Below are 57,671 nucleotides of genomic sequence, written 5' to 3'. Positions count from 1 at the left end.
GCCAAACAGGTTGTGAATGTCCCCCAGGATCTCCTGATAGGCGCCCACCATGAAGATGCCCAGCAGGTAGACCTCGGCGCGCGGATCGAAGGCATGCACCGGCAAGCTGGCCTCGATGCCGTCCTGATCCACATAGGCCGCGATGCAGCCGTCGGAGTCGCAGGTGAGGTCATGCACCACCCCCCGCTCCGTCGGCAGGTCGCGCAACCGCTGCAACGGCACGATGGGAAAGATCTGGTCCAGTGCCCAGACATCCGGCAACGACTGGAACAGCGAAAAGTTGCAGAACAGCTTGTCCGCCAGTTCCGCGTTGATGCGATCGAGCAACTCCCGCTGGCGCCGATTGGCGTGGGACAGCCGCGTGCGCAGGCGCCGGCAGATGGCGGCATAGGTCTCGTCCGCGCGGGCGCGCTGAGCCAGCCCCAGACGCCCGTCGGCGAACCGTCGGCGCGCCGAGAGCAGGGCCGTCTCTGCCCGCTCGAACAGCTCCAGCGGGGGTTCCTGTCCGGCCCTGGCCAGGGCCTGCTGCAAGGTGCGCAGGTCCGGATCGGCATCCGCTCCGGCGCCAGTATCGGTATCGTCAGCGCCGGCCTCAGTTGCCGCTACCGTCATGCCGCCGGCCTGTTCGCGGTCCACTACGTCGGTAATCAGGACCGCATGATGGGCGGTCAGGGCGCGGCCGGACTCGGTCACCACGTCCGGATCCGCCAGCCCGCGCGCGCGACAGACATCCGCCAGGGTCTCCATGACCGCCAGGGCGTAGTCCTCCGGACTGTAATTGACCGAACAGTAGGCGCGGGTCCGGCTGCCTTCGTAATCCACCCCCAGGCCGCCGCCGAAGTCCACGGTGTCCAGGCCGGCGCCGAGGGAGCAAAGCTCGGCGTAGAAGCGCGCCAGTTCGGCAACGCCGGCGCGGATGTCCTGCAGGGTGGGAATCTGCGACCCCAGATGGGCATGCAGCAGCCGCAGCCAGCCGAGGCCGTTCACCGCCCGCAGCCGCTCCACCAGGGCCAGGATCTGGTTCGCCGACAGGCCGAACTTGGCCCGTTCGCCGCCGCTGTTCTGCCAGTTGCCCGCAGCCGCCGCGGCCAGGCGCGCGCGCACCCCGAGCAGCGGCTCGACGCCGAGCCGGGCCGCCTCCTCGAGGATCAGGTCCAGCTCCGAGGGCTTTTCGATGACGATGAACACCCGCAGCCCGAGCCGGCGGCCGATCAGCGCCAGGCGCACATACTCGCGGTCCTTGTAGCCGTTGCAGACAACGGTCTGGTCCCGCGGCACCAGCGCCAGCACCGCCATCAGCTCCGGCTTGCTACCAGCCTCCAGGCCGATGCCGCCGCCGCTGAGGATCGCCCGCACCACGCTGCGTTGCTGGTTGACCTTGATCGGGAACACCGGTCGGTAGGCCCCGCCCCAGCCCAGACCGGCCATGGCCGAGTCGAAGGCGCCCCGCAGTCGGCGCACCCGATGGCGCAGGATGTCGTCGAAGCGCAGCAACACCGGCAACGACAGCCCCTCTTCGCGCAACCGTGCCGCCAGCGACACCAGATCGATCTCGGTATCACGCGCCGGATCGGGTCGCACGCACAGGTGCCCCGCATCATTGATGCGGAAATAGCCCTCGCCCCAGCGGCTGATGGCATAGATGGATTCGCAACAGGCGACGGAATCGGACATGTACTAAGGGTCTCCCTGCGGGCCCGCGCGCTCAGCCGGTAGCGGGGGTCGGGGCCGGCGCAACGCAATCGAGAATCAGCCGGGCAACGAATTCCGGGGCCTCCTCATGGGCCAGGTGCCCGAACCCCCGGATGATGCGCAGGCGCGCCCGCGGCATCAGCGCATGCACCCGCTCCGCCTCCTCCGGCGGAACGGTCTTGTCGCCGGTGAAGGCGACCAGGACCAGTTCCGCATCAAGCTGCGGCAGGTCATGCCGCAGCGGTTGCAGATCCCAGTTGGCCATCATGTTCAGCGCCGCTGCCAGATGCCCCGGCGAGGCGATCAGCCGGCGGTACAGGGCAACACCCTCGGCATCGAGCCGCGAGCCGGTCCCGTCCGCCAGTCGCCGCACCCCCTTGGGGTCCTTCTTCGCGCCATTGGCGACGAACCGCGGCAGAAACGAATTGCGCGCCATGAGCTTGGCCGCCGGCGAGAACCATTTGCCCGGCAGCCCGCGCAGGGGCAGCAGCGCACCGTTGAGACTGATGAGGCGCTGCGGCGCAATCAGCCCATCGAGACACATACGCGCCAGGATGGCGGCGCCGGCGGAATGACCAATGGCCAGTTCCGGCGACAGCCCTAGCCGGCGCATCAGCGCGCCCAGCCGGCTCGCCATACAGGGCAGGCAGAGCTCCGCCGGGGGCGGCGTGCCGGTAAAGCCATGACCGGGCAGGTCCGGCGCGACCACCGTGAAGTGCTCCGCCAGCAGCGGCAGCAGGCCGCGCCAGGAATGGGTGGAGGCCGCGGTACCGTGGGCAAGCAGGGCCACCGGCCCACTGCCGGCGATCTGCACATGCCAGCGCAGCCCGCCGGCCTCGACGAAACGGCTGGTCTCACGATTCGGCCAAGCGTCGCCATCGCGCTCCCAGACCGGCTTGTCGTTGAGCACCCGGGCCGATGTCATCAAGACACCGCCTTGACCGCCCCCGACAGGGCCGCCGCATCCGCATGCGGCAGCGGCAGGTAGACCGCGCCCATCTCGCGGGCAAGCTTCTCGGCATCGGGGCGCGGCCGCGGCGACACGTCCACCACCAGCGCCTTCAGCTCCGCCACGCGGAAGGCGCGGGCCGAGGACAGCGCGTCCTCGCCCGCCTGGGCACGACCGCCGATGCCCTCGCGAGTGACATTGGCGCGACCGTCGGTGAGCAGCACCACCACCGGCGTACCACCGCGCCGCTGGACGCCGTCGGCCAGTTCGACTGCGGCATCGATGCCCGCCGCCAGCGGCGTGCCGCCGCCACCGGGTAGCCCCGCCAGTCCGCGCTTGGCACGCACCAGCGAGCGGGTCGGCGGCAGCAGCAGCTCGGCGCCCGGACCGCGGAAGGCGATCATCGCCACCCGGTCGCGGCGCACATAGCAGTCCGCCAGTAGCAGTTCCACTGCCCCCTTGGCCTCCGCCAGACGGTGCAGGGCCGCCGAGCCGGAGGCATCGACGACGAAGATGGTGGTGGTCTCGGAGCGCTGCCGGTAGCGGGTGACGCGGAAATCGTCGTGTCGCACCTCCACCAGCAGGTCCGCGGCCGGGCCACCGTTCCGCGCGGTCTGGGTGCGCTCCTGCCGTCGCAACCGCTGCCAGGGGGCGGCGGCGCGCAGGGTCTCGATGACGCTGAGCCTGGCCCCGGCGCCGGGCTCGCCGCGACGCGTACCCGCCGGCCGGCCACGCAGCGAACCGCTCTGGATGGCGCCGGACTTGCCGCTGCTACGACTGCGGCTGCGCATCGCGCCCATCTGCAGCATGGCCAGCAGATTGGCCGGGATGGCCGCCTCCGCCGCCTCCAGCACCACCTCTTCCAGGGGCTTGTCGATCTCCTGATCGGGGGGCTGGTTCTCGTCCTGGTTGTCGTCCTGATTCTCCTCCGGCGGGGGCGGTGGCTCCTCGTCTGGCGGCGGCTGATCCGGCGGGGCCGGCAACTGGGTGGCCCGGGGCGCCAGCACCAGCCGCGCGGCGGCGCTGACATCCTCCACCGTCACCGCGTCGCGTCCGGCCAAAGCGGCACTCGCGCGGGCCACCCGCAGCGCCGCCAGCGAGGCACGCAGGGAGTCGACGCCCAGCGCCAGCGCGGTGCCGCAGATGGCCTCCAGCGCCTGGTCATCGACGGCAATTGCATCCAGCCGCCCACGGGCGGCCAGGATCTCGCCGACGTCGTAGTCCGCGGGCATGGCCTCACGCAGGGCAATGTCGCCCAGGTCCAGCAGTATCGCAAACCGATCGACCAGAGTGGTGGGCACCTGCTCCTCGTCGTTGGCGCCCTCGTCCAGGGCGACGACGCCGAAGCGGGTGGGTGTGCGGGCGGTGATGCCGTCGCGCTCCACCAGCACCTCGCCGCTGTCCAGCGCCGCGCTGAGGTGGGCGGCGGTGGAGCGGGCCACACGCTCGGCCATGGCCAGCAACACCACGCCGCCATCGGCCTCCGCCAGCAGGCCGCGCTCGGCGACCGGGCGACCGGCGCGCAGGGTCGCCGCCAGATCAAGCCCACCGAGCAGCCGGCCGTCGGCGATGTGCAGCGGCACCCGACGCACGGGCTCATCCGCCGGCAGCAGTTCCTGCAGCAGCTCCAGCCAAAGCTCGCGCACCGGCCCGGGCAGGGCCCGTAGCGAGATACCGCCGCTGCCGGCCGGATCCACCGCGAACAGGGCCGCCGCCAGGCAGGCGTCATCCCAGCGCGAGATACGCGGCGCCTCCGCAGGCGCGTCCGGCGCGTCGGTCCCGGCCGTGTCCCGGCTGGCGCCGTCCGCCGCCATCATGCCGCCGCGGACGCCTCGCCGAACAGTTCCTCGATGGCCCGCTCGACCCGGGTGGTGGAGCCGGCGTCATCCAGGACGTTGCGCCGCAGCCGGTGCCGCAGCGCCGGCGGGGCCACGCGCCGCAGGTGCTCCACGCCGACGCTGTCGTCGCCCTGCAGCGCGGCATAGGCGCGGGCGGCGCGGATCAGGGTCAGCTCGCCGCGCAGGCCGTCGGTGCCGAGCTTGAGACAGAGCTCGGCGGCGCTTTGCAGCGTGGCGTCCGGTACGTCCACCTCCGACAGGTTCTCCTTGGCCTTGAGGATCTGGCGGCGGATCTTGGCATCCTTGCGCTTCCATTTGTCGATGAAGGCCTCGGGATCGCGCTCGTACTCGTCGCGCAGCCGCACCACCTTCATGCGCGTCTCCAGGTCCTTCGGCGTGCTCACCTCAACCGACAGGCCGAAGCGGTCGAGCAGCTGCGGACGCAGCTCGCCCTCTTCCGGGTTGCCGCTGCCCACCAGCACGAACCGCGCCGGGTGGCGCACGCTCAGGCCCTCGCGCTCCACCACGTTGATGCCGCTGGCGGCGACGTCCAGCAGGGAGTCGACCAGATGGTCTTCCAGAAGATTGGCCTCGTCGATGTACAGGAAGCCGCGATGGGCACGTGCCAGCAGACCGGGTTCGAAGCGCTTCTCGCCGCGGGTCAGCGCGCTTTCGAGGTCCAGGGCGCCGATCACACGGTCCTCGGTGGCGCCCAGCGGCAGGTCCACCACCGGCACCGCCGACTTGCGCACCTTGAGCTTGCCCTTCTCCGCCTTCTGCTCGCGGCAGGCGTCGCACAGCACCGTATCGGCCGCCTCCGGATCGCAGTTGTAGACGCAGCTGTCCACCACCCGCATGGACGGCAGCAGCGCCGCCAGCGCGCGGATGGCGGTGGACTTGCCCGTGCCACGGTCGCCGAACACAAGCACGCCGCCGATGCTCTGATCGGTGGCGGCAATCAGGATGGCCAGCTTCATCTCGTCCTGGGCGACGATGGCGGAAAATGGAAACGCGACCGGCATGATCAGCTCTTCCTCTCGCGACCGGGGTCGCGTCTCTGGTGGTGAATGTCTGCCCCGCCGCGGCAGGGCCGGGATCCGCCCGGAGCGCTGACGATCGGGGCCGGATCCGTCGTTTGCCGGGTGCGCTGCCCCGGCGTCTTGTCTGGCAGGGTGTCGACGACGCTCACGGCAGGCCGATGGCATCATCGCCGCAAACGCGTAGATTGACCGCGAAGCCTATATCCATGGCGATTTGATGGTCAAATCAAAACCGGCCTTTCTTTGCGCCAGCGCAGGCCAGCCGCGGGATGCGCAGGTTGACCGGACGCGGCCTCACCCCTGGGGCGACTGATGGCCGCGCCGGAACACCTCGCGACCGGCCAGCAGGGTCAGGCGCACCTGCCCCTGCATCTCGGCCCCGGCAAAAGGCGTGTTGTGGCCGCGGCTGACCAGGGTCTGCGGGCCGACGGTCCAGCGCGCATCGGCATCGAAGACGCAGACATCCGCCATGGCGCCGGGATGCAGACGCCCGAACGGCACCCCGAGGATGTCCGCCGGGTTGCAGGTCAGGCAGGCCAGCAGCGCGCCCAGGTCCAGCACACCCTCCCGCACCAGCGCCAGTCCCAGTGGCAGCAGCGTCTCCAGCGCGGAGATGCCCGGCTCGGTGCGTGGCAGGGGGTCCAGTTTCGCGTCCGGCTCGTGGGGCTGGTGATCGGAGCAGATGGCGGCGATCTCGCCGCGGGCCACCGCCGTCCGCAGGGCCTCGCGGTCGTGCTCGGTGCGCAAGGGCGGGATCACGTAGGCGTTGGCGTTGAATCCTGCCAGGGCCTGCTCGGTCAGGAACAGCTGGTGGGCGCCGACATCGGCGGTCACCGGAATGCCCCGGGCCCGGGCCTCGGCCAGCATCTGGGTGGCCCGCGCCGTGGACAGCCCGCGAAAGTGGATGCGCGCACCGGTCTGCTCCGCCAGGGCCAGATCGCGGGCCACCGCCACCGTCTCCGCCGCCTCGGGGATGCCCGGCAGGCCCATGCGGGTGCTGTACAGACCCTCGTGCACCAGGCCGCCTTCGCTCAGATAGGCGTCCGCCGGATGCAGGAACACCGTCAGGCCGTAGGTGCCGGCGTACTCCAGTGCCCGGCGCTGCACCCGGGTATCGCGAATGGGGCGGTCGGCATTGCTCATCACCGGGCTGCCGGCCTGCTGCAGCGCGGCCATCTCGCTGATCTGCTTGCCCTCAAGCCCGCGGGTCAGCCCCCCTGCCGGCAGCACGCGGGCAAGCCCGCGCTCTTCGGCGGTCTGCAGGATGAGCTGCGCCACCGCCGGGGTATCCACCGGCGGCAGGGTATCCGGCGGACAGCACAGGGTGGTGATGCCCGCGGCGGCCGCGGCCCGGGTCTCGCTGGCGATGGTGGCCTTCTGCTCCAGGCCCGGCTGGCGCAGACGGGCACACAGGTCCACCAGACCGGGACAGACCACCAGGCCGGTGGCGTCGAAGCTGCGGTCGGCGACGAATCCGTCCGGTGCGGCACCGATGCCGGCGATGCGCTGGCCGTCGACATGCAGGTCGGTGACCGCGTCCAGGCCGCTGGCCGGATCGATGACCCGACCGCCGCGGATGCTCAGGCGTCGGGACTCAGACATGGGGCGTATCCTGTGTTGTGGCCTCGGGCAACGGCTGGCCGGAAGGGCCAGCGCCCAGGTTCTGCGTACCGATGCACATGGACATGACGGCCATGCGCACCGCCAGTCCGTTGCTGACCTGCTCCAGGATCACCGAACGCGCACCGTCGGCCACCTGGGAGTCCATTTCCACGCCGCGGTTGATGGGCCCCGGATGCATGACGATGGCGTCCGGCTTGGCACCGCGCAGGCGCTTTTCGGTCAGGCCGAAGAGATAGAAGTATTCATGCTCGCTGGGCAGGAAGCCACCGTCCATGCGCTCGCGCTGCAGCCGCAGCAGGATGATGACATCGGCGTCGCGCACCCCCTCGCGCAGGTCGTGGAACACGCGCACGCCCAGCGCCTCCTCGGCCCGGGTGGGCACCAGGGTGCGCGGCGCGATGACCCGGACCTCGCGCACCCCCAGGGTGTTCAGCGCCAGGATCTGCGAACGCGCCACCCGCGAGTGCAGCACGTCGCCGACGATGGCCACGGTAAGGCCGTCGAAGCCGCCCTTGTGCCGGCGGATGGTGAACATATCGAGCATGCCCTGGGTGGGGTGCGAATGGCGGCCGTCGCCGGCGTTGATGACGCTGACATGGGGCGCGGCATGACTGGCGATGAAGTGCGCCGCCCCGCTGTCGGCATGGCGCACCACGAACATGTCCACATGCATGGCCTCGAGGTTGCGCAGGGTGTCGAGCAGGGTCTCGCCCTTGGCGGTGGCAGAGGTGCTGATGTTCAGGTTGAGCACGTCCGCCGATAGCCGCTTGGCCGCCAGCTCAAAGGTGGTGCGGGTGCGGGTGCTGTTCTCGAAGAACAGGTTGGCGACGATCTTGCCACGACACAGCGGCACCTTCTTCACCGCCTGCTGGGCGACACCGAGGAAGCCCTCGCTGCGGTCCAGGATCTCGGTCAGCAAGGCGCGGTCGAGCCCGTCGATGGTCAGAAAGTGCTTCAGGTTGCCCTGGGCGTCGAGCTGCGGGTTCGGGCCGGTCATGGGGTCACGCTCCGGCATTGTCACCAGCCTCATCTCCGGCCGCGTCACCGGTCTGGTCACCGGCGCGACGGCGATCATGGGAACGCTCGTGGGGGATTTGGCCATGCAGCAGCTGCAAGGGCTCGGGGCCGCTGAGCTTGATCTGCTCGCCGGGGCCGAGGCGCACCTCCAGCCCGACCACATCCGGCTCGATGGGCAGCTCACGTCCGTCGCGCTCGGCCAGGATGGCCAGCATCACCGATGCCGGTCGGCCGTAGTCGAACAGCACATTCAATGCCGCCCGAATGGTGCGTCCGGACTGCAGCACGTCGTCCACCAGGCAGATGTGGCGATCGTCCACCGCCTCCGGCAGATGCGACGGCCGCACCTGCGGATGCAGGCCGATGCGGGTGAAGTCGTCGCGGTAGAAGGAGATGTCCAGGTGCCCCAGGGGGTCGGACAGCTCCAACAGGGCATGCAGCCGCTGCGCCACCCAGACGCCGCCGGTGTGGATGCCGATCATCAGCGGGTTCTGGATGCCGCGGGCGGCAAACAGGGCCCGCAGGTCGTCCGCCATACCGCGGATGGCGGCGTCCACCGCCGCGGCGTCCTTGAAGGTGTCATTAGTGCTCATTCAGCCAGGTTTCCAATATCAGCTTGGCGGCATAGGCGTCGACCAAGTCCGGCTGCCGCTGCAGCGCGCGTAAGCCGGCCTGCCCTTGTTCGGCGTAGTGCCGTTCCGCCGCCAGGGTGGTCAGACGCTCGTCCACCAGATGCACCGCAAGGCCGAACCGGCCCTGCAACTGGCGCGCAAAGCGACGGATCCGGTCGGTCCAGTCTTCCTCGGTGTCGTCCATGCGAAACGGCAGCCCGACGACGGCGGCCTCGGGTTGCCATTCGCCCACGAGGGCCTCGATGCGCGCCCAGTCCGGCTTGTGGCCGCGGTAGCGGATGGTCATCAATGGCGTCGCCGTTCCAGACACGGTCTGACCAACGGCCACGCCAATCTTCTTGGTGCCGAAGTCGAAGCCCAGCAGAGTTGCCACGGGTTAAGTGCCTGTACTGCGTGACGGCCGGCGTCAGGCGTGGCCGGCTTCGCCGCTCATCAGGTTGAGATCCACGCCGAGGATCTGTGCGGCAGCCCGCCAGCGCTGGGCCGAAGGCAGGGAGAACATGATGCGGTTGTCCGCCGGGCCGCTGAGCCAGGCGTTGCCACTCAGTTCCTGCTCCAGCTGGCCGCTGCCCCAGCCGGCGTAGCCGAGGGCGACCAGGCATTCTTCAGGTCCGCGTCCTTCGGCGATGGCCTCGAGCACGTCGCGGGATGTGGTCACGCGGATGTCGGCGGTGACACTGAGGGTGGAGTCGAATTCGAACGATCCGGTGTGGATGACGAAGCCGCGGTCGGTCTGCACCGGCCCGCCGAGGAAGACATGGGTGTCGGCCACACCGACGGCGCTGGGCTTGATGTCCAGTTGTTCCAGCACCTCTCCGAGACGGATATCCATCGGGCGGTTGATGATGATGCCCATGGCCCCCTGCTCGGTGTGCTCGCAGATATAGGTCACCGTTCGCGAAAAATTCGGGTCTTTCAGACCCGGCATCGCGATCAGGAAATGGTTGGTGAGCGACGTTGCGAATCCCATGGCCATAGTATCCAGTGCACCCCGCCGCTAAGCAAGCGCCGGTCAATTATCCCAGCCGAGACGGTTGTTACGCTGGAACTGCCAGGTCCGGGTGATGTCGAGCACGTCGGTTTCCGCGGCGATGTCGTCCGGGAAGGGCGCGTAGGGGGCGGCCAGCTGGACGATGCGGATGGCCGCCTGGTCCAGCACCGCGTGGCCGGAGGAGCGCACCACCCGCACCCCTTCCAGGCTGCCGTCGGCGCGTACCGCCACATGCAGGATCAGGGCGCCGAACAGGCCCTGCCGGGCCGCCTCTTCGGGGTAGTTGAGGTTGCCGATGCGCTCCACCTTGCGGCGCCAGGCCTCCATGTAGCTGGAGTAGCGGTACTCGCGCGTGCTGGTGCTGATGGCCTTGCGCCGGGCGCGGCTGGCGGCGGCGCTGCCTTGGGCGTCGATGCGCGCGGTCAGGCGTTCGATCTCGGCATGGCGGCTGGCCAGGATGTCCGCGGCGGAGATCCGTGGCGGCAGTGCCGGGGCCAAGGCCGAAACATCGGCGGTGACCACGGGTTCCGGGTCGGGTCGCGGTTGCGGCGTGGGCTCCGGCTCTGGCTCTGCTTCGGGCTGCGGCTGCGGTTCCGAGACGGCTGTGGGCTCGGGCTTTGGCTCCGGGAGCGGCTCCGGCTCCGTTTCCTGCTCCGGGGCCGGCAAGGGCTCCTGTAAGGGCTCAGCTTCCGATGGCAGCTCCAGCGGCAGAGGCACGGCAAGCAGCGAGGCCGGCTGTTCCGCGGACAGGGCGGCGCCGTCGGACCCGTCGACCGCGCCATCCGCCGGGCCGTCTAGCATGCCGGCCGGCGGCAGCTCCGGTGTCGACAGCGTCGTCTCGCCGTCCCGCGACGCCTGGGCACCCACCAGCGCTGTCTCCGATGGCGGCAGGTCGGACGCACCCTGGCGAATCAGCAGGACATCGATGACGCGGGAATCCGCCGCCCGCTGCGCCGGCAACTCGAAGCCGACGCCGAACAGCAGCAGGGCGTGCACCGCCAGGGCAATCAGCACGGCGACCGACATGGCGCGCAGGTCGCTGCCCGGCGGCATGGACGCAGGCGCCGAAATTCGGTCGGCAAGCGCGGTCATCAGGGCGATCCTCACAGACTCCGGCAGCGGCTTGGGCGGCGGCTCGGCACGGGGTCAGCGCGGACTTCCGCCCTGCAGGGGCTCCTCTGCGGGCAGCGGCGCGATGGCGACATCCGCCTCGTCGTCCAGCAATGCGATGCGCTCGGCCATGGCCGGAGTCATGTGGATGGTCCCGGCATCGTCCACCAGCAGGGCGTGGCGGATGCCCAGGCGCCCGGCCACCTCGGTCCAGCGCGACAGCCCCGCCACCATCAGCGCCGTGGCGGCGGCATCGGCAACGGCGGCAGAGCCGTCCACCAGCACGGTGGCGGAGTGGATCTCCTGCACCGGATAGCCGGTGCGCGGATCGATCACGTCGTGATAGGTCTGGCCCTGGTAGATGAAATTGCGCTGGTAAGCGCCGCGGGTGAACACACTGCTGTCGCCGCTGACCTTGAGCATGCCGAGCACGCCGGCGCCGGATGCGCGACGCACCGGGATACGCCACGGGCGGCCGGCGCGCTCGCCAATCACGCGCACATTACCGCCGACGGTGATCACGGCATTGCCGACCCCGCGGGCGCGCAGGGTCTCGATGCCAAGATCCATGGCATAGCCGGTGGCAATGAAGCGGAAGTCCAGCTTGACGGCGGGGTTGTCGCTTTGCAGCAGCAGGCCGTCCTGGTAGATGTCAGCCATGGTCGGCGCCGACTGCACCAGCGCACGAATGGCCTCGGCTTCCGGGGGCGGGCGGCACTCCGGCTGGTCGGTATGAAAGCCCCACAGTTCCCACAGATGCCCGATGGCCGGGTTGAACAGATTGTCGCTGCGCAGGGCCAGCACCTGGCTCTGGCGGATCAGCGGCAGCATGGACGGCGGCGCGGCAAATGGCTCCCCCTCGGCCAGCAGCCTGTTCACCCGCGCCATCGGCTCGGACTCCCAGGCGTGCAGCGTCTGGTCGAGAAAGCGGAAGTCGTGCTCGACCTCCTCGGCGGCCAGTTCCGCCTGCTCGCGCAGCTCTCCGACGATGCTCAGATCCACCGCCGAGTCGAAGGCGATGAACTGGGTGTTGTAGGCGGGGGTGTCGGCGCCACGGCATCCCGCCAGAAGCAACATCAAAAGCGACACCCAGAGCAAGGGCACGGGCAATACCAGCGACAGCCGTAGCGCGCCCGGCTTCCGCAACGCCGCGCACCGATCCGATCGTGCGCCCGGCCGAAGCGACTCAAGACCGGCGGACATGGCGACTCACTGCGTCCATCAGGTCACCGGCGATGTCCGTGCCGCAGTCGCGATCGATCTCGCGGATGCAGGTCGGACTGGTGATGTTGATCTCCGTCAGCCAGTCGCCGATGACGTCGAGCCCGGCAAACAGCACGCCCCGCTGACGCAGCACCGGGCCCACCTGCTCGGCGATCCACCGATCCCGCGGCGACAGCGGCCGGGTCTCCGCGCGCGCACCGGCGGCGAGGTTGCCGCGCAGGTCGCCAGCGGCCGGGATGCGTGCGAGCACATGCGGCACCGGCTCACCGTCCACCAGCAGGACGCGCTTGTCGCCGTCGGCGATCTCCGGCAGGTAGCGTTGCGCCATGCAGAAGCCCTGGCCGTGCTTGGTCAGGGTCTCGATGATCACGCCGGTGTTGGGGTCGCCCTGCCGGACGCGGAAGATGGAACGCCCGCCCATGCCGTCCAGGGGTTTCAGCACCACATCCGTCTGCTCCGCCAGGAAGTCTCGCAGCACGTCCGGGCGGCGTGTCACCGTGAGCGGCGGACAGCACTGCGGAAAGTGGGCGGCAAAGACCTTCTCGTTGGCATCCCGCAGCATCTGCGGGTCATTGACGATGAGACACCCCGCCTCCCCGGCCAGGCCCAGCAGGTAGGTGGCGTAGATGTACTCCATGTCGAACGGCGGATCCTTGCGCATCAGCACCGCCTCGAGGCTGCTGAGCGGCGCCTCCTCGGGCTCGCCGAGGGTGAACCAGCCGGATGGGTCGTCGCGGACCTCCACCTGGCGCATGCGCGCCTGCACCACCTGATCGCGCAGGTAGAGGTCGCCGACCTCCATGTACCAGAGCGACCAGCCGCGCCGCTGCGCGGCGAGCATCATCGCGAAGGTGCTGTCTTTCTTGATGTTGATGGAACCGATGGGGTCCATCACAAAACCGATATTGAGCTTCATGACCGAAGTTTACTCCAGCCGCCTGGACGCTGTCAGCGCAGACCCGGACCGACCGGGCTCGGAGTATCGGCCATCGTCGGTCTCCCGAAAGGCAGGCTCAACCAGAGGGCGGTATGCCCAACCGCTCCGCCATCCGAACCAGCTCCGCCACCGACCTCGCCCCCATCTTGCGCATCAGGCGACCGCGGTGGACCTTGACGTTCTGCTCGCCGGTGCCGAGATCCGCCGCGATCTGCTTGTTCATCTTGCCGGCGATCACATGGCCGAGCACCTCCCGCTCCCGCGGCGTCAGCGACGCGAGCCGCCTCTGCAGGGCCGCCATCTCCTCCCGCTCGACCTGCTGATCCGAGGCACGTTGCAGCGCGCCTTTTACCGCCCGCAGCAGGTCCGCCGCGTTCACCGGCTTGGTCAAGAAGTCCTCGGCGCCGGCCTTCAACGCGCACACGCTCATGGGGATGTCGCCATGGCCGGTGAGGAAGACGATGGGGAGCTCCGCGCCGCTTTCGCGCAGCCGCTCCTGGACCTGCAGCCCATCGATCTCGGGCATCGCCACGTCCAGCAAGAGGCAGGCGGGACCGGCCTGTCGCTCGTGCGCGAGAAACGCCCGGGCGCTGGTGAAGCCCTGAGCCCGGAATCCCTGTGCGCGCAGAAGCCGTGTCAAGGCCTTCAGCATATCCGGCTCGTCGTCGAGCACGTAGACGACAGGCTCGACAGTCATGCTGTACCGCCGTCTCGCGGCAACGAAACCTGGACGGTGGTCCCTTGGCCGGGCGCCGACTCCGCCGAGACGCACCCGCCATGGCCGCTTACGATGGAGCGCACGATAGCCATCCCCATGCCGAGCCCCCCAGGCTTGGTGGAGTAAAAGGGATCGAAGACGCGTTCCGGATCGGACAATCCACCGCCGTTGTCCGTCACTTCGAGCAAGACCCTGTCCGCCTGCGTGCGGGTGGCGATCGAGACCCGGCGCTCGCCCGTCGGATTATCGGCCAGCGCGTCGCAGGCGTTGTCGAGGAGATTGAGCAGGACCTGCTCGATCAGGACACGGTCCGCCTGCACCCCAGGCAGGTCCGGAGCCAAACCAAGCGCCACACTCACCCCGCGGTCGTCGAACTCGTTGGTCAGTAACCGCAAGACCCGGTGAATCGCATCGTCGAGCAACAGCGTTTCCCGACGTGGCACACCGCGATGGACGAGCTCACGCAGGTGCCGAATCACGTCGGCTGCACGCCGGTCGGCGCTGACGATATCGGCCAGGATCTCCCTCACCTCGGTGAGATTCGGTTGCGGCTGGGCCAACAGGGTCTGGGCCGCCTCGGCGTTTGTCAGGATCATGGCCAACGGCTGGTTCAACTCGTGGGCCAGGGAGGCCGACAGCTCGGCCAGGGTCTCCATCCTGGACACCTGTTCGAGCCTTGCCCGCTGCCGGCGGATCTTGTCCAGCATGGTCCTGCGCGCCGTAATGTCCATGGTCACGCCCATCAGTGCCTTCGACCCGGCCCCTGTGCTGCCCATGCTGCGACCCAGGCCGGCGAGCCAGCGAACTCGGCCGTCGGGGCCGGCGACCCGGAACTCGACCCGGTACCTGTCGTGGGAGCGCAGCGTCGTCGCGATCAGCTGTTCCAGCCGCGGCCGGTCCTGCCAGTGCACCCGTTCCAGGAACTTCTCCACGCGTAGATCCCCGGCGGGGGGCAGCCCGAAAAGCTCGCGCGTCTTTGCCGTGGCCCAAACCGCGCCCGATTGCCCGTCGAGGCTCCAAAACCCGGCGTCGGCCGCCTCTGCCGCGAGGCTCAGGCGCTGCTCGCTTGCGCTGAGGGCGGCCTCCTTCACCTCGACGTCGCGCTCCGCCCGCGCGGCTCGAAGTAGACCAAAGCTCAGCAGCGCGAGGCCGTATTCGTCCGGAGTTTGCGCACGCAGCATCCAGAGCTCGGTTCCCGCGACGCCGATGACGCTCGCAGCGAGCACCACGAACACCAGGTAGGACCCGTCCTCCCGCTGCATGAGCCACGCGGCCAGATAGACCCCGCCGAGCGTGGCCGACAAGGCCACCATCGTGGCATAGAGAATCGTTATCCAGCCCATCCCCTGAGAATGCTTGACGGCCTCCGGCGTTTAACCAAGGTGCAATTTTGCCGAGCTGGCGGCTTGCGTAGGCTATGCGAATGAGCCGGGAAGACCTGTTCCAGCAGCGCATGGGTGCCCCCACCCGAGTGACCTTCGAGCGTACCCTCTGGTTGGGCCTGCGGACAAGCGGCCTGGACCCGTGGTCGAGCTGGCGAACATGATCGAGGAGAAGGTTGTGCCGAAGGTTGTGCCGTTAGCGACGAATCGAATTGCATTATTCATGGGAGTGTTACTCGCTGCACCCGCAGCGGCGCAGGACTCCGGCTGGAGCTTTGCCGTCTCCCCCTATTTGTGGGCGCCCGGGATCGAGTCCGCCGTCGAGACCCAGTGGGGAACTGTCGGCGTGGACATGAGCACCTCCGATGTCCTCTCGGATCTCGATCTCGCCTTCATGGGGGCCTTCGAGGCGCGTAACGGCCGCTGGGGGCTGATCGCAGACCTGTTCTACGCCGAGCTGTCCCAGAGCCGCGCCAACCCGCTCGGCCCGTTGTTTACGCGCGGCCGGATCGAGACGTCGGCGAAGGCCCTGAGCGGCTACGCCGGCTACCGGGTCAGCGAGAAGGAGCGGCTTGCCGTCGACGCGCTGGTCGGCTTTCGCGTCACCGACCTCGAGCTCGACCTGTCCCTGTCCCCCGGCGTGCTGCCGGGTCAGCGTCTCGGGGTGAGCGGAACCTGGGTCGACCCAGTGATCGGTGTCCGCGCCCGCGTCGCCATCGGTGAAAACTGGTTCGCGACCACCTTGGCGGACCTGGGCGGTTTCGGCGGCGACTCTGACCAGACCTGGCAGGTCCTGGCGATTGTCGGCTATCAGCTCGACGCACGCTGGTCGGTCCAGGGCGGCTGGCGCTGGTTCTCGGCGGAGCATGAGCTCGAAGGGCTGGACGTCGAGACCGACTTCAGCGGTCCACTGCTTGGCCTCACCGCGCGCTTCTGATGCGCGCGTTCGCGATTGCCCGGGCCGGCCAGCCGCCGCGCCTGTCCCCACTCTCGCACGCTAGCGCGTGCCGATTCAGCGAGGAGCATGCATGAAGATTCCAAAGACGCTCATGGCGGCCTGCCTGACCGCCGCCTCCGCAACCGGCCTTGCGGCGGCTGCCGAAACAACTCCCGGCGCCGCGCCGGCCGAGACCCAGCCGATCCATCCGGGGCATTTCGACCCCCTTGGCAGGGGGCCTTCCAGGTTCACGATCGAGTTGCGTGAGGTCCTGAAGGCCACCCTGCCGTTCGAGGATCAGCGCGACTTCGAGGAGGCAAAGAAGGGCTTCATCGCCGAGCCGTCTTACAAGCAGATCATGGCGGACGCCGGACACGTCGCCTGGGACATGGGCAGCTACCAGTGGTTGCTCGAGGGCAAGGACTTCGAGAGCATCAACCCGTCTCTGCAGCGGCAGGCCGTGCTCAACATGGCCTACGGCCTGTATGAGGTCGTCCCAGGACGCATCTACCAGGTGCGCGGTTACGACCTCGCCAACATCAGCTTCATCAAGGGCGACACGGGCTGGATCATCTTTGACCCCTTGACGGCCAAAGAGACGGCCCGTGCGGCACTCGAGTTCATCAACGAGCAGCTCGGTGAGCGGCCGGTCGTGGGCGTGGTGTACTCGCACTCGCATGTGGACCACTTCGGCGGCGTGCGCGGCGTGGTGGACGAGGCCGACGTGGCCAGCGGCAAGGTCATGGTGATCGCGCCGGAAGGCTTCATGGAGGCGGCGATCTCCGAGAACGTCTTCGCTGGCAATGCCATGTCGCGCCGGACCCAATGGCAGTATGCGGTGCTGCTGGAGCGCCACCCCCATGGACACGTCGATCAGGCGATCGGCAAGAACGTGGCGAACGGGAATACCGACTTGATCCCGCCGAACCGGCTCGTCAGCAAGGACTTCGAGGAGATCACCCTCGATGGCGTGAAGATGGTGTTCCAGAACGCGCCGGACACCGAGGCGCCGGTCGAGATGAACACCTACTTCCCGCAGTTCAAGGCGCTCTGGTCGTCGGAGATCATCACCGGAACGATCCACAACATCTACACGATCCGCGGCGCCGCGGTGCGCAACGCGATCAACTGGTCGAAGGAGATCAACGAAGCGCTTTACGCGTTCGGCCAGGAGGCCGAGGTGATGTTCGCCTCGCACAGCTGGCCGCGCTGGGGCAACGAGCGCATCCAGGAGGTGCTGCGCGCGCAGCGTGACACCTACGCCAATCTCAACAACCAGACGCTGCACTACGTCAACCAGGGCGTGACGATCAACGAGATCCACAACGTCTACGAGGTGCCGCAGAGCCTGCAGCAGCAGTGGGCCGCGCGCAGCTACCACGGCGACGTGCAAAACAATGTGCGCGGCGTGGTCAACCGCTTCCTCGGCCACTACGACGGCAACCCGACCAACCTGATCCCGCTGTCACCGGCCGACTCGGCCCCGCTCTATGTGGAGATGATGGGCGGTGCCGAGAAGATCCTCACGCGCGCACAGCAGCTCCATGACGCCGGGGCCTATCTCCACGCCACGGAGATCCTCGACAAGCTGGTGTTCGCCGAGCCGCAGAACCAGGCCGCACGCCGCCTGCTGGCGGACACCTTCGAGCAGCTCGGCTACCAGGCGGAGAGCACGAGCGTGCGCAACAGCTTCCTGCAGGGTGCGTTTGAGCTGCGCAACGGCCTGCCGGGCGGTGTCCCGCCCCGCACCACCGGCCCGGACGTGATCCGCGCCATGTCCACCGAGCAGTGGCTGGACTTCGTCGCCATCAGCATGGACCCGAAGAAGGCCGAAGGGCTCGCGTTCACGATCAACCTTGTGACGCCCGACAACGGCGAGCAGTACCTGGTCGAGATGAGCAACGCAACGCTTACCACCATCAAGGGATTCCAGATGAAGAACCCGGATCTCACCATCACGGTGAACCGTGCCGACCTCAACGGGGTGATGATGGGAGAGGCGTCGTTCGACGACCTGATCAAGGCCGGCAAGGCGACGTTCGACGGCGACCGGACCGGCTTCGACCAGCTGCGCTCGATCCTCGTACCGTTCACGCCGGACTTCGAGATCCTGCCCGGCACCGCGCCGCAGCAGCCCATGGCCCCACCGAAGCCATTCGAGGTGCTCCAGCAGATCGACCTCGAGTACGACTGATTCGTGATGGGTGATTGATGACGAGCGCGGCTCGCCGTTTGTGGATGCGATTTCCTTGGGGGTCGCATCCACACACCCTGCAGAGCGAGAGCTTGTACAACTGGGAGGAAGGGAAGTGGCTGGCGCCGGTCCGGGCGGTTGAGTCCACGCTCATTCGGATCGGCAAGCTGCCGGTGAGCCCCTATTCCCGCCCCGCCTCACTGGCGGTGAGCGCCCGCTCGCCGTCGGCACGATGCAGGTCGAGCATGCCGCGCTCGATCGCCCAGGTCGTGGCATCCTGGAGTGCATCGATGAACGCCTGCTCCTGGGCCATCACAGGTTCCTCGCAGACTTTGCGCGTGATCGCCAGCGGCTCGATCACCAGCGACGCCCCCTGTGTGGTGAAGGCACCGTGGAAGCCGTTGCATCCACCATGGCCGGACACCTGGTGATCGCTGAATGCCAGCGTGAGCCGGGTACCGACCATCGGGCTGACCACCGCCTGGCGCCCGTTGTTGTAGCCGGTGACCTCCCATTCAGAGCCCGCCAGCCTGGGCGGTGCGACACGCTCGAAGCGCAGCGCAGCGCCGCCGCCGACCGGGGTGAGGGTCAGCACATCGCCGGCGAGGGAGACGACCGATGGCTGGGAGAAGGCCTTGCGAAAGTCGGTCTCGATCGACATGGCCGGATCCGGACAGGCCATCATCGATCCGGCCAGCGGGCCCGGTAGCAGCCGGTCATCCTCCAGACGGAACGCGCCCATGAGCCGATTGCAGCCAGAAAAGCCCCGCAGCTGACCCGACGTGAAGCTCACCTCGGGCGTTGCGTGATCCACGTTCAGGCGATGGCCAGGAAGCCCGGTCCAGACGCCAGCTCCCACGCTCCAGGCTCGACATGACCCCCGTCGATTGGCAGGCGACAGCATCCGGTCAGGCGGCGGCCGTACGGCAGCGTAACCTCGACCGAAAACGGGTGGCTGGTATCCGACATCCCGTCGCTGCACGCCCCCTCGCGCAGGACGGCCACCAGATCCCCGCCCTCGGGCGCGCCCGCACGGCCACGCCACACCGACTTCGACGGATGTGCAGGAGGATCGAAGGCACCGAGATAGGCGACCTCCGGTGAATCTGGCGTCGAAAAGCGCCCGGTTGCCGCATCGCTGAGATCGAGACCCCAGAAGGGCTCGTTTCCGAAGCAGATCAGCGGCTGGCCGTTGGCCAGAGCCGCGTTCAGTGGCGCAACAAATGCAATGATCGCCAGCAGCCGGCAGGATCGGCGCATAGGGGGTTCCTCTATCTGGTGGAGACGTCGAGCAGGGCCATCCCCGGGCTCGGCCAGCCAGCACGGCTTCGCCCTGCTCGCGCGCAGACTAATGGATCACGAACCAGGCAACTAGTAAACCTTGGTTAAATTGCACCCGGACCGCGAGCGCTTTAGGGAAGCGCTGATTTATTCGGCGCTTCCCGTGCGGGGCAGGAGGCCAATAAAATCAGCGTCTCCTTAGGGTCCGGGTGTTTTCGACTGATGGCCGAGGTCGATCGCAACGCAGCCGGAACCATCTACCTCTGGGTGCAGTCCCTCGAGATCGTCAACTGATTCAACCGGAGATCGACATGCAGGGTGAAGGCTCGAGCGCCACCAACGGCGCGCAACAGGGACCTGTCACGATCGTCTTTTTCGGCCTCGGTGCGGTGGGCTCCAATCTGCTCATCTGTCTGTCGGAACTGGCCGAGCGCGACGAGGTGCCGGTGCGCTTGGTGGTCTACACCATCGACCCGGCCGGGGCCCGAGATGCCCTGTTCCATGCCGAGTCGCTGTTGGCGCGAATCGAACTGATCGGGGTCGCGGACTTCGCCCCGATCTTCGCCCTGGAAGCCCCCTACGATGCACAGCTCGGCGGTGCCACGCTGCTGGTGAACGCGGCCCTGCCGTCGTTCAACTGCCCGATCATCGAACTGGCCTCTCGCATTGGCGCCTTCACCCTGGACCTGGCCTCCGACATGTACGATGAGGAGACATCCAGGACCCTGACCTTCGCCCAGTATCAGCACGACGCAGCGATGCGCGATCGCGGGGTCGCCGCGCTGATCAACATGGGCATCTCCCCCGGGATCACGAACTTCCTGATCGGCGACCATGTCCACAGGCTACATGCCGCAGGACGCAAGGGAATGGAGATCGAGCGCATCGATCTCTACCTGCTCGAGGATATCGACGCCGACGCGGTGATCTTCTCCTGGTCTCCGGCGGTGGCGCTCGACGAGCTCTCCCAGCATCCGCTGCGCCTGGAGAATGGGCGGATGCAGGTGCTGGCGCCCTTCTCCAGCGCCCGCAGCTACGCCTTCCCCCACGAGCCCGCGCCGACGCGCCAGTACCCTCTCTACCAGGAGGAGCTCCTGTCGCTGCATCGCTCCTTCCCCGAGATCGAGTCGATCGGCATCTACACCGGTGGCTCGGAGGTGGAGCTGGTCAAGGCCCTGCATCAGCTCAATCTGCTGTCCAAAAGCAGCCTCCCGAACCAGCCCGAGCTGACCGTCGAGGCGGTGGTGCGGGCGGTCCTGCCGGGGATGAAGCATCCGCGGCGGATCGAGGAGTATCTACGCTCCGGGGTGATCCGGCGCACCCATTTCTGCGCCGCCGCCGAGATCCGGGTCAGCGAGGCCGTGCGCAACGAGCGCCAGACCCTGATCGAGACCGTGGGCCTCAGCTACCTGCGCTATCACGGTCTGCTCGACACCCCCTATGCCGGCGCCACCTACATCGCCTACCCGACCGCGGTCGGCGCCGCGATCCTCGCCTGGCATACCCTCGAGCACGCACGCGCGAACCCCGGCGAGATCCGCGGCGTGGTGACCGGCGAAGACCTGGCCAGGCTGCTTCCGCGCGCGCGGATCGACGCGGTGCGCCGCGACCTGGTCGCCTGGGACATCGACCTGTTCGAGAGTGTGCGCGACGCCGGCAGCGCCTGAATCGGTGCCGGCGTTGGCGCCCTCAGCAGCGCGCTGGCAAACGCGCATCGGCACGCCGGCGCGTGATCGCCTCCGTGTTCCAGTAAGACCCCGCACGCAGCCCTTGTAGAGTCCGAGGGGTTAATGGGGTTAAAAAGAAGCCCCGACGCTCGGGGGAGAAACGTCGGGGCAACGCTCACCCGGCCTGCGGGGCCGGGTAGAAGCCCTGGCGGGAGGGGGAGCCCGCCGGGGCCGCGCCCGCAGGCGCTTGTAAAATATGAGTGTAGGCGAGAATTTCAGTTCCGCCGGGGTTGGCCGCGGTGAATTGCGGGCAAGGTTCGTTCCAGGAAGCATCAGGCCCGGCCGGATCTGGCCGGATACGGGCGACGGCTGGCCGCCCAGGCTGGCGCGAAATCGATGCCGGCACAACCGATGCAATCAGTTACAGCCATGAATTCACGCGAATATTCAGCATGATACCGCGAACTGAAGGAGCGCCATTCGATCGTAAATACCTATAAGTAAATCATTTGCGATCGAAAAATTCCATTCTCACCTCCCCCTCCACATTCTCATTCGCAGTCCACCCCAGCCCTCAGGGCAGGGTCACCTGAACGAACTCCGACGGCCGCAGGATCTCGTCCGGCCGGCTCTCGAACACCACGTCCAGCTCATAGACGGCGCCGTCCGGGTCGATGCGCACCGCCTCGACCCCCAGACTATAGACCTGCGCCTCGCGCGGCTCGCCCCGCACCACCACCTTGGCCGGCTGTCCGGGCCGATATCGCCGGAGCACGTCGGAGGTCACCAGTACCCGCGCCAGCATGCGATCCGTCGGTGCCACGGCCACCAGCGGCGCCTGCTGCAGCGTCTTGTAGATGACCGCGCCGTCGTGGGCATTGCGTGCCACCACGATGCCGTCGAACGGCGCGCGCAGTTCGGTGCGCTCCAGCAGGATGTCGGCCGCCGCCTGCGCCGCCCTGGCGGACTCGAGTTCGGCGACCGCCACCGCCTGATTCAGTTCCGCGTCCTTGAGCTCCTCGACGGCGATCAGACCGCGGTCGAACAGCTCCTGCGTCCGCTCCAGCTCACGCTCGGCGTCCTCCAGGCCCACGACCCCGCGGGCCACGCGCGCAGCGGCCTCCAGTGCCGCGGCCCGGGCCTCGCGCTGGTCCATGCGCAACAGCACCTCGCCCTTGTCCACGTGCTGCCCGGGGGTGACCAGGACCCGTTCCACCACGCCGTTCTCCACGGCGCGCAGCTCCGCCTTGTGCAGCCATTCCAGGCGGCCGCTCACCTGCGCGGCACTGGCAGGGGCCGCCGACAAGAGCAGCAGCACAGGCACCAGCAGGATGCAGCACAGGGCGAACGTCGGAGTGGTTGTTCTCGTGTTCATCGCGGCATCCTCAAGGGGTCGGGCGGCCTTGCAGTGCAGCAAGCTCCGCCCGGGTCAGATCCCGACACAGCGCCGCCTGCTCCTCGTCGCGTCGCGCCCTGGTCTGCTGGCTCATGGAGAAGCCCAGGTCGGCCTTCACCTCGAGCTCGTACATGGTCCGGCTCTCATCGAGCTTCAGGTCACGCCAGTCCGACTCCACCCGGGCCTGCTCGGCGATCACGCGTAACAGGTCGAGCCGGGTCAGCAGTTCCAGCGCCTGCTGCTGCACATCCATGCGGATCAATGCGCACTCGGCATCGGAGCAGTCCTGCAGCAACTGGCGGACACGCGGGTTGTGCTCCACTGCCGCCTGCACCACGGCCTCCAGCGCCGGCGACGCCTCCGACGCCGGCGGCGGGGTGAGATCCGGCGTCACCAGTTCCGCAGGCAAGTCGTCCGGGCGTCCCAGGGCCTGCGCCAGCAGGGAGCGCGTCAGGCGCTGTGACGCCTCGCTCGCGGCCCGCTGGCGCAAGATGAGCTGGTATTCCGCCTCCAGTTCCGCGACCTGCAGCGGTGAAAACTGCCCCAGCTCTGCGCGCACCGAGGCGCGGTCGAACTGGATGAAGGCGACCGCCAGGGCCTCGTTGTCGCGGGCGTAACTCAGATCCGCCAGCAATACATCGAAGAAGCGCTGGCGGATCTCCAGCCGCTGGGCCGCCTCCGCCGTGACCAGGCCGGACCAGGCGACATCGCGTTGATCATCCCGCCCCCGAGTGCCGCTGAAGGCCAGCGCATGGCAGCCCAGAAACAGGGGCTGGCGGCGGGCCAGCGGGAACGACGCCGGTTTGGACCCGGGCGCGAGCAGGACCCGCGGATGACCCGCCGCATAACCCAGGGCCTGCTCCAGGGTCAGCGGCGACGGCAGCGGCTCCGTGCTGGCATGCGCCACGGCGCCAAACGGACCGGCCACCCCAACACTGGCCAGGCCAAGGGCCAGGACCGCCAGCAGCACCAGCCGGGCCAGGGTCCCTGCCCTCCGGGCGACGGGGAGAGGATTGCTACAGGTCATCATCGACAGACGCCTCCCGGTTAACCATCCCAACAGCAGTAGACAAAATGAAACCGCAGCCGCGGCGGCCATGGCGACCGCGCCCGATCGAGGCTGGCTCGGAGCCGGTAGAGTAGAGCATCTTGCTTCCGTGATCTATCCGCGCGCGCTGATGCGATGGTCCGGTCCATCACTGCGACACCGTGTCCTGCTCCTTGCTCACGTCACTTCTCCTTGGCAATCCCAAGGCAGGTCACGGAATATGCCCGAGTGCCCTGAAAACACTGTAAGGGCACGCGTCACCAAACCTAGCCGGAAAACAGGGCGCTCCATTCAGCTAGCTTGGCTTCACGCTGCGCGGGGGAACGAAACCCAAACGGAAGACCAGCAAGCAAGAGACGCACGCGCCGCCGGCCAGCCGCTACCGAGGCTATGGCAGGTTGCGCAGCACCGTCTGACGTCAAATCCGGGTAGTCCAACACTGAATCGACCCGGTCTACTGCGTCCAGCGCCGCATAAGCGAGTGCCTGGTGCAGATCCGACCGGTGTGCGTCGCGCGTTGCCTCCTCAAGACCGCCCCAGCCATGACGCGAGAGCAATTGCAGGTGCGCCTTGTACTTGGCATCGAACCAGAGGACCCGCCCAACGCCACTCATACCGGTGTCCGGGTGACCGCGGGTGAGCGATCACCCGCGGTCACCCGGCCTGGGTGTGCTTCAATCCGCGCCCCCGCAGGGGGGGCGACTCGTCAACGCCGCCAGAGTCAGCTTCGGAAAGTGGTTTCAATCCGCGCCCCCGCAGGGGGGGCGACCCGATAATCTCAAACCCGGCGGCGGATGTTTGCCGTTTCAATCCGCGCCCCCGCAGGGGGGGCGACGAGATCCTCCTGCAAATCGCGCCCGAGATCCGCAGTTTCAATCCGCGCCCCCGCAGGGGGGGCGACGCCCTCGCGCCGACCATCGATGACGAGGAGTGGATTGTTTCAATCCGCGCCCCCGCAGGGGGGGCGACCTAAAACCCCTTTTGGATTCTGTGGCTTAGCTGGTTTCAATCCGCGCCCCCGCAGGGGGGGGCGACCCGAAGGTGCTCGATAAAATATGACAGCAGCCTGGTTTCAATCCGCGCCCCCGCAGGGGGGGCGACCCTCCGACATTGGCAGAGCGTCGGAGTAGTTTGTGTTTCAATCCGCGCCCCCGCAGGGGGGGCGACCTCTCGGCGGCTCGGGAGTCGCTGGGTTGACCTGTTTCAATCCGCGCCCCCGCAGGGGGGGCGACCTCACCCCCATCGCCCACGGCGACACCGTCACCGGTTTCAATCCGCGCCCCCGCAGGGGGGGCGACGCGATGCCTACTACAGCGCATCGGTCCTGATCCCGTTTCAATCCGCGCCCCCGCAGGGGGGGCGACATCACCGGGGGCACGATACGGGTCAATCCCAAGGGTTTCAATCCGCGCCCCCGCAGGGGGGGCGACGCAGGACCTGCGTGATCTACTGACCAATCGGCTGTTTCAATCCGCGCCCCCGCAGGGGGGGCGACGAGGGTTACAACCACGCGACCCGCAGCCATTGGTTTCAATCCGCGCCCCCGCAGGGGGGGCGACGCGTGAGCTACGGGCTGCTGCCCTGGCTGCACTCGTTTCAATCCGCGCCCCCGCAGGGGGGGCGACTCCGCCAGCGCACCACCGCCCTTGCCTAAGACCGTTTCAATCCGCGCCCCCGCAGGGGGGGCGACTGGCGTCGATGGCGACCAGGCAGCGCGGCAGGCTGTTTCAATCCGCGCCCCCGCAGGGGGGGCGACCAGCCTTGTAGGCCTCCGAGCGCGGGTCACGTGGTTTCAATCCGCGCCCCCGCAGGGGGGGCGACCGCAGGTTGGCGATGACGGGGGTGTGCAGGTCGGCGTTTCAATCCGCGCCCCCGCAGGGGGGGCGACTGCAACTGCACGCAACCATCGGCACCACCCAGGGTTTCAATCCGCGCCCCCGCAGGGGGGGCGACCGCGTGATGCGTTCCTGTACCGCTACTTCACGCAGTTTCAATCCGCGCCCCCGCAGGGGGGGCGACCGAGGCGCTCGGCACGGGCCTGGGCGGCGTCGAGTTTCAATCCGCGCCCCCGCAGGGGGGGCGACTGGAGCCGTTATCAGGGGATGAAAGAACTTAAAGTTTCAATCCGCGCCCCCGCAGGGGGGGCGACGTGGAGCCGTTATCAGGGGATGAAAGAGCTTAAAGTTTCAATCCGCGCCCCCGCAGGGGGGGCGACCTGGCCGCCATGATGGCCGCGAACGTGTCAGGCGGTTTCAATCCGCGCCCCCGCAGGGGGGGCGACGAACGTGTCGCCGACCCGCTGGAGATCGCACGCGTTTCAATCCGCGCCCCCGCAGGGGGGGCGACATTGCCTGGTAACGCTCACTCCCTGATAACACGCGTTTCAATCCGCGCCCCCGCAGGGGGGGCGACCCGCTATAGCAACCTGCCCGAAGACCTGGATGCTGTTTCAATCCGCGCCCCCGCAGGGGGGGCGACCATAGACCGTCACGTCAACAATCGATTTGAGCGGGTTTCAATCCGCGCCCCCGCAGGGGGGGCGACCGGGCTGTCTGGCAGCTTTCTGGTTTCCAGCTACGTTTCAATCCGCGCCCCCGCAGGGGGGGCGACGGATGCCGCACGGAAACAGCACAAGGCTAAGATGTTTCAATCCGCGCCCCCGCAGGGGGGGCGACGGCCTTCGATCTCGCCGTCGCGCCACTCGGCGATGTTTCAATCCGCGCCCCCGCAGGGGGGGCGACCAGCGGATCTTGGGGTCGCTCTGCGTGGGGTCGTTTCAATCCGCGCCCCCGCAGGGGGGGCGACTTCTCGAGCACAACGGGCATGCGCTCGTTGGACAGGTTTCAATCCGCGCCCCCGCAGGGGGGGCGACGCGTGCTGCGCGGAGCCCAACCGATTCCGGCGAGGTTTCAATCCGCGCCCCCGCAGGGGGGGCGACGTCCTGGCGGGCGAGGATCTCGTCGGCCAGGATGTTTCAATCCGCGCCCCCGCAGGGGGGGCGACCGAGGAAGGTCTCAATCTGTGCCCGCACAACGTGTTTCAATCCGCGCCCCCGCAGGGGGGGCGACCATCCTTGTGCACCAAACGCCGCTCGTGCTCGTCGTTTCAATCCGCGCCCCCGCAGGGGGGGCGACAGGGGATGCGCGTGCGCGGCGTTGGCCATGGCGCGTTTCAATCCGCGCCCCCGCAGGGGGGGCGACCAGAGCACCACAGGGACGTTTTTCACGTCGAACCGTTTCAATCCGCGCCCCCGCAGGGGGGGCGACATGCAGAGATCCTTGGCTGCAATGATGCCATGATTGTTTCAATCCGCGCCCCCGCAGGGGGGGCGACTCCCACATATCTGCCAAGTCTTCACCGACGACCACGTTTCAATCCGCGCCCCCGCAGGGGGGGCGACCCGCGATCGCAGGGATAGGATCAAGATTAGGCCTGTTTCAATCCGCGCCCCCGCAGGGGGGGCGACCCGAATAATAGGGCGCGCCGGCCGCATCACCACGGTTTCAATCCGCGCCCCCGCAGGGGGGGCGACGCCGCTGCTTGAGGACACCTATGCAGGTCGTGCAGTTTCAATCCGCGCCCCCGCAGGGGGGGCGACCCGAGCCGCTGAGGCGGCACACGACGCGGCCATTGTTTCAATCCGCGCCCCCGCAGGGGGGGCGACCTACGGCACGCTGCCGGCGAGCTGGCAGGCGAAGTTTCAATCCGCGCCCCCGCAGGGGGGGCGACCAGGCGGCGCGGCAGCGGCGCAGGGGCCGCGAGGTTTCAATCCGCGCCCCCGCAGGGGGGGCGACAATCTCTCAATGCAATGGATGCAGTCGCTGCTGCAGTTTCAATCCGCGCCCCCGCAGGGGGGGCGACTAGTCGGCGGCGGCGGCGCGCAGCACGGCAAGCTGTTTCAATCCGCGCCCCCGCAGGGGGGGCGACATGACGGTCTCCTCATAACGCCACGGCGTGGCGACGTTTCAATCCGCGCCCCCGCAGGGGGGGCGACCTCATCCCATGGCTCGCCGAGCACCGTGTTGCAGTTTCAATCCGCGCCCCCGCAGGGGGGGCGACATGAGCGCGCCAACCGGCGAGGCCCCGTCCCCCCGTTTCAATCCGCGCCCCCGCAGGGGGGGCGACGCCGTGCTGTTGTTGATATTTGTGAGCAGCTTAGTTTCAATCCGCGCCCCCGCAGGGGGGGCGACATACCAACACTGCGCACTGGAGGCTTCCCGGCAGTTTCAATCCGCGCCCCCGCAGGGGGGGCGACCATGTCTCGGCGCCTGGCGCAACAGATGCATTGACGTTTCAATCCGCGCCCCCGCAGGGGGGGCGACTCGATGGATGTGGCGATGGCGTTGGCCATCTCGGCGTTTCAATCCGCGCCCCCGCAGGGGGGGCGACATAAGCGGCGCCGACGCGCCGCCCATAATCACGTTGTTTCAATCCGCGCCCCCGCAGGGGGGGCGACTCGGCAACATGGTGCAGGCCGAGCCGGAGTCGCGGTTTCAATCCGCGCCCCCGCAGGGGGGGCGACGCGGCGAGATGGAAAAGGCCGGCGAGCTGGCGCAGTTTCAATCCGCGCCCCCGCAGGGGGGGCGACTTGATTCAGAGACAGCAAGCGCAATGCTCGCGATGTTTCAATCCGCGCCCCCGCAGGGGGGGCGACCTCATACGTAAGCTGGTTAATATCGTCAATTAGCGTTTCAATCCGCGCCCCCGCAGGGGGGGCGACACTGGGAGGAGGCCATTGGCCTGCTGGCTGACGCGGTTTCAATCCGCGCCCCCGCAGGGGGGGCGACGCGCTGATTGTGCCGCGGCTGCAGCGCTGCGAGTTTCAATCCGCGCCCCCGCAGGGGGGGCGACTCGACAGCTACAACAGCCTAGATGCCGAGACGCAGGTTTCAATCCGCGCCCCCGCAGGGGGGGCGACCGACAGATGGTGCAAGACCCTGTTGATCTCGGCGGTTTCAATCCGCGCCCCCGCAGGGGGGGCGACTAGACCACCCTCTGGCATCGGATAACCCACCTCCGGTTTCAATCCGCGCCCCCGCAGGGGGGGCGACTGATGGCTTCGAGCAGGTGTTGGCGGCTGATCTGTTTCAATCCGCGCCCCCGCAGGGGGGGCGACCTGGGCTTGATCCAGTGCACCGGCGCTAGATAGCGTTTCAATCCGCGCCCCCGCAGGGGGGGCGACTTGGTAGCGCACCGCAAGCAGGTTATTGCGTCATGTTTCAATCCGCGCCCCCGCAGGGGGGGCGACTATGATGATGATCTGCCGGTTGAGTCAAAAGTAGTTTCAATCCGCGCCCCCGCAGGGGGGGCGACTCGAGGCCCGCTTTCCAGCCCCAGACGGTGTTGAAGTTTCAATCCGCGCCCCCGCAGGGGGGGCGACCTTACCGCTGCCACCACTGCAACGAGGAGATCGACGTTTCAATCCGCGCCCCCGCAGGGGGGGCGACTTCTTCTGGTCTTGATCCTCGACACGGATCTTCTGTTTCAATCCGCGCCCCCGCAGGGGGGGCGACCTATCGCAGAGATCAAGTGTCCGTACAGCAAGCGAGTTTCAATCCGCGCCCCCGCAGGGGGGGCGACCTGCGGAGGTATTGCCGTTCGACGGCTCAACAGGTTTCAATCCGCGCCCCCGCAGGGGGGGCGACTCGTCTCCGGCTGGTTGTAACCATAGACCTTCCAGTTTCAATCCGCGCCCCCGCAGGGGGGGCGACCGTCTTGATGACTCGTTGCTAAAAGGTTCACCTGGTTTCAATCCGCGCCCCCGCAGGGGGGGCGACCAGGGTGACAGGCCGAGGATTGCCCCAGCCTGTGTTTCAATCCGCGCCCCCGCAGGGGGGGCGACATGGCAAGGCGCTCTGCTTGGCGCCTTCAAAGGTTTCAATCCGCGCCCCCGCAGGGGGGGCGACCCTGATCACTGGCCAGACAAAAAAGGCAGAGCGCGTTTCAATCCGCGCCCCCGCAGGGGGGGCGACTCCATGATCTCGCGCGCGTGCTTAATGGTGGCAGCGTTTCAATCCGCGCCCCCGCAGGGGGGGCGACCTCTTGAGCAAGTGACGACGATCCAGTACATCCGGTTTCAATCCGCGCCCCCGCAGGGGGGGCGACGCGGGAGAGTCGCGCCGACCGCAGCTGATTTCTTGTTTCAATCCGCGCCCCCGCAGGGGGGGCGACCCGACGCAGCCCGCGCCTTTGCCGCCACCAACTACGTTTCAATCCGCGCCCCCGCAGGGGGGGGACCTCAAGGACGCAATCGAGCGCATCCCATGGCTAGTTTCAATCCGCGCCCCCGCAGGGGGGGCGACTCGCCGCAAGCTCGACGAGGATGAGGATGCATGGTTTCAATCCGCGCCCCCGCAGGGGGGGCGACAGGAAGGCGCATCAACTTGAGGAGATAATGATGGTTTCAATCCGCGCCCCCGCAGGGGGGGCGACTCTGCCCGCCGACATTGCTGCGGAATATAAACTGTTTCAATCCGCGCCCCCGCAGGGGGGGCGACCCGCCCGGCGCCCTTCTGCTGGACACCGACCCCTTGTTTCAATCCGCGCCCCCGCAGGGGGGGCGACCTGCACGCCGTCTGCGCCGCAGTGCGAGCACACGTTTCAATCCGCGCCCCCGCAGGGGGGGCGACTGAAAACAACAATCAATCAATAATCAACCAAATGGTTTCAATCCGCGCCCCCGCAGGGGGGGCGACGTCAATGCTGCCCGCGTGAGCTTTGGCAAATGGTTTCAATCCGCGCCCCCGCAGGGGGGGCGACGTGAACTCCTGGCCCGCCACGTCGGTTGGTTGGTGTTTCAATCCGCGCCCCCGCAGGGGGGGCGACCCGGGCCATTGCTGACCAAAACACGCTCTTCGTGGTTTCAATCCGCGCCCCCGCAGGGGGGGCGACGCCCGGTTTGCGCAAGCCGCTCTTCGAGTAGCTGTTTCAATCCGCGCCCCCGCAGGGGGGGCGACCCCGGTTTGCGCAAGCCGCTCTTCGAGTAGCTGTTTCAATCCGCGCCCCCGCAGGGGGGGCGACCTGATCGCCCTGTCGGGCTGCACCATGATCCAAGGTTTCAATCCGCGCCCCCGCAGGGGGGGCGACGACAAACTGACGCCGGTAGCCCTCAACGTCCTGTTTCAATCCGCGCCCCCGCAGGGGGGGCGACTTGTTGGGTTTGCCGTTGACAGCGAGGTGATCAATGTTTCAATCCGCGCCCCCGCAGGGGGGGCGACGATCGCGGATTGTGGCAGTGACCAGGCAGACAGGTTTCAATCCGCGCCCCCGCAGGGGGGGCGACCTACCACCTCGCCCGGGACAACTTCATGCGCTGTTTCAATCCGCGCCCCCGCAGGGGGGGCGACGCACCCGCTGAAGTGATCAGCGAGATCCGCCAGGTTTCAATCCGCGCCCCCGCAGGGGGGGCGACCGCGGCGTAGAGATAGGCGCTGTAGAGCAGGCCGGTTTCAATCCGCGCCCCCGCAGGGGGGGCGACCAGCTCCGGTGGGATCTTCTCGGTATTGATCCCGTTTCAATCCGCGCCCCCGCAGGGGGGGCGACCTCATCAAGCGGCAGGTCGCTGTTGCCCGCAGGGTTTCAATCCGCGCCCCCGCAGGGGGGGCGACCACTCGGCGTCTTCGATGGCGGCCAGAATATCGGTGTTTCAATCCGCGCCCCCGCAGGGGGGGCGACGAGGAGATCTCCATGGCGCCGGACCTGCAAGACTGGTTTCAATCCGCGCCCCCGCAGGGGGGGCGACTGGCCTGAGTTTACCGAGAGCACTCGGGGGTCAGAGTTTCAATCCGCGCCCCCGCAGGGGGGGCGACATCCGGGCCACCGCTGACCAAAACACGCTCTTCGTGGTTTCAATCCGCGCCCCCGCAGGGGGGGCGACCTGATGACTTGAGCTGCGGCGGCCAGGTTTGCGGGGTTTCAATCCGCGCCCCCGCAGGGGGGGCGACTATCATCGCGCCGCCAGGTCTGCGCCCGAGAGATGTTTCAATCCGCGCCCCCGCAGGGGGGGCGACGGGGCGCGCTGCTTCCAGCGGGTATATAAACCCGTTTCAATCCGCGCCCCCGCAGGGGGGGCGACGCGACTTGGCGGCGAAGCAGGCGCCACCGATGCGTTTCAATCCGCGCCCCCGCAGGGGGGGCGACTTCGTGGCCTATGGCATCCACCCAGACACCCGAGTTTCAATCCGCGCCCCCGCAGGGGGGGCGACTCGTACCAATCCCACAATGGGTTATCGTTATCCAGTTTCAATCCGCGCCCCCGCAGGGGGGGCGACTTCAGTTGATAGACATCAATAATCGATGTCCAGGTTTCAATCCGCGCCCCCGCAGGGGGGGCGACCCGTAGCCTGCGCCGAGTACGGCGGGCTTGCAGTTTCAATCCGCGCCCCCGCAGGGGGGGCGACCGACACTGATTGCGCCTCTGGAACAGCAGCCTCTGGTTTCAATCCGCGCCCCCGCAGGGGGGGCGACGTGGGCACGGCGAACAGAAACTCGCAGCGATTCGAGTTTCAATCCGCGCCCCCGCAGGGGGGGCGACCACTGATGGTTGGGCGTGGTAAGTTCTGCGGCTGGTTTCAATCCGCGCCCCCGCAGGGGGGGCGACGTCCGTCAGCGTAGCCGGCGGGCCAAGGTCGAGTTTCAATCCGCGCCCCCGCAGGGGGGGCGACGCACTTCTAGCCCAAATCAAGAGTTGGTCTGGATGTTTCAATCCGCGCCCCCGCAGGGGGGGCGACAGTAAGGCACTGGGTTTGCTCTTGCTGTGGAGCAGTTTCAATCCGCGCCCCCGCAGGGGGGGCGACCAGCGCATCATTGCGCCGATTTTTGACCTTCGCGTGTTTCAATCCGCGCCCCCGCAGGGGGGGCGACCTACCGCCCGCAGCGCGCCCGCGAGCTGCACGTCGTTTCAATCCGCGCCCCCGCAGGGGGGGCGACCGGTGGCTTTTGCGCTACGGGTCGCGTCTTTGCTGTTTCAATCCGCGCCCCCGCAGGGGGGGCGACTCCTGCCGTATAGGTCACTTCGCCGTCAGACATGTTTCAATCCGCGCCCCCGCAGGGGGGGCGACGACAGCATTTCATGGCAGCGTCTCCACGCCATCGTTTCAATCCGCGCCCCCGCAGGGGGGGCGACTATAACGATGCGCCACTTCTGAGCCGTCTTTGATGTTTCAATCCGCGCCCCCGCAGGGGGGGCGACTCGCCGGTCGCATTAAGCCGGATGATCTCCTCGCGTTTCAATCCGCGCCCCCGCAGGGGGGGCGACCACTTCTAGCCCAAATCAAGAGTTGGTCTGCATGTTTCAATCCGCGCCCCCGCAGGGGGGGCGACTGTTGGGTGCCCGTGCCGGGAGTTGGTTGGATGTTTCAATCCGCGCCCCCGCAGGGGGGGCGACCCTTTCCGACCTGCGATCGTCCCTCTCGGACCAGGTTTCAATCCGCGCCCCCGCAGGGGGGGCGACCGAGTAGCACTGGCGGCGCGCCTATCGAAACGTTGTTTCAATCCGCGCCCCCGCAGGGGGGGCGACCAACCCCGTGGGCCGTCGGCAGCCTCATGTACAAGTTTCAATCCGCGCCCCCGCAGGGGGGGCGACCATCGAGGACTTACGGTGGCACGACTTGCGCCACGTTTCAATCCGCGCCCCCGCAGGGGGGGCGACGCGCGTTGTGAATCTGCTGCAGATAGTCTTCGTAGTTTCAATCCGCGCCCCCGCAGGGGGGGCGACGTTGTAAAGCCAGCGGCGCACATATTCACCCCAAAGTTTCAATCCGCGCCCCCGCAGGGGGGGCGACGCGCCATCATGCTCGCCCGTACCCTCGTAACTGGTTTCAATCCGCGCCCCCGCAGGGGGGGCGACAGATGCGGGCGATGTGCGCCGTGGTGTCCAGCGTGTTTCAATCCGCGCCCCCGCAGGGGGGGCGACGATGCGGGCGATGTGCGCCGTGGTGTCCAGCGTGTTTCAATCCGCGCCCCCGCAGGGGGGGCGACCGGCTTGCGTCGACGGCACCTTGACCCCTTCGTAGTTTCAATCCGCGCCCCCGCAGGGGGGGCGACTCTCCAGCATGCCGCCGCGGCCCGGCATGGTGTCGTTTCAATCCGCGCCCCCGCAGGGGGGGCGACCTCCTCCCAGTCGCCGGTATTGCTGGTGGCGACGTAGTTTCAATCCGCGCCCCCGCAGGGGGGGCGACCCGTGTGCTCTAGCGCAAGTTCGCCGTTGATGCGTTTCAATCCGCGCCCCCGCAGGGGGGGCGACCCTGGCCGCGATAGCCCCGGCGTATTCATAACTTGGTTTCAATCCGCGCCCCCGCAGGGGGGGCGACACGCCGGTCTTGTGCGCTGGCGCGTAGGCGGGGTTTCAATCCGCGCCCCCGCAGGGGGGGCGACCGACTATCTTGCTTCGCTCTTTTCACGCTGGGCTGTTTCAATCCGCGCCCCCGCAGGGGGGGCGACGTCGCACAGTTCGCGCACATTGCGGTAGCTGGCGTTTCAATCCGCGCCCCCGCAGGGGGGGCGACGCCGGCAATCACCATGCCCTTCAGGTAGGCGAGGTTTCAATCCGCGCCCCCGCAGGGGGGGCGACCTGCCACCTGCCGCCTGGGCTGGGAGCCCGCCGACGTTTCAATCCGCGCCCCCGCAGGGGGGGCGACCTCGCAAGCCTAACGCTTTGAATCAAGACGCGTAAAGCCGCCAAATTCGCGAACCCAGTTGGATTCCAGCATCCGCTACACCAAGCGGTTGCTTGACTGCAAGTAACCTATTGATTTAAAAGTGCAAAAAACTGCGCGAACCCACTGGAGAAAACTTGGGCGCTTGGGGTTCGCGCCTACAGAATCAAAGGGGCTTCAGGGTCGTAGCCGGGTTTGCTGCCGACGTGCTCGACGCGCCGTCTCCAATTGGCACCAAGAAAATAGAACCTCAGGCTGTCTTGCTCAGGATCCATCTCGTCAAGCAGTTGTTGCTTCAGGTAGGTCCACTGCGCCGGATCGACCAGGCATTCGAAAACGGAATATTGCACTCGCTGCCCATAGTCCTGACAGACCTTTGCGATGCGCCGCAACCGCTTCTCGCCACCGTCACTGTCAGTGCGGACATCATAAGTGACCAAGACCATCATGATGCCGTGTCCTCAACGCCAGACGAACGCGGGGTAGGCATCAAGGCCTCCTCGCAGAAAATTGGCCAGCAGTCGGGCCTGCAGGTGCGGGATCAGCCCGATCTCGACTGTCTCCTCAAGATAGGGATGACGCACTGTCTCACGCTTGCGTTCCTGCCAGGCGACAAGCAAGGCTTTTCGCGTGTCGTCATCCATGCTCACCGCGCCGCTTTCGGTGACAGTGAAGCCGCCGGGTTTGATTTGCCTCCGGTTGATCAGCGCCAGGACCAGCCGGTCGGCCAAGGGCGCACGAAGCTCTTCCATCAGATCGAGCGCAAGCGCCGGACGACCGGGGCGGTCGCGATGCAGAAAGCCGACGGCGGGATCCAGACCGACCCCTTCCAGCGCCCCGGCAATATCATGCCGTAACAGCGTATAGGTGAACGACAGCAGGGCATTGACCGCATCCAGCGGTGGTCGCCGGCTTCGGCCTTGGAAGCGAAACGCCTTGGCTTTGGACAGAATCAAGTCATCGAAAACCTCGAAATAGGCGCGCGCAGCGGCGCCCTCGTAGCCTCGGACCCGATCGAGATCCATGGTCTCGCGGCGAATGCGGCGCTGAAGTGTAGTCAGGTGATCAACTGCAGACTGTACGGCCGGGGGCTGCCCATCCTTGGACCGGTCACGCAGGCTTCGTTGCAAGACGAAACGACTGTTGGCGACCTTGGCCGCCACCAAGGTCGCGGCGATGCCCGCGGTTGCGTCGGGATCATCACTGGCGCGGTATTGGGCGCGCCTGAGCAGGACGTTACCGGATACCGGGCCTTCCATGCGGGCGAGAAAACGCCCTTGCTCGGTGAGAAAGTTGAGCGAGACGCCCCGTTCGGCGCAAAGCCCCATCAACGGGGCACTGGCGCTCACCTGACCGAACCCGACGATGCTGCCCAGGGTGTGGATCGGTAATCGCAGCCTGGTCTCCTGTTCGACCCGGACCAGCACATTTTCACGCTCGCGCGCCAGCCAGGCGCCCTGAGTGGTGATATACAGGGTGTTGAGCAATTTTTTCATCAGTCCAACATCCGATGCAGGTATGCGCTGGCGCTGGTGCTGTCCGGCACGCAGATTTCGCGCAACGAGCAGTGGTGGCATTTGGGACCGGGTTCCGGTGCGGGCGTCTGTCCGTGCTCAAGCATCATGCGGGCGGCGCGGGCCAGATCGCGCGTCTTGTCGCGGAGTCCTGCATCGAGCGCAACGCGTTCGCGCCGCCGCGGTTTTCCGTAGAATAGCGCCCCTTCCGGAACGGCGGTGTTAAGCATCTCCTCCAAGGCCATGGCCTGCGCGCAGAGCTGGATGCGGTCCCAGTCATCCGCCTTGGAGCGTCCCCGCTTGTATTCAACCGGTGTCGTCATCGACTGGATGGAATTCGACGACATCCGCCACACCCGTGACCTGCAGACTGTGGCAGATCAGACGCAGACTGCGGGCGATATGCAGATCACCCCGGTGCTCCGGCTCGCCATCGTTGACGCGTTCGTGCAGCACCTGCCCCTCCGCCGTGAAACGATTCTCCGCCCACTGCTGCTCGATATGGATCAGGGCGAACTGACGCGGGCAGTAGGCGAAGTGCTGCAGGGCAGAAAGGGACAGAAAATCAGCATCCCGGCCTGATGGTGACATTGATTATTCCAGCCAGTCTTCAACATGCAGGTCTTTCACGCGGGTGAATTCGCGGCCGGGCGGCGGGTCTCCAATCTCCGGGAAGCGTTCTTCAATGGGTTCCAGCGTGTCCAGCACCTGTAGCAATGAGTGCGGTGGGGCTGGTTCGAGGATCAGCCGATCCCCTTCCTTGCGCAGGATGGCCTCATCACCCGGCAACTCGAGATCGCGAGGAATGCGCACGGCCTGGTTGCGACCGTTGCGAAACAGACGAACGTGGCGGTGGCGATTCATCAGTCATGACTCCGATCAATGGGAAGCATAGGCACAAGCCTATGCCTGAGTGGGCAGAGCAGCAAGGCGGGGCTGCCGCACCAAGGCACAGCGAGCAGCCCATCTCGTTCAAATTCTCCGGATCAGGGTGATGCCGTTGCCCAAGTCCCTGCTGCCTCTCGCCCGAACCGCCTCGTCCAGAGGCTGATCGTCGAAACGAATCTGATAATCAGCAAACTCTCGTGCAGGAAGTTCGGGGTTGGTGCGTTGGACAGATACTCGATCAAACAGCGCGTGAGCGGGTGCATTGCCGAGCCGATCATCGTGCTTGAACAGCAGCAGAGTGCGCGCACTCATCTGGCCACGAGCGGCGGAGCGGTCGTGCTCGAACATCTGTTCGAGTGATTTCCAGAGAAGTTCCAGATCGTCATCAGAAAAGCCGGTCTGCTCGGCGAGTGGGGCGCTGATGAAACCATGCGTTCGATACAGCCCGTAGGGAACAGTGAACTTCCGGCCCATGGTGCGGTTGTCTCCCTGTTGCTTTTCCGCCTCCCCTTCCGTCGTAACCGCCATGCGGGTGATCGCATGCTCCGACGAGATCACTGGATCGACCGAGCGGCCAAAAATCAACTGAACCGGACCCCGCACCTGCCCACAATTGGTTCCGGTCGACATGACAGCGCCAAAGGTCCGCACGTCGAAAAAATTCTTGCACATCCATTGCCGGGCTTTTTCAACTTGATCGGCCCCACCCTTGCGCTTCCCTTCCTTTCCTGATGCATCCATTCCGAGGGCTTGGTAGGCCCGTTCATGCTGTTTGTTAAGTATGGCCTTTTCCTTGACGTAGATCTCATAGGGCGGCTGTTCGTCATGCATGAGGCCGACGAAGTTCCGAATCTTCCGCTTGAGTGCAACATCCGTAACCAGGCCATGCCCGGTCTCGGCATCCACCCGCGGGAGATTGCCGGCATCGGGATCACCATTCGGGTTGCCGTCCTTGACATCGAACAGATAGATGAAGTCGTAGCGATTCTGCATGGCCGATTACTCCTTTTTCTCTGGAACAGATTCTGGTTTTTTGGCGCCGTCGAACAGCGCCTGACGTTGGTGGTAGTAACCCAGGGCAAAGCGGGCCTGAGCCTCCAGGTTAAGGTGCGATGGCATCGCGTCGATGCCACTGATGATGTCTTGCGCCCGCTTTTCAAAGGCAATCGTGGCACCCTGAGTCATCTTGCCCAGGTGATGCTGGTAAGTCCGCAATAACCGAGGAAAGACGATGGCGGGCGTGGCCGAGGCGGAACTGTAGAAGCGATCACGGATGCCTGCGCCAACATTACCCAGTGCTGCATACTGAGCAGACTCCAGTACCGCGAACAAACGACCCAACCGATAGGCGGGATCGAGGTTATCTGTATCGAGACTCACGCTGATATCTCCTTTTTGGTGAGGTTTGCGCAGCAGCCATGCCTTCAGAATAGCGGCGCGCATGTAGTTGATCGTTCGGTCTGCCCGAATGCGTCGAATCACCGCACTGGCGAGTGAGTCGGGATAGGCCGTCCCTTCCAGAATGGCGCGCATCAAGGCGCCGCCGAGCAGGGGCGAGATATCTTTGCTTTCGCGGGCGGTTTCTCGCAGCAGCATCCAGATAGGCGGAAATTCGGGATCCGGGCGTTTGCTGCCCGCCCCATGCTGAGGCACCACGCGCAAGGCATCGTGATGCGCCTTGAGTTTGTCGAACAGGTCGCCGAGCGAGCCAGTGTGCCAGAAGCGAGGTGCCAGCCTTGCTGCATTGGGCGCCAGCCCCAGAATCTGCACCGGCGTTGCGGGATCATCGCCGACGACCTTCAACTCGCCGCCCCCACTGCGCAGTGCTTGCAGCAATGCTTTTGTCTGCTCCCGGGCAGTTTCATCTTGCGCCTCGGCCTCGATATTTCCACTCAAGAAGTCCGCTAACCATTGCTCCGTCACCGTTGCCTTTTCGGTCCAGAAAACCACCGTTGTATCCCCGACCGAGATGCGATGTTTGTCACTGGATGGGCCGGAAAGGAGACCATTCAATGCGGTGCAATAGCGGAAGGCTGCCTGCTCCGATACGGGTGCATTCAGGCTTTGGTCCTTACCATAGGATTTGAACGCATCACAGTTGAATGAGACCAGCGCCGCCCCCGAGGACTGCGCACCCGCAACACCCTTGAGCTTGGGCTCATGGGTCCGGGCCGGGATAGCGCGCTCACCCGTGACCAGACAGAGACTGGCGGCGGTTTTTTGTGCTGGTTCGTCCGTTTGCCTTTTCCACCAGGCTTCAAGTTTGGCGTGTTGGTGGAGATAGCGGGTTTCACCAATGAGTTGAAACACGCCGAAGCCGCTATCAAGTTCGTCGAGCAACCCGAATTCCCGGCAGCGATCCGGATTCCAGCACTTCAGAAAGCGGCAAAGAGCCATATAGCCGGGGTCATCGATCTGGGATTCGAGATCAAGATGTTTGGCCCGAAAGCCGTCGAAGGACTTTTCGGTGCGAAGACGGCGCTTCTCGAATGCCTCATCCGATTCATTCGACTTTTTGGGTCCGACATGACCCAACAGGTAGGCGCTGTTGTCCCAGAGAAAACAGGGGTTGATCCCTGACCCCGATGGCTTGGCCTGCCCAGGCACCAGCATCTGCCGAGAGATGCGACGCTTGCCTTTTTCTTCGCGCACGTCATCGATGCCATACAAGCGACCATCCGGATGCAACACGACAACGAAGGCGATCTTCTGAGCGCTGTAGCCCGCCGGTGCAATTCCGTAGCTGGCGTCTTCGGCCAGCCGATCATAGAGCTGGTTGAGCGACTGGAGGATCATGCCACCGTACCTCCCATCGCTTCGAGGCACTGCTGCACATCGATCACGCCATCGACCATCCGCGCGCGAAAGAACCTCGGCGTCATGCCATCGGCGAAATCGATGTCATGCAGCATGAAGCCCAGATCCTGCTCACCTCTGAGTTCTTCGGGACAGTCCGGCCAGTCGGCAACCGGCAGGAAGTCAGCCGCGAATTCCCGCGTGCCGAGATAGGGCCGATGGAAACACTGACCCTTGCGGAGCCTCCGATTGAAGATATCCAAATGCTTGCCCGCAGGCTCCGCATTGCGCGTGCCGTCGGCCTCGCGGGTGTCGAGGATGTCGAAGTGAGCCTCGATGCCATAGCAGACGTCCCGCAGCAGCAGCGAGGCGCGTTGCTGACGATCCTCGTCGGCATACAGTCCGAGGATCTGTCCACCGCCCTTCATCGCGCTCTTCACCGTGCCGACCGGGATCTTGCTGGCCACTTCATTGCGCCGGATGTTGGTAAAGCGGATCGGCGCCAGTACCCGGATGCGATCGATCACCCAGCGGATTTGCGGCTTCCAGTAGATGGCCTCGAGTACCCCGCGTGCCCCCGAGGGGGTCATGACATCGTAGGACACGCGTTCGGCCTTCATTTCAGGGCGCGTCCAGCAGGCATAGTCCCCTCGAACAAGCAGTTTCACGCCTTGTGTCATCTGTCCTCCTTCACTGGATGAGAAATTGAGCGTCGTAGACTGGATCGGCATCGAGCCGCAAGCCGAGGTCGCGGTCGTAGTACAGGTCTGGCGCCAGGAGCACCGCGAAGCGGTCACAGAGCAGTTCGATCTGATTCGCCTGCAACGCCTGCTTCCAGCGCCGTTCGGCCACTGAAGCCGACAGGCGCTGCAGGCGTCGGGATAATTTGCGATCGGGATAACGTCCGAGTCCATCGAGTCGCCGCAGTACGTCGATCAGGGCGCGACTCTCGTCGTCCCAGCCGATGAGCACCGGGCGCTGTGTGTCATCGATGAACCGGAATCGCTCGGCCATGGTGGCGAAGTCCACATCCAGCGGCAGTTTCGGGTCGCCAACTCGCGAGCAGTCACTGATCTTCTGCTTGTCCCAGTCCTGCTCCCGGGACCAGTAGTGCAGCCGGAAGTAATGCTCGATGGCATCCAGCCCTAGCAGGTCCTGATGATGCCCGGCATCGATGACCTGACTGGTGGCACTGGCGCCGGTTTTGATCGTTCCGAACAGGCGCGCAAACGCCGGTTCCTCAGGACGGAAGATCCAGGTGATCCCGGTATCTCGTTGACCTTCGCGATTGCAGCGCCCCGCAGCCTGAGCCACCGAATCCAGCCCGGCCAGTGCACGCCAGACCACGGGAAAATCGACGTCGACGCCGGCCTCGATCAGTTGGGTTGAGACGACTCTGCAAACCGCCCCGTCCGCCAAGCGCTGCCGAATCTCGGCAAGCCTGCGGCTGCGATGGTCCGGCGTCATCGCAGCACTGAGATGGAAACAGCCATCAGCCCCAGCGTGCGCCTGCAAGGCCTCGAACACGGCAGCCGCGTGCGCGCGGGTATTGACGATGGCCAGGCCTTGCTCACACGCGGACATGCGCACGGCCAGGGTTGGGCAGTCTAGTGAACCGGCATCGCGCAGTTCGACGCGTTGCAACGCGCGATACAGACTGACAGGATCCTCGATAATGGGCCGAGGCGCGGGCAGACCGATGCGAAAATCCTCGCGGCGCTCCAGTGCCGGCTGGGTTGCCGTGCAGAGCACGACCGTGCATCCGTACTGATTGACGAGCAACTCGATCACCCGCAGGCAAGGCGCCAGCAGCGTCACCGGCAGGGTCTGCACCTCATCGAGCACGATGACCGAATTGGCGATGCGATGCAGCTTGCGGCATCGGACGGGTTTGTTGGCGAACAGCGATTCGAACAACTGGACATTGGTTGTCACCACCAGCGGCGCATCCCAGTTTTCACTGGCGAGCCGTGTCCTTGTGGTTTCCAGCTCAGGATCGAAGTTCGAGTGGTGCTCCAGGATCAACTGATCGACATCCTCGGCGCAGCCCTCCAGAAACGCGCGGAACACCTCTGCGGTCTGCTCGATGATGCTGGTGAAGGGGATGGCATAGATGATGCGATTCAGACCATTGGCCGCGCAGTGCTTGAGCGCGAAGGTCAGGGAAGAGAGGGTCTTGCCGCCGCCGGTCGGGACGGTCAGTGAGTAGAGGCCCGGTCGCCCCAGCGCCTGCCGCCGACAGGCATCCAGCACCCTTGCCCGGGCCTCGGCAACGCGGCCCTGCGCTGTGGCGAAGCGTTCGTCGAGTCGTGCGTCGAAACCGGCGGCGATGACGGCAAAATCAGCCTTCCCCTTGGGCCGCTGCGCCGACTGCACCGGATTCATGAAGGATTCGGTGGCCAGAAAATCGGCATCCACCAGACAGGAGAACAGCATTCTCGTGGCAAAGCCGAGTTGGAAGGCGATTTCGGGTTTCGTGCCGCTGATCCCCCGCGGAATGGCGATGCCCGTTCCCGTCAGCAGTTTCTCTGGGACAGCTTCACGCCACGGAGGAAGATCGGTTTTCCGCAATCGGGCCTTCAGACAGGTGCGCTGGCTGTCGAGTCCATTCAATAGTCCGGCGTGATGTCCGGCGATCGCATAGGCCAGCATCGCATTGAAGGGGGGCGCCAGCGTCGCCATGGCATGCTGGGCACCAGCGCTACTGTGGTCCACGCGCCCAGTTCTTTCGCCCTTATGGCTGTCGGCGCCCACACCGCGCAGATACTGCTGAAAGGCGTCGGAGAATTTGCCCAGATCATGCCAACGCCCTGCGAGCAGGCCCAGGACAGCTAGTTCAGGGAGTTGCCCGAAGGCGCTGCGGGCAAACCGCAGGGTACGGCGTGTGACTCGATGCAGATGACCACTGGCTCCCAGCAGCGGTTCCCATTGGGAGGGGTCATCCGAGTGTTGCGGGTTCGAGTGAGCCAGGAGAAACGCCGCTTGATCCTTCTTGAGCACACTGAGCATATATTGGTTACGTCTTCGCTTTGTATCCGAATCAGATTTGCAAGACAGAAACGGATTGTCACTTCCAACTTACTCATTAAAAAGGTCCAGGGTATAGCAACCTGAGCTTGATGGCAACAGATCGAAAACATTTTCATCACGCTAATTAGTACACAGTTATTTCAATTTCGTATAGAGGAAATTCAAGCCGCCCGAGAATCCGCTTGACGGGAGCGTCATCGGTGCATCCGCCAATGCACGCCCCAAAAGCGATGCGGCAGCCGTCCGAAGGGGCGAGTCGGGCGCGAGCACGCCACAGTGACGGTGGTGGTGCCACTTAGGCGGCGGCGAATTTGTGAATGAGCGTGGAGATGGTCGATCAGCAGGCTGGATCACGAGCAAGGCGGCGTTAGCGCCGGCTCGGGCCGGACCCGCACCCGAGGCAGTGATCGGGCGGTTTTAGGCGGCGTGGACGGAGTATATTGAACTCAGGTGGCCGGGTGATCGCTCACCCGCGGTTCCCACAGACCCGAACGTGCCCGATTCGGGCATCCGGCTCCTCGGCCTAAACGTTCGCTACGTGGCATAGAGGCAGTCGAGCGCCCTCCTCTCGCTCGAAGGCCAGCACTCCGACTAAGGTGACCTCATCCGCAACATCACACACCCTGAACACCAATTGAATATCAAGACCAAAACCATGCTCACCGACCCCAGCTTGCTGCTCGATCGCACCCTGATCGGTGACCGGTGGATCTTCGCCCATGAGCAGGCATCCTTCACCGTCACCAACCCTGCCACCGGCAAACCCCTCGGTCAGGTGCCGGATCTGGACGCCGGCATCGCCCACCAGGCCATCGATGCCGCCGCCGAGGCCCAGACCGCCTGGGCCGCGCTGACCGCCGCTGCCCGCGCACAGATCCTGCACCGCTGGTGCGAGCTGCTGCGCGCCAATGCCGAGGATCTGGCCATCATCCTCACCGCCGAGTCCGGCAAGCCGCTGGCGGAGGCGCGCGGCGAGATCGCCTATGGCGCGGCCTACATCCAGTGGTTTGCCGAAGAGGCCCGGCGCGTCTACGGCGAGACCATCGCGGCGCCTCAGCCCAATCAGCGCCTGCTGGTGCTCAAGCAGCCCATCGGTGTCACCACGGCCATCACGCCCTGGAACTTCCCCAACGCCATGATTGCGCGCAAGGTCGCAGCCGCGCTGGCCGCGGGCTGCGCCATGGTGGTCAAACCGGCCGAGGAGACGCCTCTCTCTGCGCTGGCCATGGCGCTGCTCGCCGAGCGCGCGGGGCTGCCGGCCGGGCTCTTCAGCATACTGACCTCGACCCAGGCCGAGGCCATCGGCCAGGCCTTCTGCAGCCATCCACGGGTGCGCAAGCTGAGCTTCACCGGCTCCACCGCCGTTGGCCGCCAGTTGCTGCGCCAGGGGGCCGAACGGGTGCTGAACCTGTCCATGGAACTCGGCGGCAACGCGCCCTTCATCGTCTTCGACGACGCCGACCTGGAGGCTGCGGTGGAGGGCGCGATGCGCTCCAAGTATCGCCACAACGGCCAGACCTGCGTCTGCGCCAATCGGCTCTATGTGCAGGACGGCATCTACGACGCCTTCGCCGAACGGCTCGCGGCACAGGTCGCGCAGCTGCGTCCTGGAAACGGCTTCGACGAGGGGGTGACACTGGGGCCGCTGATCTCGGATCGGGCATTGGCCAAGGTCGAGGCGCAGCTCGAAGACGCCCGCAACCAGGGCGCGCGGGTGCTGAGCGGCGGTCAGCGCCACGCCCTCGGCGGCACCTTCTTCGAGCCCACGGTGCTGACCGAGGTCACCGCCGCCATGCGCATCGCCCACGAGGAGACCTTCGGCCCCATCGCGCCCTTGTTCCGCTTTCACGACGAAGCCGAGGTCATCGCCCAGGCCAACGACACCGAGTATGGGCTCGCGGCCTACTTCTATGCCCGCGACCTGTCGCGTGTCTGGCGTGTCGCCGAGGCGCTGGAATACGGCATGGTCGGCATCAACACCGGTCTGATCTCGACCGAGGTCGCGCCTTTCGGCGGCATCAAGCAGTCAGGACTGGGACGCGAGGGCGGCCGGCAGGGCATCGAGGAATATCTCGAGACCAAGTACCTGTGCATGGGGATCTGACCGGCTGCCGACGGCGCCGGCCCCGTGGTCGGGTCAGTGGGCCTGATCCCAGTTGTCGCCGACGCCGACGTCCACGATCAGCGGCACCTTTAGCTCGGCGGCCCCCTGCATGATCTCGCGGATGCGTGCCGAGGCCTGATCGACGGCATCGGCCTCCACCTCGAACACCAGTTCGTCGTGCACCTGCATGATCATGCGCACCGGTGGCTGCTCCTGCCGGATCCACTGATCCACCCGGATCATGGCCCGCTTGATGATGTCCGCCGCGGTGCCCTGCATGGGCGCGTTGATGGCGGTGCGCTCGGCGGCGTTGCGCAGTTGCTGGTTGCTGTGGTTGATATTGGTGAGGTAGAGCCGGCGGCCGAACAGGGTCTCGACATAACGGTCGGCCCGGGCCTGGACACGGATGTCGTCCATGAACGCCCGCACCCCGGGATAGCGGGCGAAGTACAGGTCGACGTAGGCCTGCGCCTCGGCCCGCTCGATGCCGAGCTGCCGTGCCAGGCCGAAGGCAGACATGCCGTAGATGAGGCCGAAGTTGATCGCCTTGGCCGAGCGGCGCTGTTCGCTGGTGACCGCTTCCTGCGCCACGCCCAGGATCTCCGCGGCGGTGGCGCGGTGGATGTCGGCGCCGGCGGCGAAGGCGGCCAGCAGGCGCTCGTCGCCGGACAGATGCGCCATGATGCGCAGCTCGATTTGCGAATAATCCGCCGCCAGCATGCGATACCCCGGTTCCGGCACGAAGGCCTGGCGGATCTTCCGCCCGTCCTCGCTGCGGATGGGGATGTTCTGCAGGTTCGGGTCGGACGACGACAGCCGCCCGGTGGCGGCAACCGCCTGGTGATAGCTGGTGTGCACCCGCCCGGTGTCCGGGTTGACCATCTGCGGCAACTTGTCGGTGTAGGTGGAGCGCAGCTTGGACAGGCCGCGATGCTCCAGGATGATGCCTGGCAGCTCGTGGCCGTCCTCGGCCAGCTTCTCCAGCACCGCCTCGGATGTGGACGGGGCGCCCTTGGGCGTCTTGGCCACCACCGGCAGCTTCAGTTCGTCGAAAAAGATCGCGCCGATCTGCTTCGGCGAGCCCATGTTGAAGCGGCGCCCGGCGGCGGCATAGGCGCGTTCCTCCAGCTCGGCAATGCGCCGGGCCAGCGCCTGGCTCTGGTCCTTGAGCGCATCGACGTCGATGCGCACGCCAAGCCGCTCCATGCGCGACAACACCGGTACCAGCGGCAGCTCGATCTCCTGGTAGACCCGTTGCAACGACGGCACGGCCTGCACCTTCGGCCAGAGCGCCTGATGCAGCCGCAAGGTCACGTCGGCGTCCTCGGCGGCGTAGGGGCCGGCCTGCTCCAGCGGGATCTGGTCGAAGGTCAGTTGCCTGGAGCCCTTGCCGGCCCCCTTCTTTCCCGCAATATCCTCAAAGCGGATGGTCTCGTGGTTCAGATATTTCTTGGCCAGCGAGTCCATGTCATGCCGGGTGGCGGTGCTGTCCAGCACATAGCTTTGCAGCATGGTGTCGTGCGCAACGCCCTGCACCGCAATGCCGTGATTGGCGCAGACACTGATGTCGTATTTCAGGTTCTGGCCGACCTTGGGCCGGTCGGGGTCTTGCAGCAACGGCCGCAGCCCGTCCAGCACCCGCTCGCGCCCAAGCTGTTCCGGTGCGCCGGGATAGTCATGCGCCACCGGCATATAGGCGGCCTGGATGCGGCCGTCGTCCGACGCCAGCGCAAAGGAGACGCCGACGATCCGGGCCTGCATGTAATCCAGGCTGGTGGTCTCGGTGTCGAACGCGAACAGCTCCGCCGCCGCCAGACGCGCCAGCCAGTCGCTGAAGGCCGCATCGTCCAGCACCAGGGCGTAGTCGGCGGCGGGCGCGGGCTCGGCGGCGGTATCGCCTGACGATTCCGCGTCCAGGGTGGCCAGCAGTCGCCGCGACTCGATGCGCTCGTACCAGTCGCGCAGGGTGCCCACGTCCGGCGGGGTCGGCGTCAGATCCTCGGGGGCAAAGTCCAGCGCCACGTCCCGCTTGATGGTGGTCAGCGTGCGCGACAGCGGCAACTGTTCCAGGCTCGCGCGCAGGTGCTCGCCGATCTTGCCCTTTATCTCATCCGCGTGGGCGATGACGTCGTCCAGGCTGCCGTACTCGTTGATCCACTTGGCGGCGGTCTTCGGGCCGCACTTGGGCACCCCGGGGATGTTGTCGATGCTGTCGCCCATCAGGCTCAGGTAATCGACGATGCGCTCCGGCGGCACGCCGAACTTCTCCCGCACCCCGTCCGCATCCAGCACGGTGTCGGACATGGTGTTGACCAGCGTAATGCGGTCATCCACCAGTTGCGCCATGTCCTTGTCGCCGGTGGAGATCAGCGTGGCGATGCCGGCGGCGGCCGCCCGCGTGGCCAGCGTGCCGATGACGTCGTCCGCCTCCACGTCCGGCACCACCAGCAGCGGCAGCCCCATGGCGCGGATGATCTCCTTCAGCGGCTCCAGTTGCTCGCGCAGGTCCTCCGGCATCGGCGGCCGGTTGGCCTTGTAGTCGGCGTAGAGGCGGTCGCGGAAGGTGGGCCCGGCGGCATCGAAGACCACGCCGATGTAGTCCGGTCGCTGCTCGTCGATGAGCTTGCGCAGCATGTTCAGCACACCCACCAGCGCGCCGGTGGCCTCGCCGCGGGAATTGGTCAGCTTGGGCAGGGCGTGGTAGGCCCGGAACAGGTAGCCCGAGGCGTCGACGAGGATGAACGGGTGCCGGTGTTGCATGCGCGATTGCGAGGTGGAGTGGAAAGACCTAACGGTATCATGGTTCGTCTGCAATCAGGGTGCAGCGCAGCGGCTGCAGCTCGCGGTATATCAGCCCCAGGGGCGGGCGCTGACTCAGGGTCAGGATGCGGGTGCCGCTGGGGTAGACCAGGTGATAGGTCTGATAGAGATGCAGATCGCGACGGTCGTATAGCAGCGCGCGGGCGCGTTGCAGCAGGTGCTGGTGCGCCGGAGCGATGGGCGCGGTCAGCGTGCCGATAACCAGCGCCTGCGCGTCCAGACGCACCTCCAGCCGTGCCTCACTGCGGTGCCGGTCGTGTTGGCCGTGACCTTGGCCGGTGTCTTGACCGGGATGCTGACTGCGCTGCTGGACATGAGCGGTGTCGGGGCCATCCGCCGGCTCGTGCAGCAGCGACGCCAGCAACGGCTGGATGGCCGGCGTCAGGATCAGCCCCAGCTGCTGCTCGCCCAGCAGCCAGCGCAGGTCATGCGCCGCGTCCCCAAGCAGCTCGTGCACACCGAAGGCCTGCGCCCAGCCACGAAAATAGGCGCTGTAGCAACGGATCAGGCGCTGGCTGGTCATCGGGCGGGGGCTCACGCGCGAAAATCCCCCCACAAGGTCTGAATGGCCGCCAGGGCCGCAAGGGGCGCGGTCTCGGTCCGCATGATCCGCGGTCCCAGGCGGACCGCCCGAAAGCCCTGCCCCAGGGCCGCCTCGCGCTCAGCAGGCGCCAGGCCGCCTTCCGGCCCCACCAGTACGGTCAGTCGGTCATCTGCCGGCGGCGACAGCGACGGCAGCGGCACGGCGCCGCGATGATCCAGCAGCAGGCCGCCCGGTTGCGCCCGCGGCAACCAGTCCAGCAGCGCCTCCGGCCCTGCCAGCCTGGGCAGGCGCCGACGACCGCTTTGTTCGCAGGCCGCCACGATCACCCCCTGCCAGTGCTGCACCCGTTTCTGCAAGCGCTCGTCACGCAGGCGCACGACACTGCGCTCGGTAAACAGCGGCCTCACCCGGGCGACCCCCAGTTCGACGGCCTTCTGCAAAGCATAGTCCATGCGCTCGCCCCGGGAGATGCCCAGCGCCAGCGTGATCGCCAGCGCGGGCACGGGCTCCGGCTCACCGACAGCATCGATCTGCACCTGCGCCGACGCACGCTCCGCCGAGCAGAGGACGCCAGCGTAGTCGCGGCCGTCGCCGTTGAACAGCACCAGCGGGTCGCCGGCCTTCAGGCGCAACACCTGGGTCAGATGTTTCGACGCCGTCGGTTCCAGCCGCAACCGGGTACCCACCGCCAGGCCCTGCGGCGTGTAGATGCGGTGAATGCGCATGTCCCGTTGCGCCGGCGTCTGGGCCGAATGTTTGTTCGATGCCATGTCAGTTGGCGTGTTCATTGATCAGTCAGGGAGATATCGCCCTGGGGCGGGCAGATCTCGACAAGCCCGCACAGCCCGAATGGTATCAGCAACTGTTGGGGAGAACATGGGGTAGCATCATGGTTCTCCTGATAAGCCGATTTTATGCAGACGCCGGCAAATACTGTTTTGACACCTTTTCCACCCGCCCCATATGCTCCTCCCCCTAACAACCAGGCACCAGCCGCTGGCGCCCCACGGACGCGGATGGCTGAGTTCATAAGGGAAGCCCAGGTCGGAGCGGGCGAGGCCTAGCCAGGATCGCGCCGGGAGACGCAGAGCAGAGAGCTTCGGCGGACCACCAGTTCCGCAGAGGCATCACCATTGCCGCATCACTGATGCGACCTTTCCACGCAGAATCCATTCTGCTGCAGAGACGTTAGGAGAACCAGCACCATGCCAACTTTCGTCCGTACCGACAAGTGCGACGGCTGCAAGGGTCAGGACAAGACCGCTTGTATGTACATCTGCCCCCACGACCTGATGAAGCTGGACAAGGACGGCTCCGAAACCGGCTGGGCCATGAAGTCCTATAACCAGGAGCCCGAGCAGTGCTGGGAATGCTACTCCTGCGTCAAGATCTGCCCGCAGCAGGCCATCGAGGCCCGCCACTACGCCGACGTGGTGCCCATGGGCGCGTCCGTGCAGCCCCTGCGCGGCACCGACTCCATCATGTGGACCATCAAGTTCCGCAACGGCAACATGAAGCGCTTCAAGTTTCCCATCCGCACCACGCCGGAAGGGTCCATCGATCCGTACGGCGGCAAGCCCTCTGCCGACATCGCCAAGATCGGCGAGCCCGGTTACTTCACCCTGGGCGGCGTGCAAAAGCCCGGTGATCCGTCCGAGCTGATCCGCAAGTAAGCGGCCACGCCACACAGACCCGCATCGCCCCGACAGCGGCGGCGAGCGACATCCGGTTCAAGAGAATACAGAGGCAACGAAAATGGCAGGAGAATTCGGTAATCCCGAGATTGTCGAGGAAGAGGTCGACATCCTCATCATCGGCGGCGGCATGGGTGCTTGCGGCGCGGCCTACGAGATCGGCCCCTGGCTCGAGCAGGCCAAGGCCCAGGGCGTGGACCTGAAGGTCAAGCTGGTGGACAAGGCCGCCATGGACCGCTCCGGCGCCGTGGCCCAGGGCCTGTCGGCCATCAACACCTACCTGGGCGACCAGGATCCCGCCGACTACGCGCGCATGGTCTCCAACGACCTGATGGGCATCACCCGCGACGACCTGGCCTACGACCTGGGCCGCCACGTCGACGACTCGGTGCACCTGTTCGAGGAGTGGGGCCTGCCCATCTGGAAGCAGCCCGGTGACGAAGGCAAGCCCCTGGTCGAAGGCGGCCAGCCGGTGCGTTCCGGCAAGTGGCAGATCATGATCAACGGCGAGTCCTACAAGTGGATCGTCGCCGAGGCCGCGAAGAAGGCCCTGGGCACCGAGCGCATCCAGGAGCGGGTGTTCATCGTCAAGCTGGTCAACGACAAGAACGACAAGAACCGCATCGCCGGCGCCGTCGGCTTCTCGGTGCGCGAGGACAAGGTCTTCGTCTACAAGTTCAAGGCCTGCCTGCTGGTAGCCGGCGGCTGCGTGAACATCTTCCGTCCGCGCTCCGTTGGTGAGGGCACCGGCCGCGCCTGGTACCCGGTCTGGAACGCCGGCTCTACCTACGCCATGGCCGCCGAGGCCGGCGCCGAGCTGACCATGATGGAAAACCGCTTCGTGCCCGCCCGCTTCAAGGACGGTTACGGCCCGGTGGGCGCCTGGTTCCTGCTGTTCAAGGCCAAGGCGACCAACGCCTTCGGCGAGGTCTACATGGAGACCAACAAGGAGCTGCTGGACGACTTCCCGCCCTATGGACAGGCCAAGGTGCCGGCGTCCTGCCTGCGCAACCACCTGATGATGAAAGAGATGCGCGAAGGTCGCGGTCCCATCTGGATGGACACCGTCACCGCGCTGGGCAAGCTCGCCGAGACCATGACCCCCAAGGAGATCAAGCACCTCGAGGCCGAGGCCTGGGAAGACTTCCTGGACATGTGCATCGGTCAGGCCGGTGTCTGGGCCGGTGAGAACATCGAGCCCGAGAAGAAGAACTCTGAGCTGATGCCCACCGAGCCCTACCTGCTCGGCTCCCACTCCGGCTGCTGCGGCATCTGGACCTCCGGTCCCGAGGACCTGGGCGCACCCACCAGCGAGGAGCATGCCGATAAGGACAAGATCCCCGGACACCTGCCCTCCGGCTGGAACTGGGGCTACCGCGGCATGACCACGGTGCAGGGCCTGTTCACCGCCGCTGACGGTGTCGGTGCCTCCGGCCACAAGTTCTCCTCCGGCTCACACGCCGAGGGGCGCATCGCGGCCAAGGCCATGGTCAAGTTCTGCATGGACAACAAGGATCACAAGCCAGAGCTCGACACGCCTGTCGACCAGTTGGTGGAAGAGATCTACAGGCCCGTGCGCAACTACATGGAGCACAAGGACTACACCACCGCTATCGACGTGAACCCCAACTACATCACGCCGAAGATGCTGCAGTTCCGCCTGCAGAAGATCATGGACGAGTACGTGGCCGGTGTTTCCACCATGTACCAGACCAACGCCCACATGATGGCCGTGGCCGAAGAAAAGCTTGAGATGCTGAAGGAAGACGCGCAGAAGATGCGCGCGAAAGACCTGCACGAACTGCTGCGGGCCTGGGAAAACTACCACCGCATCCTCACGGCCGAGGCGCACATGAAGCACATCCAGTTCCGCGAAGAGAGCCGCTACCCCGGCTTCTACTACCGGATGGATCACAACTACGTGGACGAAGAAAACTGGAAGTGCTTCGTCAACTCTATCTATGACAAGGAGTCCAGGACCTGGACCTGCTTCAAGCGCGCCCACGTCGATATCGTCGACAAATCCAAGCTGTTCAAGTAAGCCTCGAGGCTCGGCCCACCGCACGGGAAACGCTGATTTATTCAGCATTTCCCGTGCGGGGCAGGAGGCTCCGCCATTTTTAGCGGCGTACGCCGCTGAAAATGAAGCGATTCGGAAACCGCGTTTTCGAATCGCGTGCCGATTTTTGGCCAGGATGGCCAATAAATCAGCGTCTCCCAAGGTGGCCGGGCCTTTTCATTGCGCCCTTCCTGCAGTTGTCTTGTGCGCCCTCAGCCGCTTGCCTGCCGCATTCAGCGGTCCGCGCCAGCGCGCTGTCGGCAAGTCTCTCCGTAACCGAGGAATCGGATATCCTCTGCGGCATCAATCGCGCGGAACGCATCTACCGTCTGCATACCCTGCTCCAGCAGAAGCCGCGCTCGCTGGCCAAGCTCCAGGAGGCACCGGAGGCCTTCCGGGACACCGTGGTACGCGATCTGGGCTATATGAAGGACTTCATGGGCACCCCGATCGAATATGCTTGTGCCATCAACGGCTATCGCTACAGCCCCAATGCGCCCCGCTTCGAACTCCCCGGCTTCTGGCTCAACAAGCGCGAACTCTACGCCCTGCTCGCCACCGAGCGTCTGCTCGAGGTCCGTCTCGCGCAGGAAGCGCCCAGTCGAGTCCGGCGAGATCGAGGTGACGATGCCTCGGGCGATGGCCTCAGCGACCAGCTCGGCGTGGGTCCAGTGCGTCAGCGCACGCCCGTCGCGCGAAGTCGCTCCGCCATGTTGCCGGTCCTTGATCTCGCATCGAGAGCTCCGCTATCGTCCCGCCTCAGTGCGGCTTTGACTACCTATCCGTGCTCGGCAGGTGTGCTCGCAAGGCGCAGACGGATTCCACTGTCGTACCGGAAACGCTGAAAAATCAGCGTTTCCTTACGGCTTTGCTTGGCGTGCCAAAAGGTATCTCATGCCGAGCACAGGCAATAACAATGCCAGAAGCAGCAAGGCCCATTCATGCATGGTCGGAATGGGCTGCACGTGCAATGAAACCGTGATGCTTGCCAAGGCGGGAGCACCATTTTCCGTACCGTAGATGAACATGGGCGCCGAGCGACCGTTGTACTCGCCCGGCGTTGCGTCCTGAGGAATCCGTACGTCGATAGCAAAACGACAACGACCGCCCGCCTCCAGACTGCCGCCGGTCAGATTGATAGTCCCGGCACCCTGGATCAGGGAGTTGGCGCCACATACGCCGGTCAGAGGCAGACCCTCGGCAGCCAGGCCCGGCAGTATGCCCCCCAGGTCGGTACTGAAGGCGATGTCCGGTACGGGATTGGCCGGATCCAGATTGTCGATGGTCATTACAAGCTGGATGAGTTCGCCCGGGTAGGCGTCACCGATAAACTCCATCGACAGCGCCAGCAACCGGCCGAGGAAGTCGTCGTTGGCGACGCCACCGGTTACCGCGACACCGTCGATCATCCCGCTGATCTCGCCGGTCGTGTTGACGAACGGATTGACTCCGGGCGGGATGACTGCTGGCATTTGCAGGTCGACGCTGAAGCTGCAGGAGGCGCCGGCTCCAAGGGTGCCGCCGCTGTAGCCCAGGGTGGGACCGGTAGTAATGGTGCCGTCGCAGGTATTGGACGCGACGCTGGCGGCGGTCAATCCGGGCATGACCGCTCCCAGATCGTCGCTGAACTCAATCGCGGTCACTGATCGGTCCGGGTGCAGGTTCGTCAAGGTGAAGCTCAGCGCCAGTGCGCCGCCCGGGGCGACCGTGTCGGCGCTGAACGACTTGTTCAGGGCCAGTAGCCTGGTGTCCACTTTCAGGCTGTCAGCCGCCGCAGCGAGGGTGACCGGACTCCCGTCGATGATCGCGCTGAGACTGCTGGTGGTATTGGCGTAATCACCATCCGGGGCATTAGTGGGCACCACCAGCGGCACGTCGAAACTGCAGGATGTACCGGCGTTCAACGAGCCGTTGGAAAAAAGCAGAGTGCTGACGCCGGAGAGGCTCGAGTTCGGGCCACAGTCAGGGGCCGTGACGGGAAGGGGGGTGGTAGCGGACAACCCTGTCAGCGTGGCGTTCAGATGGTCAGTGAAGCTGATGCCGGTTGCCGTCTCGCTGGCCGTGGTGTTGTGCAGGGTGAAGCGCAGGGTCGCGGGATCTCCGGGGAGTACAGGGTCGTCGATGAACGCCTTGGTGAGACGCAGACCACTGATGTCCAGAAAGTCCTCCCCGGGAACGGACAGGGTGGTGATGCCATCGACCACGGAGGACACCTCGCTGGTCGTGCTCTGGTAAGTTCCGGGTAGCGCGGCGGCCGGAACCTGCAGGGTCAAGGCTATGTTGCAGGTTGATCCGCCGGCGAGGGCGGCACCGCTGACATCGATGATGCTCGGATTGGAAAAGTCTACGGTCCCGCCGCAGGAATTGCTTGACAGGGCAACTGCCGCAAGTCCGGTCAGGGCGCCGTCCAGATTGTCGGTGAAGCTGATCTCGCTGAAGGCGCGTAGGGTGTCGTCCTGGTCATTGCCGAGCAGGTAGTCCAGGGTAACCACGTCGCCCGATGCGACGGGATCGCCGAAGGCCTTGCGCAGGCGCACCCCCTTGGTCACGATGAGGGTATCCGAGGCCGGTTTCCCGGTGGTTGTCTCGCTATCGATCGTTGCCGTGATCTCACCGGTGGTGTTGATGTAGCTGCCGCCGATACCGGTTGGGATGTCGATGGCAACGTCGAAGCTGCAGGCGCCACTGGGGGCTAACTCGCCGTTACTTAGACTTAAAGCCTCTCGCTCGGAGTCGAGCCATATAATCGCGACTGACGAGCCGGTGCCGCAGGGAGATGCCGGCACTGTGGCCGACAGGGGGTAGGGCAGGAACGTGGTGAGTTCGTCAATGAATGTGATCGCCGTGGCATTCGCCGTGCTGCTTGTATTCTGAATGTTGAATCTCAGCGTTACGTTGTCGCCGGCGCCAACGGGATCACCGATGAATTCCTTGCTCAGTGACGGCGCAAACGCCAGAAACAGGGTGTCCGTGGCCGGGCTGCCAATTACCGGTGTCGAGTCGACGATGGCGGTCAGGCTGCTGGTGGCGTTCGGGTAGGCGCCCACCGCGGCGGTGTCCGGCACCGCGACATCGAGCAGGACGCTGCAACTTGCGCCCGGGTCGAGGCTGCCGCCGGAAAAAGTGACGTTCGATCCGGCGAGGACCGTTCCATCGCAGGTGTTGCCTTGCACGCTGGTGGCATTCAACCCTGTAAGCGTGGCGCCGAGATCATCGGTGAAGGCGATGTCGGTGGCCCTGTGGTATTGGTCGCGGTTGAAGACGGTGAAACGCAGCGTGGTTGTCTCTCCAGGGATCGCCGGATCATCGGTGAACGCCTTCGACAAGGCGACCCGGTCGCTGGCGATCTGCAGTGCGGCCGTGGCCTTGCCGGCAGAGGAAAAGTTCGGCGATGCGGTCAGATCGCCCGAGACATTGCCAAGCACGCCGGTGCCGGTCGCGATCACGTCGACGTTCACGGTGCATTCGTCGCCTGCTGCCAAGGCCTCATAGCCCGGTACCGAAGCACCGGCTATAGTGACGGCGATCGTGTTTGTTGTTGCAGTTGCGATTACGGGCGTAGCGTTCAGTAGGGGATTGCCGCAGGTGGTCGATGCATTGGCGGGCGACGCGACCGTCAATCCGGCGGGAAGGTTGTCGACAAAGGCAAGGCGGTCGTAGCTAATCGCACTTAAAGCATTGTCGATTGTGAAGCTCAGAGTGCTGCGCCCACCCCAGTTGACGCTGGACGGAAAAAACATTTTGGTAAAGCCAGGTCGGGCGGAATCGACTGTCAGGTCAGCGCTGGCAAGGCCACTGTTGCCGGCGCTGGAGGTGAGATCGCCGGAGATGTTCGTGTGAACCCCCGGGGTCGAACTGGTGACATTCACGGTGACCCGGCATTCCTGGCCGCCACCGAGTCTCCCGCCGCTGATGCTAAGGGTATTGCCACCATCCGGCGCATTGATGCTGGCGTTCAGGCAGTCGGTGCTGGCCGACGCGGGGGTTGCAAGGGTGATGCCGGCCGGCAATGTGTCGACAAAGGCCAGATCGGTCGCCGGGCTGGCGGAGGCGCTGTTATCGATGGTGAAGGTCAGGGTGCTGGTGCTGCCGGGGCCGATACTGCTTGGCAGAAATGCCTTGTCGAACGTCGGCAGGGCGAACGCTGCGCCGGACGCGAGGATGGACAGCACTCCAACCATTGTCCGCGCAGGCCCCCTGCGTACGCTTATGAATTTTACGATCACGCGTCTGCTCTCCCCGGCGCCGAGCTACTGGAGGGTTGGTTTGAAAAGGGATACATCGCCTTGGTGCAGGCTCATGGGTTCTTCTGTCGAGCCTGCTCCAGAGTTCCCAAGCGCCGCAAGAGCAGGTCGATCATCTCCTGCTGCTGTAGGGTGTAGAGCGTGAGTTCCTCGACCTTCTCCATGAGCCTGACGTGCATGTCGGTGAGGTTCAGGCCGTTTTTGACGATTTCGTCAGCGGAGGGGACGTTGGGCAAATGGCGTTTTTCAGCGATAAATGTCCGTAGTTCGTCCATGGGCATGAGTTGATAATGGGGGTCGAACACATAATCCGGGTAGGTGTCGGCAGCGGTCGTAAGTTGGCCAGTGATGGAGAGATTACCATTGCTGTCGAGCCGCATCTGCGCCGGACCACTGTTGTCCTCGCGAACACTGAACACGCTTTCGGTTGCCGACAAATTCCAGGCGCCCGGGGTGAACCCCTGGGAGCCATCCTGGTCCAGGCGCAGGGTCGGAGTGTTGCCGCTGACGACATGCAAGGTTGTCGTCGGACTGTCTGTGCCGATCCCGATCTTGCCGCCTTCGTCGATGAGCAACGCGTTAGCGCCCGCGCCGGCCTTGATCGTGAACGGCAGATTTTCAGCCGTTGCGTCTTCAACAGCAAAATAGTTACGTCCGCCGTTGATGGAGTCGTTAATGACGATACGCCAATCATTGTTTGGGAAGGCGGATGAGCTGCTTGTATCCAGGAAATGGATACGCAGGTTGTTCTCCTTGAGCCGGATGGTGTCCGCGCCAAAAACCTCTCCGCTTACACAATCGGTCCCTGTGCAGTTGCTGTACTGTATGATGACGTCGTCTGAATGAACAATGTCGGCATTGACGGAGGCAAATGGAACGGAGAACAGAATGGCGGCCAGGCAGAAACGATGAGACATGGAGGCTTGCTCGGTTAGTAGTCAGAATTTCTGGATCGCACGCGGTCTGGCGCCTGGTCGAGCGCTTGAGGCGCAGGGACGGACCGCGGCTTGCGCTTTGGTGTTCGCGCATTTCTGGGGCGTCAGGTGACCCACATCCGACGTGGCGCGACGAGTATGAGTGTAGCGTGGGTCTGGGAAAATGCCTATTTATTGCGTATTTGCCCTGCCGGAGGGCATTTCCGCATTGAATGCGGGTGAAGCGGGTTGCCGCGGTAAGGTCGCAGTCTGCCCGAAAGTCGAACCGGTCGAGGACGCCGATGATGACCCGCAAGCCGCGCGCTTTTGCGACGCCGCTGAGCTGACACCAGAGGCCGTTGCCGCCATCGCCGAGCAGGTGCGCGTGCGGGTGTTGCGCTGGTTCGCCCGCAGCGACCTGATCGAGCCGGACGATGCTCGCGAGATGCTCGCTTGGGACAACAGCGGCTTCTCGCTGGATGCCGCGGTGCGCGTGGGTGCGCACGATCGTGCCGGCCTAGAGCGGCTGCTGCGCTATCGTGCCCGCCCGCCGTTCGCGCTCGAACGCCTACGGCGCATCCCCACCCCCGCTAAGGCACGATTCAGAAATAACCTATACGGATGCACGGTAGGGGGGGGTAGAAAAAACCAAACCCCCCCACCCCCCACCGCCGCAGAGGGGAGGGGTAAGAACCCAAAGAATTTAACAAGTTTTTTGGGGGGGGCGAGAACA

At 65.9% G+C, this 57,671-nt stretch carries 39 protein-coding genes, 1 pseudogene and 1 CRISPR repeat array (1 of these 41 running past the window's edge); of the genes and pseudogenes, 8 read left to right on the top strand and 32 right to left on the bottom strand.

Going from position 1 to position 57,671, the window contains the following annotated elements:
- The 14 genes from speA to F2Q65_RS08815 form a co-directional block, all read right to left on the bottom strand.
- On the bottom strand, nt 1–1,674 hold the 5' portion of the coding sequence (speA, locus tag F2Q65_RS08880; RefSeq protein WP_150092523.1) for a biosynthetic arginine decarboxylase. 243 nt of this gene lie to the left of the window's left edge; 1,674 of the gene's 1,917 nt are visible here — the first part of the coding sequence; it begins with the start codon at nt 1,672–1,674; the stop codon falls past the left edge of the window.
- 31 nt (nt 1,675–1,705) lie between these two features.
- Entirely contained in the window at nt 1,706–2,617 is a 912-nt protein-coding gene (gene bchO / locus F2Q65_RS08875; RefSeq protein WP_150092521.1) for an alpha/beta fold hydrolase BchO, read from the bottom strand.
- A complete protein-coding gene (locus tag F2Q65_RS08870) occupies nt 2,617–4,455 on the bottom strand; it encodes a magnesium chelatase subunit D (protein WP_150092593.1) in 1,839 nt (612 codons plus the stop codon). The genes bchO and F2Q65_RS08870 overlap by 1 nt, the downstream gene beginning before the upstream one ends.
- Nucleotides 4,455–5,501, bottom strand: coding sequence for a magnesium chelatase ATPase subunit I (gene bchI, locus F2Q65_RS08865; protein WP_150092519.1), 1,047 nt, complete (start codon nt 5,499–5,501; stop codon nt 4,455–4,457). The genes F2Q65_RS08870 and bchI overlap by 1 nt, the downstream gene beginning before the upstream one ends.
- Nucleotides 5,502–5,813: 312 nt before the next feature.
- Nucleotides 5,814–7,121, bottom strand: coding sequence for a dihydroorotase (locus F2Q65_RS08860; RefSeq protein ID WP_150092517.1), 1,308 nt, complete (start codon nt 7,119–7,121; stop codon nt 5,814–5,816).
- Entirely contained in the window at nt 7,114–8,139 is a 1,026-nt protein-coding gene (locus F2Q65_RS08855) for an aspartate carbamoyltransferase catalytic subunit (protein ID WP_150092515.1), read from the bottom strand. Before F2Q65_RS08855 ends, F2Q65_RS08860 begins: the two co-directional genes overlap by 8 nt.
- Nucleotides 8,140–8,143: 4 nt before the next feature.
- The gene (pyrR, locus tag F2Q65_RS08850; protein ID WP_150092513.1) at nt 8,144–8,752 is read right to left on the bottom strand and encodes a bifunctional pyr operon transcriptional regulator/uracil phosphoribosyltransferase PyrR; all 609 of its coding nucleotides are present in this window, start codon (nt 8,750–8,752) and stop codon (nt 8,144–8,146) included.
- Nucleotides 8,742–9,164, bottom strand: a complete 423-nt coding sequence (gene ruvX / locus F2Q65_RS08845; protein ID WP_150092512.1) for a Holliday junction resolvase RuvX — start codon at nt 9,162–9,164, stop codon at nt 8,742–8,744. The genes pyrR and ruvX overlap by 11 nt, the downstream gene beginning before the upstream one ends.
- A gap of 33 nt (nt 9,165–9,197) precedes the next feature.
- Complete coding sequence (locus F2Q65_RS08840; protein WP_150092510.1) at nt 9,198–9,761, bottom strand: YqgE/AlgH family protein; 564 nt, start codon at nt 9,759–9,761, stop codon at nt 9,198–9,200.
- Nucleotides 9,762–9,803: 42 nt separating this feature from the next.
- On the bottom strand, nt 9,804–10,874 hold the full coding sequence (locus F2Q65_RS08835; RefSeq protein ID WP_246156097.1) for an energy transducer TonB: 1,071 nt from the start codon (nt 10,872–10,874) through the stop codon (nt 9,804–9,806).
- 54 nt (nt 10,875–10,928) lie between these two features.
- Nucleotides 10,929–11,969 carry an FAD:protein FMN transferase gene (locus tag F2Q65_RS08830; RefSeq protein WP_170265612.1) on the bottom strand — a complete coding sequence of 347 codons (1,041 nt, stop codon included), beginning with the start codon at nt 11,967–11,969 and terminating at the stop codon, nt 10,929–10,931.
- Nucleotides 11,970–12,078: 109 nt separating this feature from the next.
- Nucleotides 12,079–13,032, bottom strand: coding sequence for a glutathione synthase (gene gshB / locus F2Q65_RS08825; RefSeq protein WP_150092506.1), 954 nt, complete (start codon nt 13,030–13,032; stop codon nt 12,079–12,081).
- Between the two features lie 97 nt (nt 13,033–13,129).
- Nucleotides 13,130–13,726, bottom strand: a complete 597-nt coding sequence (locus F2Q65_RS08820) for a response regulator transcription factor (RefSeq protein WP_246156096.1) — start codon at nt 13,724–13,726, stop codon at nt 13,130–13,132.
- Nucleotides 13,727–13,746: 20 nt separating this feature from the next.
- Nucleotides 13,747–15,114, bottom strand: coding sequence for a sensor histidine kinase (locus F2Q65_RS08815; RefSeq protein ID WP_150092502.1), 1,368 nt, complete (start codon nt 15,112–15,114; stop codon nt 13,747–13,749).
- A 199-nt stretch (nt 15,115–15,313) separates the two neighbouring features.
- On the opposite strand from F2Q65_RS08815, the gene F2Q65_RS08810 reads away from it, so the two are divergent.
- Together F2Q65_RS08810 and F2Q65_RS08805 are read left to right on the top strand one after the other, a co-directional pair.
- Complete coding sequence (locus F2Q65_RS08810) at nt 15,314–16,090, top strand: hypothetical protein (protein ID WP_211354007.1); 777 nt, start codon at nt 15,314–15,316, stop codon at nt 16,088–16,090.
- A gap of 112 nt (nt 16,091–16,202) precedes the next feature.
- Nucleotides 16,203–18,284, top strand: a complete 2,082-nt coding sequence (locus tag F2Q65_RS08805; protein WP_150092500.1) for an alkyl/aryl-sulfatase — start codon at nt 16,203–16,205, stop codon at nt 18,282–18,284.
- Between the two features lie 181 nt (nt 18,285–18,465).
- Here the strand turns inward: F2Q65_RS08805 and F2Q65_RS08800 are convergent, their stop codons facing one another.
- On the bottom strand, nt 18,466–19,188 hold the full coding sequence (locus F2Q65_RS08800; protein WP_150092498.1) for an META domain-containing protein: 723 nt from the start codon (nt 19,186–19,188) through the stop codon (nt 18,466–18,468).
- The gene (locus tag F2Q65_RS08795; RefSeq protein ID WP_150092496.1) at nt 19,101–19,544 is read right to left on the bottom strand and encodes a COG3650 family protein; all 444 of its coding nucleotides are present in this window, start codon (nt 19,542–19,544) and stop codon (nt 19,101–19,103) included. Before F2Q65_RS08795 ends, F2Q65_RS08800 begins: the two co-directional genes overlap by 88 nt.
- A gap of 332 nt (nt 19,545–19,876) precedes the next feature.
- On the opposite strand from F2Q65_RS08795, the gene F2Q65_RS08790 reads away from it, so the two are divergent.
- On the top strand, nt 19,877–21,232 hold the full coding sequence (locus F2Q65_RS08790) for a saccharopine dehydrogenase C-terminal domain-containing protein (RefSeq protein ID WP_150092494.1): 1,356 nt from the start codon (nt 19,877–19,879) through the stop codon (nt 21,230–21,232).
- Between the two features lie 574 nt (nt 21,233–21,806).
- Here the strand turns inward: F2Q65_RS08790 and F2Q65_RS08785 are convergent.
- The 11 genes from F2Q65_RS08785 to F2Q65_RS08740 form a co-directional block, all read right to left on the bottom strand.
- Complete coding sequence (locus F2Q65_RS08785) at nt 21,807–22,607, bottom strand: efflux RND transporter periplasmic adaptor subunit (protein ID WP_150092492.1); 801 nt, start codon at nt 22,605–22,607, stop codon at nt 21,807–21,809.
- 10 nt (nt 22,608–22,617) lie between these two features.
- On the bottom strand, nt 22,618–23,658 hold the full coding sequence (locus tag F2Q65_RS08780; protein WP_246156094.1) for a TolC family protein: 1,041 nt from the start codon (nt 23,656–23,658) through the stop codon (nt 22,618–22,620).
- Between the two features lie 689 nt (nt 23,659–24,347).
- Nucleotides 24,348–34,313: direct repeats of the CRISPR family, unit length 32 nt; unit sequence GTTTCAATCCGCGCCCCCGCAGGGGGGGCGAC.
- Nucleotides 34,314–34,489: 176 nt separating this feature from the next.
- Complete coding sequence (cas2, locus tag F2Q65_RS08775; protein WP_150092490.1) at nt 34,490–34,780, bottom strand: CRISPR-associated endonuclease Cas2; 291 nt, start codon at nt 34,778–34,780, stop codon at nt 34,490–34,492.
- Between the two features lie 12 nt (nt 34,781–34,792).
- A complete protein-coding gene (gene cas1c / locus F2Q65_RS08770) occupies nt 34,793–35,827 on the bottom strand; it encodes a type I-C CRISPR-associated endonuclease Cas1c (protein ID WP_150092488.1) in 1,035 nt (344 codons plus the stop codon).
- Nucleotides 35,827–36,192, bottom strand: a complete 366-nt coding sequence (gene cas4 / locus F2Q65_RS20185; protein ID WP_211354005.1) for a CRISPR-associated protein Cas4 — start codon at nt 36,190–36,192, stop codon at nt 35,827–35,829. The genes cas1c and cas4 overlap by 1 nt, the downstream gene beginning before the upstream one ends.
- Nucleotides 36,152–36,436, bottom strand: coding sequence for a CRISPR-associated protein Cas4 (locus F2Q65_RS20180; protein ID WP_211354004.1), 285 nt, complete (start codon nt 36,434–36,436; stop codon nt 36,152–36,154). Before F2Q65_RS20180 ends, cas4 begins: the two co-directional genes overlap by 41 nt.
- A gap of 3 nt (nt 36,437–36,439) precedes the next feature.
- The gene (locus tag F2Q65_RS08760) at nt 36,440–36,709 is read right to left on the bottom strand and encodes an antitoxin (protein ID WP_150092486.1); all 270 of its coding nucleotides are present in this window, start codon (nt 36,707–36,709) and stop codon (nt 36,440–36,442) included.
- 108 nt (nt 36,710–36,817) lie between these two features.
- A complete protein-coding gene (gene cas7c / locus F2Q65_RS08755; protein WP_150092484.1) occupies nt 36,818–37,726 on the bottom strand; it encodes a type I-C CRISPR-associated protein Cas7/Csd2 in 909 nt (302 codons plus the stop codon).
- Nucleotides 37,727–37,732: 6 nt separating this feature from the next.
- The gene (gene cas8c / locus F2Q65_RS08750; RefSeq protein ID WP_150092482.1) at nt 37,733–39,529 is read right to left on the bottom strand and encodes a type I-C CRISPR-associated protein Cas8c/Csd1; all 1,797 of its coding nucleotides are present in this window, start codon (nt 39,527–39,529) and stop codon (nt 37,733–37,735) included.
- A complete protein-coding gene (gene cas5c / locus F2Q65_RS08745; protein ID WP_150092480.1) occupies nt 39,526–40,209 on the bottom strand; it encodes a type I-C CRISPR-associated protein Cas5c in 684 nt (227 codons plus the stop codon). Before cas5c ends, cas8c begins: the two co-directional genes overlap by 4 nt.
- 10 nt (nt 40,210–40,219) lie before the next feature.
- A complete protein-coding gene (locus F2Q65_RS08740; protein ID WP_150092478.1) occupies nt 40,220–42,538 on the bottom strand; it encodes a CRISPR-associated endonuclease Cas3'' in 2,319 nt (772 codons plus the stop codon).
- A gap of 676 nt (nt 42,539–43,214) precedes the next feature.
- Here F2Q65_RS08740 and F2Q65_RS08730 point away from each other — a divergent pair.
- Nucleotides 43,215–44,663, top strand: a complete 1,449-nt coding sequence (locus F2Q65_RS08730) for an NAD-dependent succinate-semialdehyde dehydrogenase (protein WP_150092474.1) — start codon at nt 43,215–43,217, stop codon at nt 44,661–44,663.
- A gap of 33 nt (nt 44,664–44,696) precedes the next feature.
- Here the strand turns inward: F2Q65_RS08730 and polA are convergent, their stop codons facing one another.
- The 3 genes from polA to F2Q65_RS08715 are packed head-to-tail and all read right to left on the bottom strand — an operon-like array spanning nt 44,697 to nt 48,797.
- The gene (polA, locus tag F2Q65_RS08725; RefSeq protein WP_150092472.1) at nt 44,697–47,423 is read right to left on the bottom strand and encodes a DNA polymerase I; all 2,727 of its coding nucleotides are present in this window, start codon (nt 47,421–47,423) and stop codon (nt 44,697–44,699) included.
- Nucleotides 47,424–47,460: 37 nt separating this feature from the next.
- Nucleotides 47,461–48,021 (bottom strand): hypothetical protein, encoded by a 561-nt coding sequence (locus F2Q65_RS08720; protein WP_150092470.1) that lies wholly within the window; start codon nt 48,019–48,021, stop codon nt 47,461–47,463.
- Nucleotides 48,018–48,797 (bottom strand): 16S rRNA (uracil(1498)-N(3))-methyltransferase, encoded by a 780-nt coding sequence (locus tag F2Q65_RS08715; protein WP_246156088.1) that lies wholly within the window; start codon nt 48,795–48,797, stop codon nt 48,018–48,020. The genes F2Q65_RS08720 and F2Q65_RS08715 overlap by 4 nt, the downstream gene beginning before the upstream one ends.
- 435 nt (nt 48,798–49,232) lie before the next feature.
- Between F2Q65_RS08715 and aprB the strand changes: the two genes are divergently transcribed.
- From aprB to F2Q65_RS19925, 3 genes and pseudogenes are all read left to right on the top strand, one after another.
- On the top strand, nt 49,233–49,700 hold the full coding sequence (gene aprB, locus F2Q65_RS08710; RefSeq protein ID WP_150092468.1) for an adenylyl-sulfate reductase subunit beta: 468 nt from the start codon (nt 49,233–49,235) through the stop codon (nt 49,698–49,700).
- A gap of 82 nt (nt 49,701–49,782) precedes the next feature.
- The gene (gene aprA, locus F2Q65_RS08705) at nt 49,783–51,762 is read left to right on the top strand and encodes an adenylyl-sulfate reductase subunit alpha (RefSeq protein ID WP_150092466.1); all 1,980 of its coding nucleotides are present in this window, start codon (nt 49,783–49,785) and stop codon (nt 51,760–51,762) included.
- Nucleotides 51,763–52,082: 320 nt separating this feature from the next.
- A pseudogene (locus tag F2Q65_RS19925) lies at nt 52,083–52,355 on the top strand (helix-turn-helix transcriptional regulator); the annotation flags it as partial.
- 285 nt (nt 52,356–52,640) lie between these two features.
- Here F2Q65_RS19925 and F2Q65_RS08695 read toward each other — a convergent pair.
- Both F2Q65_RS08695 and F2Q65_RS08690 read right to left on the bottom strand, forming a co-directional pair.
- Nucleotides 52,641–55,952: a DUF7933 domain-containing protein gene (locus tag F2Q65_RS08695; RefSeq protein WP_150092461.1), complete on the bottom strand. Its 3,312-nt coding sequence runs from the start codon at nt 55,950–55,952 to the stop codon at nt 52,641–52,643.
- Nucleotides 55,953–56,077: 125 nt separating this feature from the next.
- A complete protein-coding gene (locus tag F2Q65_RS08690; protein WP_150092459.1) occupies nt 56,078–56,941 on the bottom strand; it encodes a hypothetical protein in 864 nt (287 codons plus the stop codon).
- 181 nt (nt 56,942–57,122) lie between these two features.
- Here F2Q65_RS08690 and F2Q65_RS19920 point away from each other — a divergent pair.
- The coding region (locus F2Q65_RS19920) for a transposase (protein ID WP_246156086.1) at nt 57,123–57,671 on the top strand (549 nt) is incomplete at its 3' end.

Source organism: Thiohalocapsa marina (assembly GCF_008632335.1).
Classification (GTDB): domain Bacteria; phylum Pseudomonadota; class Gammaproteobacteria; order Chromatiales; family Chromatiaceae; genus Thiohalocapsa; species Thiohalocapsa marina.
The sequence above is the reverse complement of the archived record's forward strand: the minus strand, read 5'-3'. Positions and strand labels throughout refer to the sequence as shown.

Coding starts and splice junctions, on each gene's coding strand:
- bchO (WP_150092521.1), bottom strand. CDS start 2,617: ATGACATCGGCCCGGGTGCTCAACGACAAGCCGGTCTGGGAGCGCGAT.
- F2Q65_RS08870 (WP_150092593.1), bottom strand. CDS start 4,455: ATGGCGGCGGACGGCGCCAGCCGGGACACGGCCGGGACCGACGCGCCG.
- bchI (WP_150092519.1), bottom strand. CDS start 5,501: ATGCCGGTCGCGTTTCCATTTTCCGCCATCGTCGCCCAGGACGAGATG.
- F2Q65_RS08860 (WP_150092517.1), bottom strand. CDS start 7,121: ATGTCTGAGTCCCGACGCCTGAGCATCCGCGGCGGTCGGGTCATCGAT.
- F2Q65_RS08855 (WP_150092515.1), bottom strand. CDS start 8,139: ATGACCGGCCCGAACCCGCAGCTCGACGCCCAGGGCAACCTGAAGCAC.
- pyrR (WP_150092513.1), bottom strand. CDS start 8,752: ATGAGCACTAATGACACCTTCAAGGACGCCGCGGCGGTGGACGCCGCC.
- F2Q65_RS08840 (WP_150092510.1), bottom strand. CDS start 9,761: ATGGGATTCGCAACGTCGCTCACCAACCATTTCCTGATCGCGATGCCG.
- F2Q65_RS08835 (WP_246156097.1), bottom strand. CDS start 10,874: ATGACCGCGCTTGCCGACCGAATTTCGGCGCCTGCGTCCATGCCGCCG.
- F2Q65_RS08830 (WP_170265612.1), bottom strand. CDS start 11,969: ATGTTGCTTCTGGCGGGATGCCGTGGCGCCGACACCCCCGCCTACAAC.
- gshB (WP_150092506.1), bottom strand. CDS start 13,032: ATGAAGCTCAATATCGGTTTTGTGATGGACCCCATCGGTTCCATCAAC.
- F2Q65_RS08815 (WP_150092502.1), bottom strand. CDS start 15,114: ATGGGCTGGATAACGATTCTCTATGCCACGATGGTGGCCTTGTCGGCC.
- F2Q65_RS08810 (WP_211354007.1), top strand. CDS start 15,314: ATGATCGAGGAGAAGGTTGTGCCGAAGGTTGTGCCGTTAGCGACGAAT.
- F2Q65_RS08805 (WP_150092500.1), top strand. CDS start 16,203: ATGGCGGCCTGCCTGACCGCCGCCTCCGCAACCGGCCTTGCGGCGGCT.
- F2Q65_RS08800 (WP_150092498.1), bottom strand. CDS start 19,188: ATGCTGTCGCCTGCCAATCGACGGGGGTCATGTCGAGCCTGGAGCGTG.
- F2Q65_RS08795 (WP_150092496.1), bottom strand. CDS start 19,544: ATGCGCCGATCCTGCCGGCTGCTGGCGATCATTGCATTTGTTGCGCCA.
- F2Q65_RS08790 (WP_150092494.1), top strand. CDS start 19,877: ATGCAGGGTGAAGGCTCGAGCGCCACCAACGGCGCGCAACAGGGACCT.
- F2Q65_RS08785 (WP_150092492.1), bottom strand. CDS start 22,607: ATGAACACGAGAACAACCACTCCGACGTTCGCCCTGTGCTGCATCCTG.
- F2Q65_RS08780 (WP_246156094.1), bottom strand. CDS start 23,658: ATGATGACCTGTAGCAATCCTCTCCCCGTCGCCCGGAGGGCAGGGACC.
- cas2 (WP_150092490.1), bottom strand. CDS start 34,780: ATGATGGTCTTGGTCACTTATGATGTCCGCACTGACAGTGACGGTGGC.
- cas1c (WP_150092488.1), bottom strand. CDS start 35,827: ATGAAAAAATTGCTCAACACCCTGTATATCACCACTCAGGGCGCCTGG.
- cas4 (WP_211354005.1), bottom strand. CDS start 36,192: ATGTCGTCGAATTCCATCCAGTCGATGACGACACCGGTTGAATACAAG.
- F2Q65_RS20180 (WP_211354004.1), bottom strand. CDS start 36,436: ATGTCACCATCAGGCCGGGATGCTGATTTTCTGTCCCTTTCTGCCCTG.
- F2Q65_RS08760 (WP_150092486.1), bottom strand. CDS start 36,709: ATGAATCGCCACCGCCACGTTCGTCTGTTTCGCAACGGTCGCAACCAG.
- cas7c (WP_150092484.1), bottom strand. CDS start 37,726: ATGCAGAATCGCTACGACTTCATCTATCTGTTCGATGTCAAGGACGGC.
- cas8c (WP_150092482.1), bottom strand. CDS start 39,529: ATGATCCTCCAGTCGCTCAACCAGCTCTATGATCGGCTGGCCGAAGAC.
- cas5c (WP_150092480.1), bottom strand. CDS start 40,209: ATGACACAAGGCGTGAAACTGCTTGTTCGAGGGGACTATGCCTGCTGG.
- F2Q65_RS08740 (WP_150092478.1), bottom strand. CDS start 42,538: ATGCTCAGTGTGCTCAAGAAGGATCAAGCGGCGTTTCTCCTGGCTCAC.
- F2Q65_RS08730 (WP_150092474.1), top strand. CDS start 43,215: ATGCTCACCGACCCCAGCTTGCTGCTCGATCGCACCCTGATCGGTGAC.
- polA (WP_150092472.1), bottom strand. CDS start 47,423: ATGCAACACCGGCACCCGTTCATCCTCGTCGACGCCTCGGGCTACCTG.
- F2Q65_RS08715 (WP_246156088.1), bottom strand. CDS start 48,797: ATGGCATCGAACAAACATTCGGCCCAGACGCCGGCGCAACGGGACATG.
- aprB (WP_150092468.1), top strand. CDS start 49,233: ATGCCAACTTTCGTCCGTACCGACAAGTGCGACGGCTGCAAGGGTCAG.
- aprA (WP_150092466.1), top strand. CDS start 49,783: ATGGCAGGAGAATTCGGTAATCCCGAGATTGTCGAGGAAGAGGTCGAC.
- F2Q65_RS08690 (WP_150092459.1), bottom strand. CDS start 56,941: ATGTCTCATCGTTTCTGCCTGGCCGCCATTCTGTTCTCCGTTCCATTT.